Raw genomic sequence first — 57671 nt, 5'->3', positions numbered from 1 at the left:
CACACCCTACAGAAGCAACACGACGAGTAATTCTGGATATCCACAAACGCATTTCTGAAGACGTCATGCTGCTGGATAATCCAATGCTTACCTTGCGTGAGCGAGAACAGGTACGAGAAAATTTGCTTAATGAAGTAATTACGCTGTGGCAGACAGATGAGCTACGTGATCGAAAGCCAACTGTACTAGATGAAGTAAGAAATGGAATGTACTATTTTCATGAAACCTTGTTTCATGTATTGCCGGATGTTTACCAAGAATTGGAACGATGTTTGGACAAATATTATCCTGAACAAAAATGGCACATTCCAACTTATTTGAGATTTGGTTCTTGGATCGGTGGAGACCGAGATGGCAATCCATCTGTTACATCTCATGTGACTTGGGAAACGTTACGTATGCAGCGCAAGCTGGCTTTGAGAGAATATCAGCACACGCTGAAGGAACTCATGGGTTACTTAAGCTTCAGTACCAGCATTGTGCGAGTTTCTGATGATTTGTTGGCTTCTATTGAAGAAGATCGCGCCCACATCACACTTAAAAAAATGGAAGTATGGCATAACGAAAAAGAGCCTTATCGCATAAAACTGGCCTACATGATTGCTAAGGTGAATAACGTTTTGGATGAAAGCAAGCAGGGGACCAAGGAGCGCTACAGCTCTGCGGAAGAGCTGATTGCAGATCTGAATGTGATTGCCAACAGCCTGCGTCATCATTTTGCTGATTATGTGGCAGACACGTATATTCAAAAGATGATTCGTCAGGTAGAGCTGTTTGGATTTCATACGGCTACGCTGGATGTTCGTCAGCATAGTCAGGAGCATGAAAATGCGATGACTGAAATTCTTTCTAAAATGAATATTGTATCGGATTACAGTAAGCTGTCAGAGGAAGAAAAAATAGATTTGCTGGAACAGCTGCTGAATGAACCTCGTCCGATTACTTCACCATATTTAAAATATAGTGATAGCACACAGGAATGTCTTGATGTATATCGTACGATTTATTTGGCTCAGGAGGAATTCGGCAAGCAGTCCATCACAAGCTACTTGATCAGTATGACTCAAGGGGCCAGTGATTTGCTGGAGGTTATGGTGTTATCCAAAGAGGTGGGCCTGTTCCGCATCGAGAAGGATGGCACTGTCGTCTGTACGCTGCAATCCGTTCCTTTGTTCGAAACGATAGATGATTTACACGCTGCGCCTAGTATTATGAGAAGATTGATGAACCTGCCAGTATATCGACAATCTGTGGCCGCGATGGATGAGCTGCAGGAGATCATGCTTGGTTACTCGGATAGCAATAAGGATGGCGGTGTGGTTACTGCGAACTGGGAACTTCGGGTCGCTATGAATAGCATTACGGAAGTAGTAAATGAGTATGGTGCAAAAGTGAAGTTTTTCCACGGTCGTGGAGGAGCGCTGGGGCGTGGGGGAATGCCACTTAATCGCAGTATTTTGGCCCAGCCTCCTCATACTATTGGTGGTGGAATTAAGATAACGGAGCAAGGCGAAGTGCTATCATCGCGCTACTCGCTCAAGGGGATTGCATATCGGAGCTTGGAGCAGGCGACATCAGCGTTAATTACGGCTGCTGCTTATCACCGCTCAGGAAAGAAAGAAGTGTTCGAGGAAAGCTGGGAGGAGATTATTGCCCGTATTTCCGAGGTGTCGCTGGAGAAGTATCAGGATTTGATTTTCCGAGACCCGGATTTCTTCAGCTTCTTCAAAGAATCTACACCGTTGCCTGAGGTGGGCGAGCTGAATATTGGATCTCGTCCGTCCAAGCGTAAGAATAGCGAACGTTTTGAGGACTTGCGTGCCATTCCATGGGTTTTTGCATGGACACAAAGTCGTTACTTGCTGCCTGCTTGGTACGCGGCAGGAACTGGCTTGCAAAGCTACTATCAAAACAATGAAGATAACCTTAAAGTACTTCAAACGATGTTTAGAGACTCTGCTTTCTTCCGGTCGCTTATTGATACACTGCAAATGGCAATCGCTAAAGCAGACTTGCTGATTGCAGAGGAGTATGCAGGGATGTCGGATAATGAAGAAGCACGGCAACGTATATTTGGGCAGATTTCTGCAGAGTTCAAGCTAACATCTGAGCTGATTTTGAAAATAACCGGACAATCAGAGATTTTGGATGATGTACCTGTTATTCAGGAATCTATCCGGTTGCGTAATCCTTATGTTGATCCGTTAAGTTATTTGCAGGTTCGATTGCTAAGCGAGCTACGCGAGCTGCGTAATCAGAACGGCGATGATTCTGAAAAGCTGCGCGAGGTACTGTTGACGATTAACGGAATTGCTGCAGGCTTAAGAAACACAGGCTGATATAGTTGGGCTGTATGATTCAGGCAATCGGGTACTCATGGAGTGCCCGATTGTGCTGTGTTTATAGTGATGACGCAGTTGTTTATTATTTGTGTCTATACTTCAGTTGATTTCTGGATAAAATTAAACTACGATGAATAATCATAAACATGTAATAAGTAACCCATCAGCAAGTCTGGGGGAGTATAGAGTGGATAATATGGAAAGCCGCTTGGTTAGGCTGGTGCAAAAAGGTGATCAGCGAGCTTTTGCGGAGTTAGTCGAGTTATATAAAGATCGGATTTTTCATCTTTCCTACCGGATGCTAGGTAATCGTCATGAGGCGGAGGATTTGGTACAGGAAACCTTTTTGCGTGTGTATCGTAATTTGGAAAAGTATGATCATGGCCAGAAGTTCTCAACCTGGATTTACCGGATTGCTACAAATCTGTGCATTGATCGTCTGCGAAGGAGAAAACCTACATACTCACTTGATGCTGAAATGAATGATCAGGAAGGTGTTGATGGGTACGCCATGCTTGCCAGTGATGAGCTTACCCCTGAAGGGAGTACGCTGCTGTCGGAAACGCAAGCTTTGATTCATGACGCCATTGACAGCCTTCCGGATAAATACAAGACGATTATGGTTTTACGATACTTACAGGAGCTTTCCTTGCAGGAAATTAGCGATGTGCTCAATCTTCCGGTTACCACAATTAAGACAAGAGTACACAGGGGACGGGATTTTCTACGCAAAAGACTGGAGCACAAGCTATAAATGGTGTGCATACATGCTAGGAAAAGAGCCTGCGTAGATGTTTTATGAAACATAATGCTCGTTGTAACGTATGTAAGGTGAGCAAAGTTTCTAAGCCGGAGCATGTTATGTTGAGAAACACGGAAGAATATTAGAAAGGATTGGCTCATATGGATTGCAAACAAGCCGTCTCTTTTATGCATGACTATCTAGATGGCGACCTGTCTGAGCAGGACAAACATGAGTTGGAACAACACTTGTTAGACTGCCCAGAATGCCGCATGCGTTTTAAAGAGCTGGAGCGGACGGATGCGATGCTTTACGGTACACGCTATCATCAAGTGCCGTGTGTATCGGATGAGCTGACATTTCGCATTATGAATGCTTTGCCGCCGCATAAACGACAGCCTGCTGCGGTGCCTATGCTAACTTGGGTGAAGAGGCATCCGGCTGTAACAGCCGCCGCCTTCTTCCTTATTGTGATATGCTCAAGTATGGCCAGCTTTTCTAGCACGGACCATCAATTGGTAGTCAAAGGAAGCAATCTAGATCAAGTTGTTATTCAGGGCGATACTGTAATTGTACCTGAAGGAAAATCCATTGCCGGAGATTTAACCGTACAAAATGGTGAGGCTCGTGTATACGGCGATGTGGAAGGAAATGTGACTGTAATTGACGGCTCATACTATCAAGCTTCAACCGCCCATATTGCAGGACAGGTTAAAAGTATCGATCAAACTTTGGATTGGATTTGGTACAAGGTTACCGATTTGTTCGGGGGACCGTCTTCTCCGTAAAAGAAGCTTGAAACGGCAAGAACGATATCGAGCGCCTCTTTCCGCTGGAAAAGGCGTTTTTTTTGTATATGAATCTGGCGAATTGTACTGTATTTTACTGATTTTGGAGGTTCTTTTGTCGCACAGCTTGCAACGCGAGCCTGATCGTTATAACCTAGATAGAGAGAGCATACTGTGTACATATTACACCCACTCACTACAGAAAATTGCGGGGGCATGCGCATGTTGGATTATTTTGCGGACCTGACTTGGAAAGAGTCCATTAAAGATATTATCGACATTTTGATTGTAACCTATATTATGTATCAGCTTATTTTACTTGTTCGCGGAACGCGAGCAGTTCAACTGTTAAAAGGGATTCTATTCCTGGTCGTGATCTGGGCGGTTAGTACCTGGTTTGATTTGTATACGTTAAAGTGGTTGATGAACCAGATGTTCACCTTTGGTGTAGTGGCTATTTTTATTATTTTTCAGCCTGAGTTACGTCGTGCTTTAGAGCAATTGGGGCGTGGTAAGTTATTTGGGCGTTCGTCAGCAGATGACGAAGAGATCAACAAGTTAATTGGAGAAATGATTAAGGCGCTGAATTATTTATCACGTAGAAAAATAGGGGCATTGGTCGTATTCGAGCGCGAGACAGGGCTAAACGAATATACAGAGTCTGGTATCAAGACACAGGCCGTAGTCAGTTCTGAATTGCTAATTAACATTTTCATTCCCAATACCCCTCTGCATGATGGTGCGGTGATTATACAAAATAAACAGATTGCTGCTGCAGCTTGCTATTTGCCATTATCGGAAAATCCCTTCATTAGCAAGGAGTTGGGAACCCGTCATCGGGCTGCAATTGGGGTGAGTGAGGTAACCGATGCGATAACTGTCGTAGTATCGGAGGAGACAGGCCAAATTTCGTTGGCTATCAATGGACAGGTCGTGCGTGACATTAAGGAAGAATCCCTAATTTCCAAGCTGTATGAGGAGTTGCGGCCAACACCGTCCTTGAAGGAAAAACGCGGCTCATTCTGGAATCGGAGGGGAGGCCGTGGAAATTCATGATGGACAAATGGATTAACAATAATACGATTTCCAAAATATTGGCGCTTGCGGTTGCTATAATGCTGTGGGGAATGGTTCATCTGGATACAGGTACACCCTCATCTACGCTGACCGTTTCTTATAATAATAAAATAATTGATAATGTGGCCATTCAGGCTAGTGGTCTGGATGAATCAAAATATGTGCTGTCTACGATGGACACCGATCATGTAAAAATGGAGGTCAGAGGACAGCGCTCTGTCCTGACTACTTTTTTCGCAGATAATTATCAGGCAAAATTAAACTTAAGCGGCTTAGGAGCCGGTACGAAAACATTGTCACTTGAACCGGATTTGCCGGATGGAGTGGAATTGGTATCAATGACTCCTAACCGTGTTACCGTAACGATTGAGGAAAAACAAACGAAATCATTTAATGTGTCTATAGTACCTAAGGGTAATCCGGATGCAGGGCTACAGCTTGGTAAGCCTGTGATTGCTCCTCAAACGGTAAAGGTGACTTTACCCAAAAGCCAGCTGAATACCGTTACGGCAGTGCAAGGGGCTGTTAACACGGATGGCATCTCAGAAAAGTTTGAACAGAAACGGGTAAAGCTGAAGGCCTATAACAAAAAGGGGCAGGAACTTACAGATGCGGTCATTGAGCCATCCACTGTATCAGTTGAAATCCCGGTCACTCAGCAAGCGAAGTCCGTGCCTGTCAAAGTAGTATATTCTGGAGAGTTGCCTGATGGATTGGCGCTTTCAAAAGTAAACACGAACGTGAAAGAAGCAGCGGTATATGCATCGCAGGACGTATTAAGCAGCCTCAACTCTTATGTCACGGCTACACTCGATCTAAGTCAATTTACGGAAGCGGGGACCCGGACGGTTCAGGCTAATTTGGCAGCTCCCTCAGGTTCTGATAAAATCGAGCCAGGGTCAATACAGATTCAGGTGACCGTCGTTCCTTCCAATGAAGTCACAGATATGGAACGGACGCTGTCAGGCATCCCAATCGTTTTACAAGGGGCAGGAGATGGAGCTAATGCGACAGTTACAGCACCTGTAGGCAAGACGATGGATGTTACTGTGAAGGGCCCGCAGGATCTGGTCAACAATTTAACCAACGATGACGTTAGTTTGGTGGCAGATGTAAGTGGCCTCTCGGCTGGTCAACACGAGGTTACTCTAAAATTAGGCTTGCCTAAATATATTACGTACGCAGGGAATGCCGCCCAACTAAAAGCAACGGTTAACATTGAGAGCCCTTCTGCGCCTGCTGTAACGAATCCGAATAATGATAATGAATCAAACCCCTCTGGGAGTGGTGATAAGGGGCAGGAGAGGCCACAGGAGGGGCAAGGCAACTCTGACGCTAATACGGGGGACAACGCAGCTGCGGAGGATAAAACAAGTCCTCATAACGGCGCAGAATCTTCTGCGAATGGAACCTCGGAGGGCAGTCAGCCATAACATGTTTTAACTGTAGTAAACGATCAAGATTTATTAGACAAAAAAAGGGAGTCATTTTACATGGGGAAATATTTTGGTACAGATGGTGTACGAGGCGTTGCTAATCAGGAACTTACAGCCGAACTGGCATATAGTATTGGCCGCTGCGGCGGGTATGTTTTAGCAGGTAATGTAGAGAAACCAACAGTTGTTATTGGTATGGATACACGGATATCCGGACTGATGTTGGAATCGGCACTGGTAGCTGGGTTGTTGTCTATTGGGGCTAATGTGGTTCGTCTAGGTATTGTTTCGACACCTGGGGTGGCCTATCTCACACGGCAGTTGAAAGCAGACGCTGGCGTCATGATCTCAGCATCTCACAATCCTGTTGAGGACAACGGAATTAAATTTTTTGGCGGCGACGGGTTTAAATTAACCGATGAAACGGAATTGAAGATCGAAGAGCTGATGGATGCAAAAGAAGACCAGCTACCTCGTCCAATTGGTAGTGGACTGGGCACGGTTGTTGTAGACGAGCATTCCCGCTACGATTATTTGGAGTTTTTGAAAACAACAATTAGTCATTCTTTCGAAGGTCTAAAAATTGTATTGGACTGTGCAAACGGGGCAGCTTATGAGTTGGCGCCGAAGCTCTTTGCGGATTTGGGAGCTGAAGTGCACACGATCGGCGCAGAGCCAAACGGATTGAATATCAATGATCATTGCGGCTCGACTCATCCTGAAAAGCTGAAAGAGGAAGTGCTCCGCTTGAAAGCCGATATTGGGCTTGCTTTTGACGGGGACGCTGACCGCCTGATCGCAATTGATGAGAACGGAGAAGAGGTAGATGGAGACTACATTCTCTGTATTTGTGGAGATGCAATGAACCGTGCTGGAAAACTCAAAGATAGCACTATTGTATCGACAGTAATGAGTAATATCGGTTTTTACAAAGCTACTGAAAAGCTGGCTCTCAAGACTGCAAAAACTGCGGTCGGAGACCGTTATGTGATGGAAGAAATGCGTCGTGGTGGCTTCAATCTGGGCGGTGAGCAGTCTGGTCATGTTATTTTCCTGGATCACAATACGACAGGGGATGGCATGCTGACGGGGATACAACTGGTAGATACTTTGAAAGCTTCCGGGAAGAAGATGAGTGAACTAAAATCACTTATGAAACAATATCCTCAAGTGCTTGTAAATGTACGTGTACAGGACAAACGCAATTACGAGGGGAATCCTGCGATTGCAGAAGCAATTGAGCAGGTGGAACAACAATTGGGCGATAATGGGCGTGTATTAGTCCGTGCCTCAGGTACAGAGTCGCTTATTCGTGTGATGGCCGAAGGCCCGGATAAGGATGAGCTGGAGCAATTCGTCGGACAGATCGTAGATGTCGTGAAAAAAGAATTAGTTTAAAATTTTGTAAACGTAGGTTGCCTGTTATACATGAGCAGGCAACCGCGTTTGCGGTTATTCATTAACAATTTATCGACTTTATGATGTAATTATGAATAAAGTGTCATTGCCAAATGATGCTCTGCTGAATATAATATAGGGATGCTGTGACTCAAATAGAGAAAGCGAGGGTTGTGAGGTAACGTAATACAAGCGCCAGAGCTTGATTTTGTGCGGGGGAACTTGGTGAAGAAGCAATAGATTTCGTTGAGATGATGTTGCTCGTAATCGGTTCACGACAAAGCAAGCTGACGAGGTGAAGGTGTTCGAAACATTCGGCGGGGACCTTCCGGTGAAGCATCAACCCGTAAACCGGCAGCGGAAAATGAACAGGTAACTGTTTACACAACGCACCGGTAGATGCCCTTATTATTTTATAATCTAAATTATAAAGATTCATTTCATGAATGTGCGGCCATCATCATTGGCGTGCGCGGTTTGGGAATTTCGTTACATTCGTGAAGAGATGCCTGTAAATTTTATAGTTATCATTGACAACTTCATAGATGAATGAACTTTATTCCACAATCTACCGCACACGTTAGTCCTGTGATGAGTCGTCTTGTGAAATGATGATCGGGAGGATAACGAATATGTGTGGCATTGTAGGATATATTGGTAATCAGAATACGCAAGAGGTATTGATTGACGGACTGAAGAAGCTGGAGTACCGCGGGTATGACTCTGCGGGTATTGCCGTGTTTACAGATTCAGGACTTCAAGTAGCCAAGGCGAAAGGACGTCTGGCGAATCTGGAAGCTAAACTGGATGGTACACCATTGGTAGGCCATGCTGGTATCGGACATACACGTTGGGCAACGCATGGTAAACCTTCTGATGAAAACTCCCATCCACATTTGGATGAGAGCCAAAAGTTTTCTGTAGTTCACAACGGAATTATTGAGAATTATCTGGAACTGAAGGAACAGCTGATCAGCGAAGGTCATACCTTTATTTCCGAAACGGATACAGAAGTTATTTCCCATCTGGTTGCGCGTGAGTATGAAGGGGATATTGTTAAAGCAGTACAAAAAGCAATTACCTTTATGCGCGGTGCTTTTGCACTGGGAGTGCTGACCGAGCACGAGCCTAATAAGCTGGTAGCTGTTCGCCAAGCCAGCCCGCTGGTTATTGGTGTGGGAGAAGGCGAGAACTTTATCGGTTCTGACATTCCGGCTATTCTGAAATATACACGCAATGTATTTATTTTGAACGATGGCGAAATGGCTGTTCTGACTAGTGATGCTGTCGAATTAATGACAATCGAAGGCCAATTTATTTCTCGGGAAATGATTCATGTCGAATGGGATGCTGTAACAGCGGAAAAAGGCGGCTATGAGCATTTCATGTTGAAAGAAATCCACGAACAGCCTAAGGCTTACCGTGATACAATGTTGGGCCGTATCGATAAAGACACTAAAAAAGTTGTTCTTCCAGAGCTGAAGTTGACAGAAGAACAAATTAAAAATATCCGCAACATTCAAATTGTAGCATGCGGTACAGCTTACAATGCTGGTTTGATTGGTCGCACGGTGATCGAAAGTCTGGCTCGTATTCCAGTAGAAAACGATGTAGCTTCCGAGTATCGTTACCGTTCCCCAATCGTAACACCAGAGACATTGGTGATTGTAGTGAGTCAATCCGGTGAAACTGCTGATACGTTGGCTGCACTGCGTGAAGCACAAGCAAACGGAGCGCATGTACTGGCAATTACAAACGTAGTGGGCAGCTCCATCGCCCGTGATGCAGATGATGTGTTGGTTACACTGGCAGGACCGGAAATTGCTGTAGCCTCCACCAAAGCGTATTCTTCCCAGTTGATTGCATTCTATCTGTTGGGTCTGTATCTGGCTCAAGTACGCAGCACACAAACGGCTGAGCAAGTAGCTCATGTGCTGGCTGCTATGGAATCACTGCCAGAGCAAGTAGAAGAGATGCTGGGTAAAGCAGATGCGATCAAAGCCTATGCTGAGCAAATCGCCAGCAACAAGCACTTGTTCTTTATTGGTCGTGGTCAAGACTATGCTGTAGTACAGGAAGGCTCCCTGAAACTCAAGGAAATCTCCTACATTCATTCCGAAGCATATGCTGCGGGTGAGCTGAAGCATGGTACACTGGCATTGATTGAAGAAGGAATTCCAGTTATCGCTTTGGTAACTCAGGAATCTGTGTTGGAAAAAACCGTGAGCAACATTAAGGAAGTCAAAGCTCGTGGTGGTGACGTGCTTGCAATCACGTATGAAGAGCATGCTGTTGAGCTGCTGAAATCCGTGGACCAAGTATTTGCAATTCCAAAAACACTTCCTATTCTGTCGGCTGCTATTTCGGTTATAGCTCTCCAACTGTTGGCTTATTACGCATCCCTTGCACTGGGTCATGATGTTGATAAACCACGTAACCTGGCGAAAAGTGTTACTGTAGAATAAACTTAACATCATGACTCCAAAGGTGTTCAGTTACATTAAAGTTGGTGTCTTTACATTATAGTTAGTATTTTGACATCATAGTTGGTTCCTAATTTTTTTAAAACCGGTTGTCCTAATTTAGGATGACCGGTTTTTTAATTTACTGAATTTACTGCTATTAAGCTCTCACGATAAAATTAATTTCCTCCCTAAAGCTCATGGATTGGAACGATCTCGCTTGGTTTGTTGCATATCATGCACGTCTCCATATCGTCCCTAGCTGTGTACAGACACTAAAGGTATGTGCTGTGTCGAACAGCCAATAGAGTAGGACATAGACGATCAAAGCGGAGAATAATTGACCATAACGGCATTTTCGGGGGTATCAAACAACGTAAGAGTATTGAGGTGCAGCTTCATTCAACGATAAAATATCTCGATTTGCCAGCGTGTCTCTGAAACGTCTGTGCAGTTGTTCAGCGGTGACTTACATTAAGTCTGTCACCACGCGTATTTCTCGGCGCTTAAAGCCCCGGAAAATGACCACTTGGTACGTTACCCTAAAACGGCACTGCGGTGTCCCTAGCTGGCACTGATAGCTTAACAGACCCCGCTAAGGGATTTTTTAGTTAGTATAATGATGTTATGAAAACTTCAATAAGGTAAGTGATTTACTTAAACTTTTGAATTGATTTAGAAATAGAATTGTCTCTAAATTCTTTTGGTGTAACCCCGAAATACTCCTTGAACTTTTTGTAAAAGAAGTTTAAGTTGTTATAACCGATTTCGTTGGCAATCCCATAAATAGGAATATCAGTATTTTCGAGTAGAATAGATGCTCTAGTTAGCTTTTGAAGTAAAATAATTTCGGAAAAAGATCTATTGGTAGTTTTTTTGATCAAATTACTTAGATAGTTTGGATGGAAATTGAAATGCTTAGCTGTGGAAATTAAAGTACACGTCATATAATTTTTCTCTAAATAGTTAAGTATTTCTACAATAGGTGCGTTGTTTAATGATTTTGAGTTAGATTGGCTAGAGTCGTACTGAAATACCCTCAATAGTTCAGAAAATATAAGCACCATAAAGCAATCAATGATTTCGTTTGAACATAAAGATTTATCAAAATATTCACAAAGAAGCTCTTTTATATATAAAGGAATTTTTTTGTTGTTTTCGGAATTGAAAATAATGTAATTATCATGATCCCTCTTATCAGATATAGCATTAATTAAAAACTCCGAGATAATGCCTTTACTCGATAGCCTGCTAAGAAAGGCAGTTGAAAAGTATTCCTTACTCATTAATATATTTATAATAATGTCATTTTCAGTAGTTGGTAAAATAGAATGAGGAATACCTGTATCTATAATAGATATTTGTCCTTCTTTTAGTTTTATAGTCTTATCTTTTATTACCTCTGAAAATTCTCCAGAATATACATAACTTAGTTCGATATAAGTATGGACATGCATGGGTACTTGAACAAATCGTGTATGTTTACGTGGGGTGATATTTTCGCCCATATTCATATCATTATCATCAAATAAATAAGCGTTATACCCTTTGCAGTTAATAATTTCCATCCTGCTATATCTTTCGGATATAACAGGATTTGACTTATATTTTAACTCTTTTTCTGTTAATGCTCTAAGTTTTCTATCTAATTCATCGTGATTCATAGATAAACCCCCCCTTTTTAGGGCACTCTTTATACAGTAGGATATGATATTAAAATCGGTCAGTCAATAAGTGTTTATTTGATATTATAGAGCATATAAGAAAATGCTATCCTTTTGTCAAGGATCATTTATAGTTTCCTTGAGGTCACCCATATAGAGACGTCTATATAATTTTATCTAAAAACTATAGTTTTTATCAGTTAGTATATTTAATGAAAATACTCATTGTATTGAAGTGTTGAAAGGAGTAGTTTCTGTAATTAAAAAAGAGACAAATATTAAAATTTAATTTATGTAATATTTGAAAATCCCCCATTTTGGCACTTTTATCTTTTATAAGGAGGAGCTTTAATTGTTTAATTCTATTCGTCCAGGTCAGGTATGGCTTGATACAAATGGTAAGCGTATACAGGCTCATGGTAGTTCTATAATGTATGTAGACGGTGTTTATTATTGGTATGGAGAAAATAAGGAGAACACGGTTCCTGGAAGTGGCATTTGGCATAACGGTGTCAACTGTTATTCATCTGAGGATTTAATAAATTGGAAATTTGAGAATACTATTTTGAAGGCGCCTTCAGATGTTAATAGTCCGTTACACCCTTCTAGAATTATGGATCGCCCCCATATCATTTATAACAAAAAGAATAAAGAATTTGTAATGTGGATGAAATTAGCAGGAACAGATGAGAATCCTCGAGATTGGAATTATCAATATATGGGGATCGCTACATCCAAAAGTATCAATGAGGAGTTTAAGCTTATTGATAAATTAGTTCCTTTAGATATGAGCAGTGGTGATTTTGATTTGTTTGTTGATGATAATGATCAAGCATACATTATCTTTGGTAAAGTGCATACAGAAATTGTAGTTGCAGATTTAACTGACGACTATAAAAATTTAACAGGAAAATATTCAACGCATTTGCATTTCAGTTCACCTCCTTTGGCACGTGAGGCACCTGCTGTTTTTAAAAGAGAGAATGAATACTTTATGTTTACGTCTGGGACAACTGGTTATTATCCTAACCAAACGCTTAGTGCCAAAGCAGATAATATACATGGACCTTGGTACATTATTGGAGATCCTTGTATCGAGGATACGGAAAAGAACACTTTTAATTCTCAAATAAGTAGTGTATTTAAAGTACCTAATCAAGATTTATTCATTGCGATTGGGGACCGTTGGGTTGTTGACTTAACAAGAAAAAAAGAGAAGAGCTCGTGGAACATTAATACAAGTGAGTCTGATTATGTTTGGCTACCTGTAGAATTTAGAGATAACATCCCAGTCATTCAATGGAAGTCGGAATGGAATCCAAACAATTTTTAATAAGGGGAAGTTTGTATGAATTTAAAAGATTCAGCAAAAGCAATCGTTGAAAAAGTTGGAGGACCAGAGAATATTGTAAGTGTTACGCACTGTGTAACCAGATTGAGATTTGTTTTAGCTGATGAATCAATTCCCAATGAGAATGAAATCAAAGGTATTGATAAAGTATTGGGTGTTATGAAAGCTGGTGGGCAATATCAAGTAATTGTCGGTAATGTTGTTAAAGATGTTTATGCTGAAGTTGATTCTATATTAAAAGGCAATGCTAATGAAGATCATATTAAGGAAAAAATTGATAAAGTTAAAACAAAAAATAAAGCAAGTTTGATTAACAGGCTATCCAGATCACTTATGAAAATGATCTTTCCATTGGTACCAACAATGGCCGCGGTAGGTATTATTAAAGGTTGTTTAGCTATATTTCTTATGGCAGGCGTATTGCAGACAACAGATGGTACTTTTATTATTTTGCAAAATATAAATGATGCTTTCTTATACTTCTTACCCATAATTGTAGCATTTTCAGTTGCGAAGACATTTGACTCCAACCCTTATGTTGCTGCTGCGATAGGAGCATCACTGGTATTTCCGGGGCTTGTCAAATTATATAATGATGGTACAGCATTAACATTTTTGAAAATCCCGGTTATTTTAACTTCATACGGTAATTCGATTTTTCCTGTTATGTTTAGTACTTTTATTGCTGCAAAGTTAGAGAAGTATCTAGAGAGGTTCATACCACCATTTTTAGAATTCCTTAAAATTATGATATTACTTTTGGTAATGGTGCCTTTCACATTCATGGTGGTTGGTCCGATATTTGTAAAAGTAAGTGAGTTATTAGCGAATGGTACTATGGGAGTTTATAATTTGTTCCCTTTAGCTACTGGTGTAATATTCGGTGCCTTTTGGCAGCTTTGTGTGCTTTTTGGATTACACTATGCGTTTATTCCTATTTTGACCGATATCACCCTAAGAAATGGTTCTAATGCGTTGAGCCCGATTTTAGGTATGGGAGTTTGGGCATTAGCTGGAGCTGCGCTTGGTTTTGCACTTAAGAATAAACGAAAAGAAAATAAAGCTACTGGTTATTCGGCCATGACTTCTGCACTGTTTGGTATTACTGAACCAGCCATCTTCGGGATTGCTTTGCCATATAGGAAACCGTTTATTTGCGCAATGATTGCTGGAGGAATTGCTGGACCATTGAATACAATTTTAGGAACAAATCAATTTTCACCAGCTGCTGTTGGAGGAATTTTAACATTTGGCGCCCAAATGGACCCTAGTGGTAATCCAGGGCCACTTATAGGATTTTTTATCTGCTTTTTCGTGAGTTTTACTCTCAGTGCAGTTTTAACATACTTTACAACAAAAGCGGACGAAGCACTGAAGTAAAAAAGGAGGATTTGTCATGAATAAATTTAGATATAAAGATACAACATTGTCGGCAGAAGAGCGTGCTAAGGATTTAATTCATAGAATGAGCATAGAAGAAAAAGTTGCTCAGTTGCAATGTTATAACCCGAAGGATAAAAATGGTCCGAATTTAGAAAATTCTTTTCAATATGGGGTTGGTGCAATAGCTTTTTTGGCTGCTGCATGGGATGATTCGAAAGAAATGGTAGCCGATAAACTTAGAGACTATCAAAAAAAAGTGATGGCACGTAGTCGATTTGATATACCTGCTCTTTTTCATATTGAAGGATTAACAGGGGCATTGATGCCAGAAGCAACAAGTTTCCCTACAGGAATTGGTAGAGGCTCTGCCTGGGATCCAGAACTTGAGTATGAAGCAGGGAAAGTAATTGGAGAAGAAATGAGTGTAATTGGAATTAAACATGCATTAGCTCCAGTTCTTGATGTCACTCGAGATGCGCGCTTAGGTCGTCAGGGAGAAAGTTATGGAGAGGACCCTACTCTTGTTTCTGCACTAGGAACTTCATATGTTGTAGGTATCCAAAATTCTGGAGAAAATGATGAATATAATATTATGGCTACTAGCAAGCATTTTATTGGTTATCATGCTGGGCAAGGCGGAATACATGCTGCTGCGACTAATGTTCCTGAGAGGGAGTTGCAGGAGATTTTCGGAAAGCCGTTTCAATCTGCAATTAGCAAAGGAAATCTTCGCTCAGTCATGAATCAATACGGAAGTGTAAATGGTGAGCCAGTAGCTGCATCTAAATATTTATTGCAAGACCTATTGAGAAAAGAAATGGGTTTTAATGGGCTACTTGTCGCAGATTATGCTTCTATTGAAGAGCTTTTTACACGAATGAAAGTCTGTGAAGGAAAGAATAAAGCTGCAGTAAAAGCATTGAATGCTGGATTTGATTTAGAATTACCAACACCAAGTGCTTATGGAGACAATTTAATTCAATTATTAGAAGAAGGTAAAATAAATATTCAGCTTCTTGATGAAACTGTATTAAGAGTTTTAACTGAGAAGTTTAGACTCGGAATTTTCGAAAATCCATTTCCTTCTTCATATGAAAAAATAAATGAAGTATTCAACAAGGAAGAATCAAAAAAGGTTAGTTTGAAATATGCCAGAGAATCATTAATTCTTCTTAAGAATAATGGGATTTTACCATTAGATGCAGCCAATAAAAAAATAGCTATAATTGGACATAATGCAAAATCTACAAGAAGCTTATTCGGTGGGTATTCATATGGTAGTGTATTAGAACTTGCTATGGGTGCTAGAAATACGATGGCAGGTATTGAAGTACAAACAGATGACGTGCTTTGGAGAAATAAAAAGAAAGACACATATCCTGGAAGTATTATTGATGTAGAAATTCCAAAGCTTGAACAAGTTGCAAGTAAAGCTTATAAGCATTGTAAGAATATTTTAGAACAGTTTAAGCAATGTTGTCCAAACTCTGATATTCAATATCAGTATGGTTATCCGTATGTAGGGAATGATACTCGTCATCATGAAGATGCGTTAAAACTTGCGAAAGAATCTGATGTTACAATTGTTACGGTTGGCGGAAAATATGGATGGGGAACATCATGCTCAACAGGAGAAGGGATTGACTCAAGTAGTATTAATCTTCCTCAATGCCAAGAAGAGTTTTTAGTGAAATTAGGCGAGAGTGGAATTCCTTTTATAGTTGTTCATTTAGATGGAAGGCCTATATCTAGTGATGCTGCTGATAAATATGCTTCTGCAATTATTGAAGCTTGGAACCCTGGGGAGTTTGGTAGTCAAGCTATTGTAGAAACAATTCTTGGTACAAATAATCCAAGTGGTAAACTTCCAGTTTCTGTTGCATATAGTTCGGCTCAAGCGCCACTTTATTATAACCACAGTCAGGGATCAAGTTATCATGTTCAAACCGGTTCCCCATTTACTAGATATATCGATCTTCCCCATACTCCAAGATACTATTTTGGTTATGGTTTATCGTATACTACATTTGATTATCATCATCTACAAACAGAAAAATCAAAGATAAAACCATTTGAGAAGGTTCATATTAGTTTTGAAGTAGAAAACTCAGGGGATACAGCTGGAGTTGAAATTGCCCAAATCTATGTATGTGATAAAGTGGCATCTTTAGTTAGACCAGCACAGGAATTGGTTGGGTTTTGTAGAATACCTTTAGAAGCTAAACAAAAGAAAAAAGTAGACTTCTATATTGATCCTAGTCAACTTGCATTCCTAGATGAAGATATGAAATGGAAGATAGAAGCAGGGGAATTTGATGTGATGATTGGCTCTTCTTCGGAGGATATCCGGTTAAAAACGAATGTCTATATTTTAGAAGATGGCTATACGCAAAGTAAGAATAGGGAATATTACGCCTCTTATAAAATCAGTGAATAGGTTCCCAACAATTAATTAAATATACAATTAGTAAGATATAGCAGGTTAGTATATAATCTGCTATATCTTGTTTTCCAATTGTTTTATAAAAGCAAAGTAACAGTAAATAGTAGGAATATGGAGGGGTCCAAAATGATTAATGATACAGAAATCAGTCAGATAAAAAAAACTTTAAGAAATAGCATAGACAATGACTACATAGCCGGCGCAAATTTAATGATTATCAAAGATGGAAAAGAAATTTTCTACCATGAAGATGGTTGGGCAGATAAGGAAGCTGGAATTCCAATAAAAAGAGATTCCATTTTCAGACTGTATTCTATGACTAAACCTGTTACAGCTGCTGGTGTAATGATACTACTAGAGCGAGGCGATATAGATTTATATGATCCAGTAAGCAAGTATATTCCTAGTTTTAAAAATCAGATGGTTGATGAGGGAGGCAAGCTGGTTCCGGCGGTACGTGAAGTAAATTTAAAAGATTTGCTTTCAATGACCTCAGGCTTGGTCTACGGTGGGGATAACAGAGCTGGTCGGGATACTGAAGCATTATTCATAGAGATAAAGAATAGGCTATTAGGGGATTCTCCAATGAGCACTGTGGAAGCTATGAGCAGACTAGGAGAGTGCGCCCTTGCCTTTCAACCGGGAACTTCTTGGAATTACGGGACCTCTGCAGATGTACTCGGGGCTGTTATAGAAATAGTTAGTGGTAAAAATTACGGAGAATTTTTAAAAAAGGAATTATTTGAACCGCTAGGAATGTGGGATACTGGTTTTTGGATACCATCAGAGAAAAGGCACCGTCTTGTAAGAGCATATGAGGACAATGGGCTAGGTAAATTACAGCCTTATACCGGAAATAATTTAGGAATTATTAATCAGATGGATATGGATCCGGCATTTGAATCTGGAGGAGCAGGACTTGCCTCTACAATAGATGATTACTCAAAATTTACTAGAATGCTTATGAATGGAGGAAGTCTTGACGACGTTCAGATTTTGCGGCCGAAAACAGTGAAATATTTAACGTCAGGAACTTTGAATGAGATGCAGCAGAAAAGTTTTGACGAATGGCTAACGTTAAGTGGACACAGTTATGGCAACTTAATGCGTGTAATGACAGATTGCAGTAAAGCTGGAGATTTGGGGTGTATTGGGGAATATGGATGGGATGGTTGGCTTGGGGCATATTTTTGTAATTGTCCAGAGGACGATTTAACATTCCTATTTATGATGCAAAAAAAAGATGCGGGAACGACTACACTCACTAGAAAGCTTCGCAATATTGTTCTTAGTTCATGTTACAAATAAATCAAAAGTAGTTTTTTGTTTCTGGAAGTAGTGTATATTGATAAGGAGATGTATATTATGAAGTATGAAACTAAAATTCTTTTGGATGAACTGGTGTGGGGCGAAGGCCCGCGCTGGCATGAGCAGAAACTCTGGTTTTCAGATATATTTGGTAAAAAGGTGATGAAAGTTGATATCAACGGCAAGGCTGAGATCGTTGTTGATGTGCCAACCTTGCCATCTGGATTAGGATGGCTTCCTGATGGTCGGTTGCTTATAGTTTCAGGAGATGGCCGAATATTGCGGCAGGACCCGAGTGGGCTATCGGCAGTAGCAGACCTTAGCAAGTTAGCAGTGGGCATTAATGACATGGTGGTCGATCATAAGGGACGTGCTTACGTTGGAAGTTATGGTTATGACGTACGGTCTTATAAGCCTGGCCAAGAAGTAGAAGCATGGATAACACTGGTTACCCCAGAAGGGGATGTGCGTGTTGTAGCTGATGAAATGATTTGTCCCAATGGAATGGTCATTACTTCTGACGGAAATATGCTTATAGCGGCTGACACGTTTGCGAAACAACTCGTTGCATTTAACATTGAGGAGGATGGATCACTAACAGGACGCCGCGTCTGGGCATATATGGAAGCTGGTCCTGACGGGATTTGTCTTGACGCTGAAGGCGCTATCTGGGCTGCTACTCCGAATAGGGGTGAGGTGATTCGTTTACGTGAAGGTGGTGAAGTAACTCACCGCATAAAAGTATCAACTACACCTTTAGCATGCATGTTGGGAGGACCTGAGCTCAGGACATTATTCATTGTCACAGTAGATGCGCATAATGATTTAGATGTAGATACCTTAAGTAATCCTGAGGCTGCTCAGATTAAACGCGGCTCTCGAATTGAGATTGTTGATGTAGAGATTCCAGGTGCAGGTCTACCATAACTCTTAACGTTATTTGAATATTAAAAAAACTGACGTGTCTTTACAAAATCAAAACCTAAGCATTGATACTACAAATTATTGTATCAGTGCTTAGGTTTTATTGTGCTTAAATAACTCATGGCTAACCAAAAAGCAATATTAAGATCATAAAAAACACATTACATATAGATTTATTTTTTAAGGTTATTTTTTCTTCAATTAGAAATTAGTTTAACACGGGAAAAATATTAAGATAGGTCAGTAAATACGTGTTGATCTGACATTTTAGAGTATTTGAGCAGATGGTATCATTTGTTTATAGAGATCGTTATAACAAAAAAAGCTGCTACAGAAGTATTAGCTATTGAAGAAGAAATGAAAATGATTTTTATAACTTATTTTATGTTAGATTCGGTCAGTTATTTTTTTGTTTTGATATTTTAAAAGACTAAAGTATTGATACTACTTACATAAAAAGGTGATGAGTAGATGGTATCAAGAAGGGAAAGAGAATATATGAAGAAATTGGATGAAGTTTTAGAAAATAAGGAAAGTAATTATATAATGCCGTTCTTCTGGCAGCATGGTGAAGAAGAAGGTATATTGCGCGAATATATGAAAAAAATTAATGAATCCGGAATAAAAGCTGTGTGTGTGGAATCACGTCCTCATCCTGATTTTTTGGGGCCTAAATGGTGGGAAGACATGGATGTAATTATGGATGAAGCAAGAAAACGTAATATGAAAGTGTGGATTGTAGATGATTCTCATTTTCCAACAGGTTATGCCAATGGAAGAATTAAAAAAGAGTACCCAAATCTACAAAAATTATTTTTAAAAATCCATCAGCAAGATTTTGCAGGTCCCTATAAAGATGCAGGAATTATTGTAAAGTGGGCAGCCAATGGTTCAAGAGATGCTGTCATGAGCGTGGGAGTAGAAAAGTCTAAAAAGGAAACAAGCAAATTTAACTTGGAAGATAAGATCATAGGAGTAATTGCAGCGAAGATAATTAACAGTGATGAAATAGATCCTGATACTTTATGCGATATATCAGACAACCTAATGAATGGCGTTGTTTACTTTGATATTCCAGAAGGGCATTGGAGAATTTTTACTATTGTACAAACCTTCAATGGTGGAGAAAAGTCTACAGAAGGTTATTTGAATCCAATTGATCCAAGAGGAACAGAAGTACTAATTGATACGGTTTATGAAGCACACTTAAGTAGATATAAAAAAGATTTCGGAACAACTATTGCTGGATTTTTTTCAGATGAACCACGTTTTGGAAATGTGAAAGGACCCAACGCTTCAATTGGAAGATTTGACATGGTATTGCCATGGAGAGAAGATCTGATAGACCTATTGCAAAAAAACACTTCAGAAGAGGTTGTTAAATATTTACCCTTGTTATGGGCGAATGGAAAGTCAAGAGAAAATAAAATTAGATATTTATATATGGATTTGATAACTAAGCTGTATTCTGAAAATTTTACCCAAAAGTTGGGGGAATGGTGCAGAGCCCATAATGTTGAATATATTGGGCATGTAATAGAGGACAATAATGCACATGCCAGATTAGGCTATGGAGCAGGTCATTTTTATAGAAGCTTGTGGGAACAAGATATGTCAGGGCTAGATGTAGTATTACATCAAATATTGCCCGGAATGGATAAAGGATATTTTAAATCATCTACATCATCAGGTTGGGATGGTGAGTTTTTCCACTATGCATTAGCTAAAATGGGAGCATCTTTGGGTCATATGGATGAAAAGAAAAACGGACGCACAATGTGTGAAGTTTTTGGAGCGTATGGATGGGGCGAAGGATTAAAGCTAATGAAATGGATAACGGATCATATGCTCGTTAGAGGAGTTAATTACTTTGTACCACATGCGTTTTCGCCAAAAGAATTTCCAGATTTAGATTGTCCACCTCACTTTTATGCTCATGGTAAAAATCCACAGTTTAGATACATGAAGATTTTAAATGAGTATACGAATAAGATTAGCCATTTGCTGACGGATGGGATACATGTAGCACCCGTAGCTGTTTTATATCATGGTGAAGCAGAGTGGTCCGGTGAATATATGCTATTACAAAAACCGGCTAAAGAGTTAATGCAAAATCAAATTGATTTTGATATATTGCCCACTGATATATTAATTACGTCTGAAATTAAAGATCAGAAGCTTATTGTAAATAACGAATCGTTTTCAGGGCTAGTCATCCCATATTCTGAATCTTTACCTAAAAAACTAATAGAAAAACTATTAGTTCATTTAGAGGCCGGGTTTAAAGTTTATTTTATAGATGATCTTCCAAAGGGTTCTAGTGAAGGTATTAATATTGATAAGGAACTTCGAAAATTACAAGAAGTTGAAAATTGTAAAGTAATAGGGCTTGATAATTTAGTAACTGATTTAAAAAATTCAGATATTTATGATATCCAGGTTGATGATCAGCAACCATACTTAAGATATTATCACTATACCCATCAAGATGGAGATGTATTTATGTTCTTCAATGAACATCCGTATCATTCCATTAATACAGTGGTTGAGGTTCCTCTTCACTTAGATGCATATGTATATGATGCCTTTGAAAATAAAGTTCTTAATATAAATTTAGAGAGAACTCAAAAAGGCAGCAAGTTTAAATTAAATCTTGAAAAATATGAATCTAAAATAATTATTTTTAGTAAAAACATAACGGCGAGTATCGAATCCATAATAACGGATAAGCAGCAGATCGATATTCAGGAGATCAGTGGTGAGTGGAAAATTTCGTTATCTACCTCTGAAAAATATCCTGAATTTGAAACCACTACAGTATTAGATAAGCTGGTTAACTTAGCAGCACCGAATTTATACCCTGATTTTTCGGGTACGGTTAGATACGAAATAGACTTCAACGTAAGTAAAAACTTTGAAAATGCATTTATATTCATAAAAGATGCCTATGAAATTGTGAATATTTCCATGAATGGCTGCCATGTTGGAAGTAAAATATGCCCACCCTATAATTTTGAAGTGAGCAATTGCTTAAGAATGGGGAGTAATAATTTAGTAATTGAAGTGACGAATACTTTAGAAAAAGAGCAAAAGGACTTTTTTTCACAGTACCTTATACATGAACCAACTGGCATTACGGGTTCTGTTAATTTAGTGCTTTACTAACCGTATTATTGTAGCTTCGGTCTAAAGCGGTTTAAATGAGATATTATCCTAAATTTAATTATTAAAATTACAGAGGATGGGTTCTTATGAGTTTTTCAAATTTTATTAAGAACATGTTTAATATACAAGATAAAAAAGAAACAATATACAGCCCATTAAGTGGTGAGGTTAAAAATCTTAGTGAAGTAAATGACATCACATTCTCCCAAGAATTAATGGGGAAAGGAATAGCAATTGAGCCGTCTATAGGTAAAGTGGTTTCGCCGGTTAATGGGGAAATTGCAGCGTTCTTTGTTACTAAGCATGCTATTGCATTGAAGACCGACGATGGAGTTGAGATTTTAATTCATATAGGCATTAATACAGTTGCTTTAAAGGGCAAATATTTTGTACCTCATGTAAATGAGGGGGATCGAGTTAATATCGGAGACCTATTAGTAGAATTTGATGTGGAAGCTATTAAAAAGGAGGGATATGAAGTTATAACTTCTATCGTTATTACTAATACAGATAACTATAGAGATATCAAGAAAACGGATAGCAATAAGGTATTAGCAAAAGATAGGCTGATGGAAGTTATATCATAATAGTAGTGTGAAAAGGTGGAAGAGTAAAATAAGGCAGCCACCAATATGAGCATTTTCAGTGGGACCAAACAACGTAGGAATATTGAGGTGTTACTTAATCCAATAGGAAAATGCCTCAATTTTCCGACGTGATTTGTACAGCTGTTCAATTTGTTCAACAACGGAACTAACAAATGGATGTACAGAGTCCAAATGGAGTCTTATGTTCGTTACAGTGTTCCTTTAAATATAGATATAAATGAAAACGATTACAATAATATGGAAACGCTTACGTTAAGAGGTTTTGTTTATACCTGGTGTGTAGCGAAAGGAAGGAGAATAGTTAATGAAGAAAAGCAAAATCATCAGTGCAATTTTAGCGGCTCTATTATTTTTGGTAGCAAATACGACGCAAATCAGTGCAAATTCAAATTTTTCATTAGCTATACATGATCATGTGGCTAATACCTCAATTAGCGATTATAAAAGAATGGAAAACGCGGATCTGAGCGAACTGGTGTTATCGAGCGGGACGCTGACTCCTGCTTTTGCAGCTGGAACAACCGAATACAGTGTGAATGTTCCTTACGATGTAACCAGTATTTCGGTAACAGCCAGCGTCTATGACAGCAACGCCACAATGAAAGTAAACGGGAAACCTGTTGCAAGCAGTCAGGCAAGCGACCCAATGAGCTTGAGCGTTAATAATAACATCCTCACCATCGAAGTAACCGGACAAGAAGGAATGGTGACGAAACTATATAAGGTGACCGTGACGCGAGTATCAGGTTCACCTTCATCATCGGAATGCACACCGCAAGAAAGGGGAGGGCCTCTTTGGGTCACAGCAGCGTGTATCGACTCACAGTATAATAATCCAGTTATTGATAGGGAGGTTGACCTAACATCTCCAGTTCCGCATCATAAAGTGTCAGGCCACTTTGAGGGTACTGATGCGAAGTTCAACTTTTACTTGCCGCCGAAAGAACAGTGGAAGGGCCGCTTCTTCCAGAAAGTATATCCGCTTTATGATGAGAATGCCTTTGATAGTCATATTGCTTTCGGCGCAGCCAGCGGGGCTTATACGGTTCAGACGAATGCAAGTAGCGGATATCGAATTGATGCAGCCGCGGCAAAGTTCTCCAAGGTGTACGCGGCGGATTACTACGACACTGACGATTATATCTATGGATATATATACGGTGGAAGCGGAGGCTCTCTTCAGACGATTGGTGCAATTGAAAATACTAAGGGAGTGTGGGACGGAGCAGTGCCATTTGTCCCGGTTGTACCAACGTCCATTCCAAACAATGGATTCATATTGGCCTATGCGAACTTTGTGCTCAAAGACAAGGCTTTACAGCTAAAGGACGCATTGAGCCCGGGAGGTAGCGGTGACCCTTATTCCAGTTTGAATGACATGGAGAAGGCAGTACTGCAAGAGGTGACGAAGTTGGGAGTTCCTTTAAGAGGGTTGGAGGGGGCACTCAGCCAGAACGATCTTCAGAGTCTCCTCTTTGGTTTCGGAGACACGATTAAATCGATGGATAGCACCTATGTCGAAGATTTCTGGAACAAGCCAGGCTACCTAGGTGCGGAACAATCGGATCTCGGAGATTTGTTCCGCAGCGCCAAGATCGATCAATGGGCCACCATTACTCAGGTTAGCCGGGACAAGCAGAATGCACCGACAAGCGTTTCTCTTGATAATGCGCCATCAACACTGCCTCGAACCGGTGCAGATTACACACTTTATACAGCTGACGGGACGACGAAGATCGGGACACTAAAAGGTTCGTTTGATCCGACTAAGAAAGTCTTCACGATTGGGAACGAAAACTCCAATAGCGTATTAAGCGCCCTAGAAAGCGGTGCCAAACTGCATATCGACAACCGATGGCATCTTGCGTTGCTATCGTACCATCGTCACCAGGTTCCGAGCGGCCCCAACTTTTATTCCTGGGATCAATTTAGAGCAGCTGACGGAACTCCCATTTATCCTCAGCGTCCTATGGAGATTGGCCCCATGATCATGAGTGGTGTTGCAGGAGGTGGCTCACACAACGGGCATATTCAAGGAAAAGTCATCCTTATCTCCAACTTGCTCGATATGGGATCTTTTCCTTGGCATTCGGACTGGTATAGTGCAAGGGTGAAGCAGTATCTCGGTGAAAGCTTTGATGGTCATTTCCGTGTCTGGTTCAACGACAATGCGGATCATTACGATAATGGGGCAAGCACTTATACTGTTGTACAATATGATGGCATTCTCGAACAGGCACTTCGTGACCTAAGCGCTTGGGTAGAACAAGGGGTGGCTCCTGCAGAGTCAACCCAATACAAGGTAGTCGATGGTCAGATCAAGTTGCCGGAGAGTGCTGCGGATCGTAAGGGGATACAGCCGGTCGTCGATTTACTTGTTAACGGCACGACTAAAATTCATGTTAAGACCGGCCAACGTGTCACCTTCCAGGGCAAAGCTACGGTCCCTCCTGGTAACAGTAAGGTTGTGAAAACTGAATGGGACTTCGAAGGTACGGGGAACTACAAGAAGGTATCCTTCGGTACCCCTAAGGCCTCGGTAACGGAGTCGGTATACTTTACCTATACCAAGCCAGGAATCTACTACCCAGCTCTAAGAGTGACCGCACAGCGTGATGGTGACGAAGAATCACCCTTTACACGAATTGAGAATCTAGAACGTGTTCGTGTAGTTGTAGAAGAAGAACAGAAAAATTCAGGGAAAGGAAAATCAAGCGAAGAAGAGAGCTCCTTAGGAAGTATACAAGACAAGGCTGGAGAAGAGAACTCTATAGGAAGCCTACAAGACAATGTTGAGGTGGATAATGGTACAATAAGAGTGAAACCAACGATCAATGCTAATGGAAAAGCAACTGTTCAACTGAACGCTGAAACTGTAAAGCGGGCACTCAAACAAACAGATGGAGACAAACTTGGAATTAAAGTAGAAGCAATTGAAGATATGAATGAAATTGAAATTGAATTTCCTGTTGATGTATTGTTAATAAATGGAAAATATTTAATTAATAATTTCGAAATCGAGACAGGATTAGCTAAATTAAATGTATCTTCAAAGTTGATTTCTAGAAGTTCAGCAGAGGCAAAGAATGTGAAGGTTTCTGTGACTAAAGTAAACTCATCCAGCCTATCACCGAAGATACAAATTCCATTGGGCGATAGACCAGTTTACAGTTTTAGTTTGGAAATTGATGATAAAAAGGTAAGTGAGCTTGATGGAAGAAACGACGTTCAAGTGACAATACCATACAAATTGAAATCAGATGAGCAACCCAATAAGATGGTCATATACCAAATTATGGATAATGGAGATTGTAAAATTGTAGTTAATGGAAGACTAAACAAAAAGACAGATGGGATAGAATTTAAGCCTAAGCGATTGGGTAAGTTTGCAGTAGCTTTTACGGAAGTGAACTTCCAGGATGTAACAAAAGAATGGGCAAAGGAGCCGATTGAGGCTTTAGCTGCAAGGGGCGTTATCATCGGAACAGGGGATGGAAAGTTCAACCCGGATGATAAAGTGACGAGAGCCGAATTCATTGCGATGCTGATGAATGTTTTTGAACTCACCGATAGCAATGCGACAACGACCTTTTCAGATATCAAAACAGGCGCATGGTACTATGATGAGGTTGCAACAGCACAACGGTTAGGTATTGTTAAAGGCAGACCGAACGGCAGTTTTGGTGCACAAGATGAAATCACGAGACAAGATATGGTTGTAATGGCCTATCAAGCAACGACCTATGCCGGGCTGACATCAGATAGTGAAGCCCCGCTAAGCTTTGTCGATGCAAACGGCATTTCTTCATATGCGTTAGAAGGCATTACTGCAATGCACAACGCTGGAATAATAAGCGGGATGAATAATGGAGAATTTGCACCAAAGTCTAAATCAACCCGTGCGCAAGCTGCAGTTGTAATTAATAATATTCTCTTCTCATTATAACGTTTGTTTAACAGAGGCTTACCCACTATCATACGATGGTAGGTAAGCCTTACTTCTTATAAACGTGCATTGCTAGATACAAGATAATGAAGATCCATGAGGGTTAGTCGTCTTATACATCTGAAAACCTGGTACGAAAAATACGGTAATTTTACTCAACACAACAAGAACCAATGCTAAAATTTAAGCCCACTTGTATATAGATGTTTCATTGAGTATAATGTGCTTATGGAAGTTGCATTTTAAAATGAGAAGGTGGGAGAAAATTGAGTACAGCGTCTCGGGGTGTTCACATTGGTCCCCCTCGTCTAAAAATAGCGATTCATGCCATTGTTTGGCTAGCTAAAAGTGGCAGCATGATCAGCAGTGCGTTGATAGCGAGACAAGTCGATTCGCATGCCACCTTTATTCGCAGAGTTATGCAGTCATTGAACAATGCTGGCATTGTTGAATCAAAAGGCGGACGAGAGGGTGGATATTTTCTAAAAAAATCTGCAGCAGAGATTACAATAGGCGATATATACGAAGCAATAAATAGTATTTCCAATGATACTGAAATTAATGTGGATTGCGGAGAAGACGGAGAAAAGTTAGATGTTGAGCAGTTAGATGTTGAACTTGAAAAGATTCTCCAGGAAGCTGAATTAAAGACAATTGAGTATTTGCGAAGTTATACGATTGCTCAATTAATGGATCGAGTCCAATTTTTTAAAGAATAATAAAGCTGGATAGCTAACACTAAGTTGCAGAATCATATGCAACTTTTTATTAGAATAAATTGTGCTTAATAAAAGCACAGAAAAAGAAAGGCATCTTGCTTAGCATGAGTTTGGACATTGACGGTTGCAAATCTATGAAAACGCGAGTGAATGGAAGGAAACATTCATTATAGTGGGAGGAATTATTATGGAAAAGAAACGTGCTGTGGTGATTGGAGCAACGGGGCAGATTGGGCGAGCAGCGGTGAACGCGCTGGCACGGGATGGCTGGGAGGTAACGGCGGTCTCCCGAAGCGGGGGGCGGGACGAAGGATGGCCTGATGAGGTATGCGTCGCGCAGGCCGACCGGGCCGATGATGCAGCCCTGGCCGCCGCAATCGGCGACGGCTGCGACGTGGTGGTGGATGTCGTCTCATACGGTGCCGCACACGCACGGCAGTTGACTGCTTTGGCGGATCGTGTCGGCTCGGCGGTGGTCCTTTCCACAACGTTAGTATACGAGGACGATAAGGGACGTAACTTTAATACGGTAGCGGAACCGGATGGCTTTCCCCACTTTGCGGTACCGATCCTAGAAAGCCAGCGGACGATCCAGCCTGGTGAGACTACCTATAGTACTGGCAAGGTGGCTATGGAGCAAGAACTACTTGCGGCGGGCGACCGGTTGCCAACAACGATACTGCGCGCGGGCGCTGTTTACGGCCCATACAGCTCCTTTCCTTATGAGCTGTACTTCATCAAGCGTAACCTTGACGGGCGGCGTCAACGAGTTCTTGAGTACCGTGGGACAGGTCTTTTCCATCGGGTGAGCGTTCACAATCTCGCGGAGTTGATCCGGCTGGCAGCAGCGAACCCGGGCTCTCGGGTGCTCAACGCCTGTGACCCTAAGGTGCCAACAGTGGCCGAGATCGGAGCGGCAATTGATGCCGTGATGGGTGTAGAGACTCCCGAGACGTTACTGCTGGACGGTCCGGCTCCATCGCTGTCCGTGGGAAAAACACCGTGGATGGTTGATCACCCCATAATTTGCGACATGACCGCCGCCGAACGGGAGTTGGGTTATCGGCCGATAGCAGCCGACGCCCAGATCCTGACAGAGACGGTCGAGTGGCTGGCGGGACAACTGGCGGGACGGGACTGGAGAGAAGTATTCCCGTTGTTAGCCCAAGCGCAGCCACACCTCTTTGACTACGCAGCTGAAGACGCTTGGCTGCTAAAATCCTGAGGTGATAAACGAAGGGAGCGGTCGGAACTCCCAGCTCGCCTTTTATCCGTCAAGCCTGTTCGGCCTTTGGGTTCAACGATTTGGCGAGCGGGGCGCACTTCATGTTGCATTTCATGTCGATTTTGTTGCAGGTGAGGAGATAGATGTCCAAGCGCCATGCGTCCATTAATTATTGGAGGGGGTGATAACGTCAAAATAAAATAGTTATAGTTACAGATGCCAGGTTTCAGGATAGCAGGTCCAAGTGAATGGCTTGTACGTGGATTTACCCGTTTAGTTTTGCGGAATCGCCTGTCGGCCAGATAATGCTCAGCGTTTTAGAAAAAGGCATTATACCATGTTACTAAATAGAACGGATAAAGCTTTCAGATTAGCGGGAAAAAACTTATTACGACTTGGTCATTTTCGACTTGACTTAAAGCGACAAATGAAACGTTCCTGGTCATTAAGCATAAACGAATGGTTTGCATGTCTAAAGAAGTGAAAATGAGGAGGATATCCATATGGGAAGAAAAATTGCAATCATTACAGGGGCGAATCGGGGGATCGGGTTTGAAATTGCTAAACAGCTAGGCAAGCTTGGCGTCACCGTCATTATGACGGCTCGCAAAGAAGATCAAGGGATGGCGGCCTGCGACAAATTGAAGCAGGAAGGGCTTGACGTTCATTTTCACCAGCTTGATATGACTAACGAGTCCAGTATCAGCAAGTTGGCTAACGACATGCGGGAGCAATTCGGAGTGGTTGATATTCTGGTCAATAATGCAGGCATCTCTATCGATGGTAATAAGGATACAACAAATATCGATTTGGATACGGTTCGAACCACGATGGACACGAATGTATACGGTCCGCTGCGCTTATCGCAAGTGCTCATCCCTTTAATGCAAAGCAGTGCAGACGGCAGAATCGTCAATGTGTCCAGCAGCATGGGGGCTTTAAATGATAGTATGGGTGGCGGGTACTTTGCATACAGTATGTCCAAAACTGCCCTGAACGCGCTTACGTTAAAACTGGCAGCAGACTTAAGTAGCAGCAAAATCACGGTAAACTCGATGTGCCCGGGATGGGTTCGTACCGATATGGGAACTGCCGACGCTCCAAGATCGGTCAAGGAAGGGGCCGATACAGCTGTTTGGCTGGCGACTGGCGATGTAGGAACGACTGGCAAATTTTTTAAAGACCGTTCTGTGATCAGTTGGTAAAAAAATAAAGTTAGACTGTACGGAATCGCTAAACTAATTGGCGGTCGTTCAATGAGGTTCACCAGAAATAGCCGGGCTCTTTGTAAAAGAGTTCGGCCATTTCTGGTTCTTCCCAGTTTAACATGAGTATTAGCCGTCTATTCCTGTGAGTGAGCTCTAATGGAGAGATGAAGGATGGAAGATTTTTTTCCAACCATTACTCCAATAACCCCAATTCCTTATATACGTTTATCGTGACGACGCCAGTGGGGGGCATCTGGTGATCACGCTGATATCGTTTTAGGGCCGCGGTAGTATCATAGCGAAACATGCCATTGCAAATTCCTTTGAAGTAACCTGCGCTCTTCAAGCGCGATTGAATCAATTGCACCTCCCCGCCAACGTCGCCTTCCGCTAAGTCCTTTGGATCTCGATCAGGCTCCCCTAATACATGACCATGTATTGTTACTTTTGTGCCTAGAGGGATCAGGTTGTATAATTCCATGACATCGTGGTTCCACATTCGAATACAACCATGGCTTTGGTGCTGTCCAATAGAATACGGTCTATTCGTTCCATGAATGCCGTAATAACCCCAAGGTACATTTAATCCAAGCCAGCGCGGACCAAAGGACGCTCCCCAGTTTTCCCCTTTGTATAAAATTTTATATTCCCCAATGGGTGTAGGGGTTGCATAATTTCCAACAGCGACCTGATACCTTTTCACTATTTTTCCATTGGCACGAACAATGAGTCGGTGCTGCTGAGGGTAAACTTCGATTGCGTAAACTCCTTGTTCAGATACGATCGGTAATGACGGATCGGCATGTACGATCATACCTCGGAAAAGAGCGGACAAGTACAGGATCGAAATCAGTACGACAATTCGAAGAGAAAGTGAATGACTGCTTTGCTTCATTATTATCACCATTCCGTATTTAAGGTAGCAGGGCAGAGGATAGCGTATTACTATGTAACTTACTATTGGTGGATTACCCGACAATCTTATTTTTTACCTAACGGTCTGTTGTCTATTCCTGTATTAGAAACCCCAAAACTTGTCCATTGTGTTGTATATGGATAATAGACAGGCTTACCACAAAAAAACACTTCCAAGGATGCCATATCTTACGACATGGTTGCATTCTTGAAGGTGTTCTTCAGTCTCACTCTATGGGGACAGTTCCGTGTTTCTTAAATGTAAAATGGAAATCGCAAAAATCCAGGAACGGGCATGTGATCAGCCTTTCATGTTCTCGGAAAGTTAAGGTTTATCATCGGGTGGTAAAGGGAATGAAGCTCGAATATAAGTTGTTGGGGCTATTTTTTGATGAACAGGCAACAACCGTTCATGCAGGTTCTTCTGGGATAACGATTTATACAGTATAGATATAGCTGCAGCAGCTATTTGCTCGGATGGTATATCGATGGCCGTAATGGGTGGTGTAGAATACTGGGTAGCGTCTGGTCCGGTCATCCCGATCGATATGATAGCAACTTCCTCAGGGATTTTAATTTTCAAACGGTGGTTGCCAGTTCTGAATAGACTTCACTGCGATTTTCCTTACCACCGGAACGTAGCTGAATCAATGTATCCAAAAAAGCAGCCATTACAGGCTGCTTTGATACTACAGGCTAATTACTCGTATATTTTCCCCAATCGTATTCGTATTTGGCGTATAGCGGATTCGCTCCGTTGTATGGACCTGGCCAGTCGTCAACACCAGTGCCATTCCATAAATTCATCATAATCTTGCCTGGCGTGCTTGGGATGTTTGTAGTTGCTGTATGCTTTAGAACCCTTTTTCATGCTTTTTAGAGATTATTAACTGGAGGTTTTACAGGCAAGTTCAGCTGAAATATAAAGGTGTCATGGGCATGATTGAGCGTTAAGGTGCCTTCATGTAACTCGACAATATTTCTTGCTATGGAAAGTCCCAGTCCTGCTCCTGTTTGGATACCTTCACTACTTCTTGAATGGTCAACCTTATAAAAACGATCAAACAGCTTCTCTTTCTGATCTTGTGTGAGAGGAGTTCCTTTATTTTCGACCTCAATCGTAATTTGCTCAGGAGTTGTCTTCAGTCGAATGTAAATGCCTCCCGGCTTCAAAGAATACTTTAAGGCGTTCATGAGAAGATTGTCGATTGCTCTGGCTATTTTATCGCTGTCAATGGAGCTAATGATCGGGGAGTCACCGATATCCTTCACGATGTATACACCGTTTTCTTGGGCAATGGGTTCGAACTCGAACAGCAATTGATCCACAAGCTGAGATAAATTGATCCTTCTCAGATCTAAGTGGGTATCAACTGAAGTGAGCCGGGTATATTCGAACAAGTCATCCAGCAACTTTTTTAAATGAATCGCTTTGTTATAGGTGTTTTGAACAAAGCGTGTATATTCGTCTTTATCTTGATATGAGTGTGTTCTTAACAGCTCGATATAGCCGATAATGCTGGTCAGAGGCGTACGCAAGTCATGTGAGATACCAGTGATCAGCTCCATCTTGGATTTTTCTATTTCACGTTCTTTTACAATCTGCTGCTCTAAACGTTCTGTCATTCGATTAATGTTGTGCGCAACCCGCCCAAGCTCATCTTGTCGAACAACAGGTACCCGATAATTTAAGTTACCTTCGGAAATAATTTGAAGCCCTTGCTCCAATGCAATTAAATCTTTAACGATTCGTCGTGTCAAAACTAAAAAAGTAAAAATAAACATTACCATAAATAAAGGGGTGAGAAGATAAGGAAAAAAATCACGAAACCAATGCCATTCCATAACACTGCTAATTTTCAAGAAAAGTAAAATGAGAATATTATTTATAGCAGTGGCGATAATAAAGCTCAGCACCATTCTAATTAAAATGTTGACCTGGATACGCTTTTTTCGTTTTGGCTTTTGTATATGTTCATTCAATTTTGTAGCCAACTCCCCACACCGTTTTAATATATTGAGGATTCCTTGGGAATTGCTCTAATTTTTCTCGTAAATTACGAATATGAACCATCACCGTATTGTCAGAGAACCCGTATGGCGCTTTCCATACATTTTCGTAAATGTGCTCTGAACTAAAAACCTGTCCAGGGTGGCTGGCAAGCAAGATCAGAATAGAAAACTCTAGAGGTGTCAGTGAAATTTCGTCCCCTTTTAATTTTACCGAATGTTTACTCTTATCAATCACCAGGTCCTTAATAAGGATAAGGGAATTAAATTCTTCTTTTCCTATTAATGATTGCCGCCGTAGCTGCGCTTTTACGCGAGCAAGCAATTCTAACGGATTAAACGGTTTGATCATGTAGTCATCGGCCCCGGTAGTCAGCCCGTTGATTTTATCAATATCTTCTTCTTTGGCTGACAGCATGATAATCGGAATATTCGAGATTTCCCTTATTTTAAGACATGCTTTGATCCCATCCATTCGTGGCATCATGATATCCAGGATAACCAGATGAATTGGTGTTGTCTTTATAGCATTCAGAGCTTCCTCCCCGTCAGCCGCTTCAATTACCTGGTACCCTTCATTGCGTAAATATACATGAATGACATCTCGAATATCGGAGTCATCATCCACAACAAGGATTGTATTCATTATTGACTGCTCCTTTTTCGAAAATTAGTAGAATTAGGATATTTAAGGTGCCAAATTAAAGTGTAATCTATCGTTTACATTGTTTCCCTTTTACGACAGACGTAAACGAAAGCAGGAGGGATATTGAGAGGCACCAAATTAATTTTTTCGATGATAAATTTTTCGGAAAGTTGCTTTTTCATTTGAAGTGAATATTGAAAGGCGATAAATAGGCCTCCAGGTTTGAGTGCTGTATAAATCTGTTCAACCAAGGTATCTCTCAATTCACGTTCAAAATTAAAAAAAGGTAGCCCGCTAATAATACAATCCAACTGTTGAATGTTCTCTTGCTTCATTGCTTCTACTAAACGTGCAGCGTTTGGATGACAGGAGAAGTCTGGATATTCTGTCTGTAAATTATTCCTCATCGTCTCATCCATCTCAAATAATAACACTTTTGTTGCTCCACTTACCTGAGTGTTGATAAAACGTGTGATGGCACCTGTACCGGATCCGAGCTCTGCGACTGCTTTAATCTCGTTCCAAGGCGCTTGTTTAACCATTTTGGTCGCCAGAAACCGGGAGCTTGGTATAACACTTCCCACATTTTTCGGACTGTGAATAAAGCTTCGCAAAAATAAAAGATTTTCATTGATTTTCAACTGAATAGCCTCCATTACGGTTTATGTACACAAATCATATTGAAAAAAACTAAGGAATTTATGAGTATATTTCTAAAGAAAATCTAAAGAATTCATCTATGAAAGCTTTAACGTCAATGCCGTAGAACCCTAAAAGCCTTACCAACCAGGTTGGTAAGGCTTTTTTTTATAAGAGGAAAGGTAATTACTTTAGAATTTCTTTAGAAATCTCCCTATAAGCTCCTAAGATTTTTATATTAATATGCTTTTATCGACATCGCGAGGAGGTTAGAACATGATTAGCGATATCGTTTTACTAGTCAATCATTATGGGTATTTGTTTTTTTTCCTAGCCTTCTGCCTAGGCCCATTCGGGGTCCCTGTTCCTAATGAATTAACCATACTAACAGGTGGGATTTTGAGTAACAACGGAGTTTTAAACCCGTGGATTGTATATATGGTTATCCTCGCTGGCTTGTTTACAGCAATTACATTTGCTTATTTGGTAGGCAGAATCTCTGGAGAGAAATTCAAACCAAAGTTGCAAAACAACCGCCATTTCCAGAGAGCAGAGATACTTTTTGAGCAACACGGAGATATCGCAATGTGTCTTGGATTTTTAATTCCAGTCATTCGGTATATTCTGCCTGTGTTTGTTGGTCTGAACGGTATCTCGTACAAGAAGTTTGCTTTACTTTCGTATTCGAGCGCCTTAGTTTGGACCACTACGTTCTTTGCTTTTGGCAAATTTTTTGGACACCATATATTGAATTTACTAGATATGATCGATCCTAAATTAGCTGTGGCTGCTTTAATAATAGGTGTTGGCACTTTTATCGTAACGAAGTGGTTCAAGTTCATCTTTACTGCATGAGACGATAAGTGAAGTAAATAGGACAAAATGGTTTGTTCTTTTGAAGCGATATGAAGGAGAGTTGTGATCAATGAAAAAAGTAAAGAAAGAAAAAATATTGATTCTTACCGGAAATTATGGAGATGGCCATAATCAAGTAGCCCAAGCACTGCAAGATGCAGTGCAGATTCGGTTTCCTCATATGGAACCTGTCGTTATTGATTTTATGGAATGGATTCATCCCTATGTGAATCATTGGAGTCGATTGATTTATCTGCAAGCCGTCAAAACGTTCCCCCAGGTGTATGGATATCTATATCAGAAAACACGGAAGCCAAACGCTCTATCCCATATCGTAAAAACCGTTTTCTCTACTGGAATCGGACGAATTATGAAATTAATTGATAAAGTACAACCCATTATGGTAATAAGTACATTCCCTTTGGCCGCAGGCGTGATGTCGAAGCTAAAGTCATATGGTTTAATCGATATTCCTACTGTTACTACGATTACCGATCACACCGATCATAGCTCATGGATCTATCCCTATACCGATCAATATATCGTAGGCTCCAAAATTGTTCGTGATTCTTTGATTCAGCTAGGTGTTGAAGAGACGCAGATTGCGGATACAGGAATTCCTATTCGACCGCGATTTTCCCAGTCCATGGAAAGAGTGAAAACGGCAAAGAAGCATGGTTTAGACCCTTATATGCCTACTGTGCTTGTGATGGGAGGAGGTTGCGGCATGATTGGCGATGGAAGCTCTACGATTCAGGAATTTGACCAATTGTCTCAACCTGTACAGTTCATCATTGTTTGTGGGCATAATGGAAAGCTTCGAATGGAGCTGAGTGAAATGCTGAAAGGTTCCAAACATCGCATCCATTTAACAGGTTATATTCATTATGTTCATGAATTAATGGCCGTATCTGACATCATGATTACTAAGCCAGGAGGAGTTACGACTTTTGAGGCGATTGCCATGGAACTGCCGATGCTACTTTGTAAGCCAATTCCTGGTCAAGAACAGGATAATGCCAAATTTTTAGTTCACTCCGGAGTAGCCATTCATGCAGAGACATCTCGGGATTTAACAAAGCGGCTATCAAAATTGCTAAATAATGCAAAACTTCTTCAGGAAATGAAAGAAAATACCAAACGGTTTCATCCTAAAGAGTCCGCGTTTGCGTCATTAGAAGTTATTTTTGGAATTGTGAAAATGAACAATAGAGTCAATGGAATAAATATATGCTCCTAAAAGAAGACAAGCATTGATTCACTACTGTTAAAAAGGAGCAGGATAATGGAGCAGATATTAATTATTCTCATTAGTGCATTACTCGTCTACACGATTATTCCAACCCTTATGGTTCGAATATTTGGTATCGGGGTTTATAAAAAAGGAACGAGCAAGCAGCCCATTGCTTTGACCTTTGATGACGGTCCAGACCCAGAATATACGCCTCTTTTGCTTGATTTATTAAAGAAGCATAACATCAAAGTGACCTTTTTTGTTCTTGGTCAAAAAGCGGAGAAATACCCCGATCTAATCCAACGAATGCACAGTGAGGGACATCTTGTTGGAATTCACAATTACGTGCATTGGTCCAATGCCTTGATGAGTCCAAAGAAGGTTCGAGAGCAGGTAAACAAAACGGCCAACGTCATTGATCGTATTATTGGGAAAAGAACCTTTTACTATCGGCCCCCATGGGGAGTTATCAACCTGTTTGACTTTTTTTTAATGAGAAAATTTCGTATGATACTTTGGTCTGTTATTGTAGGTGATTGGAAAAGCTCTGGCGGCAAACAAAAAATTAAGCAAAGGCTACTGTCCAAGCTAAAGGGGGGAGCTGTCATTGTTCTTCATGATAGTGGGCAGACGTTCGGAGCAGACAGGAGTGCACCTGCATTCATGCTGGAGGCACTAAATGAATTTATTACTGAGGCATTATACACAGGGTATTCCTTTCATAGAGTAGATGCTGATCGTTAAACGTGCTAAGTACATGAGCTCGAGAGAAATTGAATCGAAAGGTTCTAAAATAAAACTTAAGCCAGGAGAACATTTTGCTCAGGCTTAAGTTTTTTTACTTAGATGAGGATCATAGGGGTGTTAGACATTTTCCATATTTCAGTGCAGGTCTGGATACGATCCGTACGTAGCATCCCAGCATCAAGGATGACCAGATCAACAGAGATTGACTTTACTAGATCTAGCGCTTCCAGACTATCTACAGCTTCTATAACAAAGAATCCCTCATTGCGAAAATATACGTGAATAGCGTCTCGAAGCTCAGAATCGTCAGCTACAACAAGTATGGTATCCATTACACGACCCCTCTTTTTTTGCGACAGACATATATAAAAGCTGGAGGGAAGTTGAAGGGCACGAACTTGATTTCTTCAATAGTTAAGTCTTCGGCGAATTTTTTTTTCATTTGCAGCGAGTACTGAAAAGCAACAAAAATTCCTCCAGGTTTTAGTGCCTGAATAATCTGATTAAGTAAAGTTCCTCGCATTTCACTCGTAAAATTAAAAAATGGTAATCCGCTAATAATACAGTCCAATTGGCCGATGTCATCTTGATTCAATTTTTTAACTAATTGGCAAGCATTTGAGTTACACATGAAATCCGGGTATTTTGTCTTCAGATTCTCTCTCATTTTCTTATCTCTTTCGAACAATAACACTTTTGTTGATCCAGTTAATTGTGTCTTCATGAAACGTGTAATAGCACCTGTACCTGATCCAAGCTCTGCGATGGCCTTGACCTCATCCCAGGGTACAGACTCAACCACTTTAGCTGCTAGAAATCGAGAGCTAGGCATAACGCTTCCCACTCGTTGTGGATTGGTAAGGAATCCTTGCAAAAAAAGTAGGTATTCATTGAAATTCAACCGTTTATCCCCCATGACTTATTTTCTTCCTTTTATTTTGTTCATATAAAAATAGTAGCGAAAAAATCTAAGGATTTTACGAGGATATATCTAAAGAAAATCTGAAGATATGTAGACTAGTTCGAGTTTGGAGTAAACCCTCGACGAGCTCTATAAAACTCAAAGAAATCTAAACATAATAGAGTTTAATGTTTAATTTGTCGAGTATTCATGTAACCGCTATCATTATATAATTTTACTCAGAAAGGAGGTAAAAGTAAGAAAGCACGGAATATGGTACACATAAGCGATGTACTACAACAGAGGATCCACCAACGAGTAGGTGTAGAATGCAAATATAAAAATTTCAGGAGGTAAAGTATGTTTAAGTTTAGTAAGAAAATGTTAACAGTAGTTCTTGCAGCTTCCATGAGTTTTGGGGTGTTAGCAACAACCTCAAGTGCAGCGACAGACTATTGGCAAAATTGGACCGATGGCGGTGGGACGGTCAATGCTGTTAATGGATCAGGCGGTAATTACAGCGTAACATGGAAGGATACCGGGAATTTTGTTGTCGGTAAAGGCTGGACTACTGGATCGCCAGACAGAACGATTAACTACAATGCCGGTGTCTGGGCGCCGTCCGGTAATGGATATTTGGCTCTCTACGGGTGGACGAGAAACTCACTCATCGAATATTACGTTGTGGATAGCTGGGGAACTTATCGACCTACCGGAACGTATAAAGGTACGGTGACCAGTGATGGAGGCACATATGACATCTACACAACAATGCGATACGACGCACCTTCCATTGACGGCCAAAAAACGACGTTTATTCAGTACTGGAGTGTTCGACAGACGAAGAGACCGACCGGGGGCAACTCCACGATCACTTTCAGCAATCACGTGAAGGCATGGGCGAGCAAAGGAATGCCTCTGGGGAATAGCTGGTCTTACCAAGTGTTAGCAACAGAAGGGTATCAGAGTAGTGGGAGCTCTAACGTAACGGTGTGGTAATCATGAGGGCTTAAAGCCGTATTACAACATAGATAAGGAAAAGAATGCCGGAGACAAATACTTAACTGGAACTGGCCTTTCATAGAGAGCAACAATAACGTAGAGAAAAGTCTGAACAAGGCACACTTAACAAGTGTTAAACTAAAGGGATGCGTTAGTTAATGAAACAGCGACAGTTGAGGACGATTTCTCGTCTACGGCTGTCGCTGTTTTCATGTCTGAGAAGCACATACTACCTAAGGTTGTCGAAAAGATGAGGAGGGGGTATAGTTTATATGTATGTATTTTGCTCGGAAAGAGGTTTATATGGCAACAATTCATGATGTGGCGTTAAAAGCGGGCGTGTCGGTCACTACAGTATCCCGTGTAATGAATAACCGGGGCTATATCAGTGAAGCTACACGCAAAAAAGTGTTCGATGCAATGGAAGAGCTTAATTATCAACCGAATGAAATAGCACGGTCCCTGCTACGCAAGCAGTCCAATATAATCGGACTTATTATTCCCAATGTCTCGCATCCTTTCTTTAGTGAGCTTGCTAATCAGGTGGAGTATTATGCCTATCAGCAGGGGTGCAAGGTTCTACTCTGCAATTCGCATATGGACCCTGTGAAGGAAAAAGTGTATATCGATATGTTAAAACGAAACCGGGTAGACGGCATCATTATGGGAAGCCATACCTTGGAAGTAGAAGAATACCGACATTTGAATTCACCGATTGTGACCTTTGACAGGCAGATTGACCCGTATATTCCGTATATATCTTCGGACAATTATCGCGGAGGCGAGCTGGCTACGGAGCTGCTCATTCGTAAAGGCTGCCGGAAAATTGCGCATATATGTGGAAATCTGGAGCTGAACATGCTGTCCAATGAGCGTACCACAGCTTTCCGAGATGTTGTGGACAGGCATAGTGTCCAGCATGTGATTGTTCAAACGGATTTGAATGTGTTCGACCAAAAAGAGTACGAGCGAATGATCTCCAAACTCGTGCATGAACATCCAGATGTGGATGGGGTGTTTGCAACAAGCGATATTATTGCTGCTTTTGCGTTGAAAGAATATATTCGGGCCGGACGGCATGTACCGGAGAATGTGCGTATTGTAGGTTTCGATGACGTAAGCGCTGCTTCCTGGCTGACGCCTGAACTTACATCGGTAAGACAGCCGATTGCAGAGATCGGCAGGCTGGCGGTCGAGCTGATTCGTAGACAGGCCGAGGGAGAGCAGGTACAGCCTGTCAATCAGCTGCCTGTTGAATTGATTGAGCGTGCAACGACCTAATGAAATCTGTTCCTCTAACAAGGGGAACAGATTTTTTTTAATGAATGCTAAAGGTTTAACATGTCAAACGATTGACATAGGTTGATTCTTTGACATATAATCCGTTTGTAAGCGTTTTATTTAAGCATTCAGAGCCATTATAGAAATAAGGGGATGACAACAGTGAGAAAATTCAAAAGAGTTCAATGGATGGTAATGCTACTTCTTTTGGTTATGGTGGTGTCTGCATGCGGTGGCTCCGGAGGAGCGGGTAATTCGGCTTCTGGAGGGGGATCAGCAGATTCGGGAAATGTGAAAATTACGCTTTTGAACTCTAAAGGTGAAATCCTTTCACAGCTGGAGGATGCCGCCAAGGCGTTCCAGAAAGACAATCCCGGCATCACAGTTGAAATCCAGCCGGTTCCGGCCGGTGGATCGCCTTTTGAGCGTGCCTCTGCATTGTATGCATCTGGAAACCCGCCGACCATGATCATGCTTGATACAGGTGATGTGGAGAAATTCAAGGATCGTATCCTCGATCTAAGCGGAGAAAAGTGGAATGCGGACACTGTTGAAAACGCTACCACAACGACGACGTTTGACGGTAAAAATTACGCGTTTCCGCTGGCTGTTGAAGGCTACGGATTCATCTACAACAAAGCGGTTGTTGATAAAGCGGTAGGCGGAAGTTTTGACCCCACCACAATTAAAACCCGCAATGATCTTGAAAAGCTGTTTCAGCAAATCGAGGCATCTGGGAAGAAAGCATTGGTGATTTCACCAATGGATTGGTCCCTAGGCGCTCATTATTTGCCACTTGCTTATGCAGGCCAGAACAAAGACATGGCTGAAGTGGACAAATTCATGGCGTCACTGAAAGCGGGCCAGGCTAACTTGGCTACCAATCCAGTATTTAACGGACTTATGGATACATTCGACGTCATGATGAAATACAATATCGATCAGGCTTCCCCACTGGCAGGTGCTTACGAGCGTGGACCAGAATTGCTTGGCAAAGGCGAAGTTGGCATTTGGTTCATGGGCAACTGGGCATGGCCGCAAATCAGCGGTTTTGATACCGCTAACAAAGAATATGGTTTCTTGCCTGTACCCATCAGCAACAATGCCGATGACTACGGCAATCAGGAAATTTCATCCGCTGTTTCCAAGCGTATTGTTATTGACAAGGAGAAGAGTACGCCGGAGCAGCAAGAGGCAGCGAAGAAGTTCCTGAGCTGGATCGTCTATGATGCGAAAGGCCAAGATTTCCTCGTAAACAAAGCGAACATTATCCCAGCGTTCAAAAATATTACATTGCCTGCGGCTGACCCGCTTGGCAAGTCTATCCAGGAGTATATCGCAAAAGGCAAGTCAGAGCAGTCGATGAGCATGCTGCCTGCCGACCACTGGTCTAAGCTAGGATCTTCCATGCAAAAATATCTGGCGAAACAGGGCGATCGCGCAACACTGGCTAAGGAAATCGAAGACTACTGGAAAAGCGTAAAATAAGGCTTATTTTCAAATTACCCGGAAATAGAGAGAGAAATCCGAAACAAAGAGAGGGATCACCATGATTGCGGAAAAAGGAGTATGGAACCGGCTACGGACGCGGCTATTGTTCACCGGACCCACTTTGTTTGCCTTCATCACGGTAATGATCATTCCATTCTTGTACGGCATTTATTTGACGTTCACAAACTGGGATGGTATTTCCACGACACTAACGCTGGTTGGCATCCAAAACTATCTGGCCGTTTTTCGGGATATTGAGTTTTGGAAATCGTTCGCCTTGACGCTCAAATATGTATTTTATACCGTTGTTCTTATCAATGTCATCGCTTTTATGCTGGCTTATGTGCTGACTAAAGGGTTAAAAGGACAGAGTATTTTCCGGGCAGGATTTTTCCTGCCCAACCTTGTCGGCGGTATTGTACTCGGTTTTATCTGGCAGTTCATCTTCAACAACGTGCTGGTCTATTTGGGACAACATGCCGACATTCAGGCGCTCAGCACGACTTGGCTGGCTGATCCTGACAAAGCGTTCTGGACACTCGTGATTGTAACCGTGTGGCAGAACGCGGGTTACATGATGGTCATTTATATTGCAGGTTTGACGGGTGTGCCGAATGATATTATGGAGGCTGCAAGCATTGACGGGGCGAGCAGCTGGACCAGACTGCGGAAAATGGTGCTGCCCTTGATGGTTCCTTCTTTCATCGTATGTATATTTTTGTCCCTGCAGCGTGGATTTATGGTCTATGACGTCAACCTTGCGCTCACGAAAGGTGGGCCGTTCAGTAGTACTCAAATGGTGTCGATGCATGTGTATGAAAAGGCATTCCTTTCCCGTGACTATGGTGTAGGGCAGGCAGAAGCATTCGTACTGTTCCTGATGGTTGCTCTCATCACTCTGCTCCAGGTTTATTTTAGCAAGAAGTTGGAGGTGGAGGCGTAATGGCAAGCAAAAAAATCGCTTCCTCCATGATCAAATTCATTGTGCTGACAGTCCTACTCATATTATTCATCGTACCGTTCGTCTTTCTGCTGATCAATTCGTTCAAGGAAAATATGGCGATTACCTCGAATCCGTTATCGCTTCCAGAGAGCTTCAATATGACCAACTATATGAATGCATTTGATAAAATGAATTATATCACTGCATTCACTAACTCATTGGTCATAACGGTGTTAAGTGTCTTGTTTATCTCCCTGTTCGCGGCGATGACGGCTCATTATTTTGTCAGAAACAACACCAAGTTCAACCAATATACATTTATGCTGATGGTAGCTTCCATGATTATTCCATTCCAGGCCATCATGATTCCATTGGTGAAAATTTACGGCTCACTTGATCTGCTGAACAGCAAATGGTCGCTGATTTACATGTATATCGGTTTTGGCAGCTCGCTGGCTGTTTTCATTTATCATGGATTTGTAAAGAGTATTCCGAAGGAATTGGAGGAAGCGGCGCTGATTGACGGCTGCACGCGGATTCAGACCTTCTTCCGAATCGTGTTTCCGGTATTGATGCCCACAACTGCTACCATTTCCATTCTCAATGTGCTGTGGATCTGGAATGATTTTCTGCTGCCATCGCTCATTCTGGTCGATCCCGAGCAAAGGACGCTTCCATTGTCCACATACAACTTTTATGGAACCTATACAGTGGATTATGGTCCATTGATGGCAAGTTTGGTCCTAACCATATTTCCGATCATTATCATTTATCTGTTCGCCCAAAAGTACATTATTCAGGGTGTAATGCAAGGTTCAATTAAATAACTGTAGGGGTAGGATGCCTTATCAAACATACTAGAGTGTATACGAGAGAAAATGCTGATCAATTTATTTCCCAGTCTAAGCATATGCTCCGCTCGGATTATCGATTGAACTATCATTTAATGGCTGAATTCGGCTGGATGAACGATCCGAACGGTTTTATTCAATATAACGGGCAGTATCATTTGTTCTATCAACATTACCCGTATAAATCGGTATGGGGACCGATGCACTGGGGACACGCAGTCAGCCGCGATCTTATGAAGTGGGACTATCTACCGGTCGCTTTGGCTCCGGACGGTGAGTTCGACCGTGACGGCTGCTTCTCCGGCAGTGCAATTGAGCAGGACGGGAAGCTTGTCCTGATGTATACCGGACATGTTGTAACTGGGCCTGACAAGGATCAGGATTACAAGCAGTCACAGGGAATTGCAGTATCAGAAGACGGAGTGACATTCGAAAAGTGGGAGGGCAACCCAGTCATCGGTTATGACGCCATACCGGACACGGTCAGCCGCAAAGATTTTCGTGATCCTAAGGTGTTCAGGCATGAGGACCAATACTACGTCGTTCTTGGTTCTAATGACGCCCAAGGGAACGGGCTTGTACTGCTTTACCGATCTGAAGATCTGAGAAGCTGGACGTATGTCAATGTGCTGGTTGTGAGTGACGGACGCTACGGCGATAATTGGGAGTGTCCAGATCTGTTCCCGCTCGGTGATCGGCACGTATTTATGCTATCTCCACAGCGCATGCCTGCTCAGGGAGAAGCATACCATAATCTGCATTCCACGATGTACGGTATAGGTGATTTCAATGCCGTGAACGGAACATTTACGGCAGAACGGTATGATCAGGTAGACCACGGATTCGATTTCTATGCCCCGCAGTCAACCTTGGATGATAAGGGACGGCGGATTATCATCGGATGGATGGATATGTGGGAGTCGGAGATGCCGACTCAGCAGGGGCATCATTGGGCTGGTGCGATGAGTCTTCCGCGGGAAGCGGTGATCGACCACGACAGATTGCTGTTCCGTCCGCTTGAAGAGGTGGAGAATTACCGATCCAATCTGTTCGAGCAGCATGATATCTTACTGACAGGCGAGCAGATTATGGAAACGTCTGGAGATAGCTACGAGCTGAAGGCGGTATTTGAGTTCGAGGCTGGCCATACGGAGGAATTCGGCTTGAAGCTGCGAGTGGGCGACGAAGAGGAAACGGTACTGTCGTATCGTCCCGATGACGGTCTATTCCGTTTTAACCGTGAGCGTGCTGGGATCGGGCCAGGCGGAGAGAGAAGAGTGCCCTTGGGCTTACAAGCGGGACGCCTGGAGCTGCGGGTTTTTGTCGATAAGAGCTCGGTAGAGATATTCATCGGTGACGGTGAATACGTGCTCACAGGAAGGGTGTATCCCGGAATGGAATCAACGGGCATTCGGGCGTTTGCGAGCGGAAAATGCACGATTTCCTCGTTCCAGAAGTGGGATATCCTCACATAGAATGACATGACAAACAGGAACCTGACCGTTGAGGGTCAGGGTTCCTGTTTTTTTGTGAGAATTGTACTCGTGTGATTTATGCGCGCTTATTTTGCAGGTAAGCATCAAGATATGCATCAATTCTGGTGAGGGCTTCTGCTGTGCCGCCGCATTGCTGGAAGCTATTGTTTATTTTTTGTACACCCTCTTTATAGGCTGCGTTTGACACGACCTCATGTACGGCATCTTTTAACGATTGGGCATGGATTTGATCCTTGGTTATTCGATAGCCAGCCTGAAGTTCCGTTAACCGCTGTGCGACCATGGGCTGATCCTTGTCCTGAGGCAGCACTACCAAAGGGACATTAAAGTGAATTCCTTCATTCACGCTGTTCATTCCACCATGAGTAATAAATACATCTGAATGGCGTAATACCTCCAATTGAGGTACATAGGGTGAGATAATAAAGTGCTCAGGGGCTGGATTGATTTTGGTAAAGTCGGCTTTTTCGCCAGCCGCAATCACGACGATGCCTTCAAAATCGGAAAAAGCTTCAATACAGGTGTTAAAAAAGTCTTCAGTGTGGTCCAGCACAGTTCCCATCGAAATATACAAAACCTTTTTTCCCTGTAGTCTGTCCAGCGGGAATGAATTTTCTCCTTTACGTTCTGGAAAGCTGGGTCCAATAAAAAGATGCTCGTCCCCAAATTGTTCACCATTCGGTTGAAAATACTTGCTCGTATATACAACATTCAAAGCCCCTGAATTGTTCATAAATTGAACTAACTCTTTGGGGGCAACACCGAATCTTTCCTTCATGAGATGCAGTGAAGTTGTGACTTGTTCATCAGGATGGAACGGTACTTTAGCGTCGGAGCGGAAGAGATTGGCAGCCATCAGATGATTTGAAATGAGAAAAGATGGGGATGAAGAGATGCCTGGAATATTCAAATAATCTCTTACTAATTCACCAGCTCCGAATCGATCATAGAACACCAAGTCAAATTGAATACGCTCGGACAGCTCCTGAGTGATGGCTAAGATGTCCATCGAAGTCTGGATATGAATATTCAAAAATGCGTTCAGTCCTGCCGGAGTGTTGGTATCAATGGAAGCAGTCCTGACCAGATCAGGATGCAGGTGAACCTTCGCTCCAACTGCTTCGAGTCTATTCTTGTATTTCTCAGTTGTAATGTAATGAACTTGGTCCCCTCGTGCTGCAAAGGCTTGCGTGATCCCAAGCGTGGGGTTTACATGTCCTTCTGCCGGAAAATTAACCATTAATACATTTAACATCCATCCTTACTCCTTTCCTACTCTTTCATTTAAGATGCAGTTTAACTGAATCTCTTAATCCATAATAACAATAATATTTATTTTTTCAAATGATATCCTTTCATGAAACGTGTTTTAATCATCGGCCAACATAATTTTAAAGAATAAGGATAGGGACATGTTGGCATGAAATGTGTATAACAAATATTTACCTCGTGCATAGTAAGGGAGAACTCTACTTAGCAAGGGAGGTTTTTTCTAAGTGAATGTTCAAAGAGCGCAAGAAATAGCGTCCTCTTCCATTATGGCGAATGTGTTGTGCGATGGGTTACCCATCTATATTCAGCATGTGAATGAACAGCGTGAGACGGCACGGATCTATGCACTGAACAATCCAGAAGAGGAACGGGAAGTACCTTTGTACACGTTGACGGAACGAGATCAAACCCTTGAATAGAAAGGAGCGACATGAAAAGTGAAACCAAATCAGCAGAAAGAGATCGAGGCAGATCGTTTGAATTTTCGTGATCAGACGGATGATGTGGTCAGACAAGTACCCGCCACCACGGATGCCAGCGAAGCCGTTGCAGCAATGACTTCTCATATCAATAAGTATGATGTACCAGATGAGTTGGAAGAGGAATAGAGAGTGGCCAAGCGCGCACAGGATAACCTGCTGCGTGCTTTTTATATGACGTATAATTTTGGATGGTATCGAACAAAAAGTATTCCATGCCCAAACGTACAAGTGAAGCTGCCCATGTGTACGTTTTTTTCTTTTCGTTTTTTTGTAAAATAAGTTATACATGATTACTGTTCAAAAGAAATGACCAGCTGCTCAGAGCGGCATTGTTTCTAATAAGTTGAAAAACCGAATTCAGAATTGTAGGAGGGAATTATGAACGATGAATACAATGTACAGGTTCAAAATCTAGAGCCGGAAATAAGTGAAAGTAAAGGTGAAGGTGAAGTTGAGACCAAGGACATTTCGAAAGTATTAACCATCATATGGATTTTTATAATATATAGTGAGTCTGTCATTCTTCAACATTTATCCAGCGGTCTAAATCTGCTGCAAAGCTTCTTTTTCACTGTAATCATCATATTGCACATTCTTTTGTACTTGCATGCTCATAGAGTTGCAAAATATTTTTCATGGGCTTATTTTGTTGTGCAAGGGGGATTAATCTTTGCAAGTGCATTTCTTCTACCTGAAAGCTTCTCCATAGTACTGGTGGGGTTAATGCCCGTTTTGGTAGGTCAGAGTATAGGTATTTATTATAAGCCGCTTAAGGTTATTCTTGTATTTTTAATCTCCTATGTACTTTTTTGTGTGGCTGTGGTCTGGCATAATGACGGCAGGCAATTTGTGTTGTTCATCCCGCTATTTTTTCTCATTGCAGTTGTTATCATAGCGTATGCCATTCTTTTTCTCAAACAAGTCAAAGCACGAATTCGAACGCAAAACGTTCTGAAAGAGCTTGAAATCGCACATCAAAAGGTGGAGGAACTTACACTTGCTAACGAACGACAACGTATGGCCCGTGATCTGCATGATACGCTGGCTCAAGGTCTCGCTGGGCTAATCATGCAGCTTGAAGCTATTGATGCCCATCTGACCAAAGGAAGTACGCAAAGAGCTCAGGAGATCGTCCAGCAATCGATGTCACAAGTGCGAAGGACCTTGTCTGATTCGAGACGAGCCATCGACAATCTGCGTTCGAAAACCATCTCGGAGGTTGACTTTGCAGAAGCAGTAGAAGAAGAAATACAGCGATTTACAATGGCTACGAGCATTCGTGTAATACGCAACATTAAAATTAAAGCTTCAGTCCCCAGACTGCTGTTTGAACATGGATTGTTTATTATAAGCGAGTGTTTAACCAATGTAGCGAAGCATTCACACGCGAATACCGTATGGATTAATATTTTAGATAACGAAGGCAGGATTGAAATTGAGATTCGTGATGATGGAAAAGGATTTGATACGGATATTATTGCCAAGCAAACAGGACATTACGGAATAATAGGTATACATGAACGTGTACGGATGCTCGGTGGAAGCATAAATATCAACAGTATAGTTCAAAAAGGAACAGCTATCAAAATAGAGGCGCCTCTTGCTAAAGGAGATCTATCATGAAATACAAGATTTTAATCGTCGACGATCATTGGGTCGTAAGAGAAGGGTTAAAGCTGGTGTTAGAGACCAATGACAGCTATGAAGTTATTGGCGAGGCCGGAGAGGGTATAACAGCTCTTAAATTGATCGAAGAACTTCAACCGGATGTCATATTGCTGGATTTGTATATGCCACAAATGAGTGGTTTGGAAACTATGAAAGCCCTCAGAGAAAAACAAAATGAAACGCCAGTCATTATTCTGACTACCTATAATGAAGATGATTTAATGATTAAGGGACTTTCATTGGGAGCAAAAGGATATTTGCTAAAGGATACCAGTCGGGAAAACCTGTTTCGCACGATTGAGTCAGCACTAAGGGGCGAAACGCTGCTTCAGCCAGAAATCACAGCAAGAGTGTTCGCTGCAACGAATAAGAAAGAAGCCAAGCCAGAGCCGGACGAAAGCAACTTAACTCTTACTGATAAGGAAAGGCACATATTAAAGTCTGTTGCACATGGTTTTAAAAGCAAGGAAATTGCCTTTGATATGGGGATCTCAGAGCGTACTGTCAAAGCGCATTTAACGAATATTTATAACAAGCTTGGTGTTGATTCCAGATCCGAAGCCGTTGCCGTTTCGTTGGAACGTGGTATTTTACAGCTTTAGAGATGTTAACTGAATATATGTAAGTTCATTGCCCAGTCGTACATAAGGTGCTTGCCCCTTTGTACGATTTTTTTGTGTGTTCATTGTTATAACATGAAACAAGAAATGAAAAAAGCCTACATGACCCACGGGTTGCTGATAGCACCTTTAGAAGAGAGAATCAGGGAGGATGACATGAAGTTGAAGAGAAAAGGAATCAGGATCATGATTACAGGGATTGCATTAGCTATAGTAGCTTCCGGTTGCTCCAGTGCAACGGAGAACTCTGTAACACAAGCAAGTCACCCGGTAAAAGTAGAGAAGCTTGTAATGAAACCTTTGGCCAATGATTTTAATTTGGCAGGAACATTGCAGGCCAGTAATGAAGCTAGTGTTTCCTTTGAAGCGGATGGACGTATATTGAACACTATGGTTGAGGTAGGGGATTCCGTAGAAAAAGGGAGCGTCCTTGCGAAGTTGGATACATCTGCTTACCAGTTGCAGTTGGATCGGGCCAAGGCAACCATGGAAAAGGCAAAGGCCGGTCTTAGCCAAGCGGAGGCTTCCGTTCAATCGGCACAGGCGGGTATTCATAGTTCGCAATCCCAGGTCGATGCGGCCCAATCGAAATTGCAGGAATTGAATAATGGTGCCAAAAAGCAGGAAATTGCCCAGTCACAAAATGCGGTTACTGCGGCAACCAATACCTACAATAAGAAAAAGGCGGATGCCGCACGGACGCAGAGCCTGTTCCAGGCAGGCGCAGCATCATTGTCGGAAAATGAGAATGCACAGCTGGAATTAACGAATGCACAAAAAAGTCTAAGTGACGCACAAGAGCAGCTGTCTCTCTTGCTTGCAGGCGCCTCGCAGGAACAACGTGCTCAGGCTTCAGCTGGTATAGAGCAGGCCAGAGCAGGGCTGGAAACCGCTATTGCTACGAAACAGCAAGGACTAGCCAGTAAAGCTCAAGCGCAGGCTACCTACGAGGATGCATTGGCTGCTTATGAACAGTCATCCTTGTCACTTAAAAAAGCGACTTTAACCTCCCCGATCACTGGCGTGGTCATTGAAAAAAAGGTAGCCGATGGTCAACTGGGCTCCAGTGGAAGTGAGGCATTCATCGTCGGAAATATCAAGACCTTAAAAGTACTTCTGCCCGTACCGGACAGCGAAATCTTATCATGGAAGAAAAACCAAAAAGTAAATATATCTCTCTATGATGAAATTAGAACAGGGACCGTCACTCAGATCTATCCATCGACGAATGCCAAAACAGGCAGTATTAATGTGGAAGTTAGCATTCCTAATCCCGAACTGAATTGGAAGCCTGGACAAGTCATCAGCGCATCTAAAAGTGTGAATCAAGCGGAAGCACTGTTAGTGCCTGTAGAATCCGTGATTAGTACGGGAAGTGACCCTTATATTTTTAAAGCTGTAAATGGCAAGGCTGTTAAAACCACGATTAAAGTGGGAAAAGTGACGAATAATCAATTCGAAGTTCTATCCGGGCTTCAGGCAGGCGATCAAATCGTTACACAAGGAGCAGGAACCTTATTTAATGGAGATTTAATTGGGAATGATGTGCTTGGGAAAGCGGAGGAGTCGTCCGAATGATTAGATATATCGTTAAAAAGCAGAAAATTACGCTCATTTTCTTTGGCATGTGCATACTGCTAGGGCTCTTCAATTTTACATCGTTACCGAAACAGGAGCAGCCTGATGTAATTCCCATGACCGCCAGTGTTACAACGATCTATCCGGGTGCCTCACCTGAAAGAATCGAGCAAACCATTACCAAGATTATGGAACAAAAAATTAAATCTGTACAAGGTGTCAAAACGATTTCTTCCACTTCCTCGAAAGGGCAATCCAGCATCATCATAGAAGCTTTGAATGATGCGGACCCGACCAAAGTATGGGCTGATCTACGTACAAAGGTACAGGACGCCCAATCCGAGCTCCCAGACGATGCGATGCAGCCTATGATTAATGATAGCATGACTAGCTCTTTCATCGGTTCATATGCGATTACTTCTGATAAGGTTGAGGATTTATACTCGTTAAATGAAACAATGAACAAATGGAAGGATCAATTAAAAACGGTCCCCGGTATTTCGCAGGTTAATATTCAAGGAATACCCGAGCAAGAGGTACGAGTCAGCTTAGACACGCAAAAGATGCAACAATATAACATTTCCTGGGAACAAGTCGTTCAAGCGATCAAGGATGAGAATGATAGAGTGCCTACAGGAAGTATGGATTTCAATGAGCGTACTTATCAGCTGACGGTGAATGCCTCAACGGATCCATCGATTCTAAATAACGTCCAGATTTCAAGCAATGACGATGGATTTCCGATATCTTTGAAGGATATAGGTACTGCCTCGCTTGTTTTTAAAAAAGCAGCTAGTTATACGTATGTGAATACCAAGCCTGCTATTTCGATCAGTGTAAGCGGGGATATAGGAACGGATGTGCCGACAGTATCCAAAGCAACAACAGCTAAAATCAATCAGCTGGCGAGCAGTTTGCCGAAGAATGTACATTTTGAGCTGCTTTTTGCACAAAATGATCGAGTGAGTGATATATTTGGAAACCTGACCAAAGAGATGATCATCGCTATTTTATCGGTCATTGTGATATGTACTTTAGGTTTGAATTTGCTGACTTCTGCATTTGTAGCCTTAGCCATTCCTGTTTCCATCGCCATCGGCTTTATTTTCTTGCCATTGACAGGAACGACGCTGAATCAAATTTCAGTCATTGGACTCATCATCGTGCTAGGGATATTGGTTGATGATGCTGTCGTGGTCAATGACAACATAGAACGCCGGCGCTCTGAATTTGGAGAAAATGCTACAGAGGCGGCTGTTAAAGGAACCAAAGAGGTGTCCTTATCCATCATTACAGCTACGCTAGCTACGGTTGCAGCATTTGCCCCGCTGCTATTTCTGCCGGGTAATATCGGAGACTTTATTAAACCGATCCCTACCGTTATTTCGTTAACGATGCTGGCGTCGATGATTATGTCGCTAACGATTATTCCTATTTTCCGCCAATGGTATGATCAACGCCGTAAAGGAAAAGAGAGTAACCAAACCATTAAGCCACCTGGGCTATTGGGTCACCAAATCCAGTCTCTATCCAACGTGTACTCTAAAAACTGGATGCCAAGAATACTGCGGCGTCCGCTTTTAACAGCGCTGATTGGTCTAATGATTGGTACGGCAGCTTATGGGCTACTTGCGCTTGTTCCCATTCAATTATTTCCGGAATCTGATCAAGCGGATGCCACGATCAGCGTAACAATGCCGGAAGGAACATCGTTGCAGGCAACCAATCGGGTTATTAACGAGATTGGGATGTGGGTCAAAAAACAACCAGAAACAGAACGGCTGTCGGCAGCGGCAGGTGGAGGAGCGCCTCAGATGTACAGCGATGTTGCAGGCGGTCACGGTTCTGGAGGAGCGGTTAACGGTCAACTTGCTGTCGTTGGAAAAGAGGGGCTATTCGATCTTCAAAAAACAGTAGATAACTGGACCCATACGCTGCAAGCCAAATATCCATCTGCATTGATCAGCATTCGTGTTCCTCAATTAGGTATTCCGGTCGGCAGTGCGGTGTCTATCCGTATAAAGGGCGAAGATATTGATAAACTGCAAACCATGACAGCTAAAGTCAAAGAAATCGTTGCGGGCACCCCAGGAACTGTGGACGTGACCGATAATATGGGGATGCAAAGCTATAATCTGAATTTCCAAGTTAACCCACAAGCCTTGGATAAATATCGGGTTAGCTATTCCAATTTGACGCGAACTCTGTTGTTAATGGGTAATGGAGTCAATGTAACGGATTTTGATACAGGCAAGGAATTGCTGGATATAAACCTATACATGAATAAACCAAACGATGATCCTGAGGTATTGTTCCAACAATTAAGTGTAACCAATGCGGCAAAAGAGCAAATTTCCTTATCCCAGTTAGTCACGATGAAACCGGACTTTTCCATTCAGCAAATCCACCGCTATGATTTGGAACGGACGGTCACGATCTCAGCCAATGCAAATGGGCGTACGGCTACAGAACTCACTAATGACATCCGTAGCCAACTAACCCATACACAGTTTGAGCCGGGCTACACCTGGCAGATGGGAGGAGAAACATCTGCGCAGTCAGATATTTTTAAAGATTTGGGCAAATTAGCCATTATCGTTGTTTTTCTCATCTTGCTCTTGATCACGATGCAATTTTACTCCGTCTCCACACCGCTCATTATTATGACCACTGTGTATCTGGCAGCGGCAGGTGGTATTCTTGGAAGCTTTATTTCAGGCATGCCCATCGGATTCATGAGCATTATGGGGATCATTTCACTGGCCGGTATCGTCGTGCGCAACGGTATTGTGTTGATAGAGTTTATCGAAGATGCGCGGCGTGAAGGGGCTGAACTGACAGACGCAATTCTTATGGCATGTTCTGCCCGTTTCCGTCCAATCTTGCTTACTTCGCTAACTGCAATTGTGGGTATGATTCCTATTGCCACCATAGGGGAAATCCTCTTTAAACCGTTGGCAACGACCATTATCTTTGGACTGATCTTTTCGACTATTTTAACCTTGTTTGTCGTTCCGACTCTGTATATGGTCGTAGCTCATCTGAAGCTGAAGCGGAAGCAGAAGCAGAAGCAGGAAAAGTCTATAAATACCGATAGCTCATTGACGTTGTAGGTAAATACAAAAAAGAATATAATTCAATCTTCCTTTTAGAATACGGATCGTACATAAGGCGAATGTCTTAATGTACGATCCTTTTTATTTGTTGACATAGTCAACAAAAATTATTACTATAATTGTTGCAAAAGTCCACTAAATAGGGGGAGTTATGGTCAATATCGATGCTAATATCATAGCGGATATGAGGCGTTTTAATCGGTTCTATACGAATTTACTTGGTGTTTTAGATAGACATGTGCTGGATAGCGGATATTCCTTTACCGAGGCACGTGTCATTATAGAGATCGGGTTGATCGAGCCGTGTATTGCGAATACTCTGGTCGAATCTCTTCAAATTGATCGCAGCTATATGAGCAGGATCATTGCTAAATTTTGCAAAGAGGGCTTTCTTGTTAAGGAAAATTCAACGTTGGATAATAGAACAAATCTAATTCGTCTGACACCCAAAGGAAAAACGTTCTACAACCAATTGAATGAAAGATCTGATGAACAAATTCTAAGATTAGTTCAAGGACTTTCAGAAGAAGAGATTACAGAATTACATGCTTCTATGTTGTTAATTCGGAAGAAATTGGATATTTCGGAGAGGATACAGGATGATACGATTTGAATGCGACTATACCGAAGGTGCTCATGAGCGTATATTAAAGCGACTACTGGAGACGAATGAGGAACAAACGCCAGGCTATGGTGTGGACGATCATTGTGAAAAAGCCAGAGCTTACATTAAAAAGGCATGTGACTCCGAAAATGCGGATGTACACTTTTTAGTTGGAGGTACACAGACGAATACAACGGTCATTTCTTCGATTTTGCGTCCACATCAAGGCGTGATTGCGGCAACTTCTGGACACATTGCTGTGCATGAGACCGGAGCAATTGAGGCTACTGGACATAAAGTACTGACATTGCCAAGCGAGGATGGGAAAATCCGGGGTGAACAGGTAAAGGCAATGTACGACGCTCACTGGAGTGATTCTGCTCCTGAGCATTGTGTACAGCCCGGGATGGTTTATATTTCTCAACCTACCGAGAATGGAACGATCTATAGCCGCTCCGAACTGGAAGTGTTAAGTAGAGTCTGTCGTGAATGTGGTTTACCACTGTTTATAGATGGAGCCCGCTTAGGCTATGGTTTGGTTGCAGAGGATAGCGATGTATCGTTAGCAGATATAGCAAAGCTGTGCGATGTGTTTTATATAGGCGGCACTAAAATTGGAGCAATGATGGGCGAAGCGGTAGTTATCATAAATGATGCCTTGAAACAAGATTTCAGATACATGATCAAGCAAAAAGGAGGACTGCTGGCTAAGGGCAGAATGCTGGGCATTCAGTTTGAGACACTGTTTGAGGACGGTTTATACTTTGAGATTTCCAAGCACGCCATAGATATGGCCATGTTGCTGCAAAAAGGATTATCCGAGCAAGGATTTTCTTTCCAATATCATTCAACAACCAATCAGCAGTTTCCGATTTTATCAGATCGTATATTACAGGCATTGAGCGAAAAATATACTTACTCCTTTTGGGAAAAGGTTGATGATACCCATACTGCTGTTCGATTCTGCACCAGTTGGGCCACGAAGAAAGCAAATATTGAAATGCTGCTTGAGGATATTAAAGTATTGCAATAAAGCTCATGAATAAACGATAGATATCATTTTGAAAATGTAGAATGGACGATGGAATAGGCCATACTTCGTTGCGCACATTGCAGCGAAATATGGCTTTTTTGTTGTCATGTATTTAATCCAAGTGATTTGTCTTTAGTTCCATGAAAAAGCAAGCAGATATAAAAATGGAAAAACAGGACAAGAGCAGATGTATAAAATTAGCGCCTAATTATTTACACTGAATACCTATCGAACCTGTTTACGGTATTGAAGAGGGGAAAGGCCGGTTATTTTTTTAAAGATTTTATTAAAATGGGAGGCATGACCGAAGCCGACATCCTCCGCAATGTGCTGGATTTTGTCCTTGGTGGTTCGCAGTCTGGTTTGAGCAGCCCTGACCCTCACTACGCGGATGTACTCGCTGAAATGAAAGCCAGTCAATTTTAGAAAGATGCGGCTTAGGTAAGCCGGACTTATAAAAAAGCAGGCGGCTACTTGTTCGAGAGTTAACGGCTCATTGAAATGGTCCTGAATAAAGGACGAAATTTCTGTGATTTTCTGATGCATGGGATGAGAAGAAACAAGTTCACTACGCTCGGCCGCTTCTGATCGGTGCACCAGGATAAGCATTTCCAGCAGCAAATGCTGTACACAACGGTCATGCAGAGGCTGCTTGTTCCTGCATTCGGTATTCATTTGCAGGAACAGCCGTTCAACTTCGACTTGCTCTCTCGCCGGTAAGCGAAGCAACGCAGATTGCTGATACGGTGGCAGCTCCAGAATGTCACGATCCTGCTGTGGGAGAAACGTCGGAGAAAAATGAATCAAAATGCGTTCTGTTTCCTCCAATTGCGTACTGGCGGTAGAGTGTAAGTCATGAGGGAGGATGAATATCAGATCGCCCTTGCGAGCGGTGTAAACCTTGCCGTTCATAAAATAGATGCGTTCGCCCTGCAGCAAAAAATACAGCTCATAGTTCTCATGAACATGAGGTCTGGGCATAATGGTGAAGCCGGTACGGTAGATGTGATGAATGGAGAATTGTTGTTCTCCAATGACATATTTGTCTTCCTTTATTTCATTCATGTGCTTCTTCCTTTGCCAATTAAGATAAGTAAGCGCATTCATATACCCATAGTATATATGACACCTGCCCACGGTAAAAGCAGAAAAGATTGATGAAAGGAGGTGAAGATGCTTCTGAACGTCTCGGATCATTTTTTATAAAAGTATGCGCTGATGTGAAAGAAAATCTTAGGGAGGAAACAGGATATGAGCAAGCAGCGTACATGGAGAAAGGTGCTATGTAATGTGGTTGTGGGTTCATTGTTGTTGACCTTGTGCCCGCCACTGATTCAGGCTGAGACTGCGGTAGGGACAGAGGTGGCAAAAGCGGAAAAAGTAGCGACGAATATTCCGGCGTTTCCGGGGGCTGAAGGTGGCGGTAAATATGTTACCGGCGGACGCGGAGGTGAGGTATACGAAGTTACCACGTTGGCAGACTACGGTAAAGGTGAGCAGGTGATCCCCGGATCTCTTCGTGCAGCGGTCAGCTCCGATAATCGTACGGTCGTATTCCGGGTGGGTGGGACCATTCATCTTAAGGAGCCACTTAAAATCCTGGGCAACAACCTGACGGTTGCGGGTCAGACAGCTCCTGGCGATGGCATAACTGTAAGCGATTACACAACAGGAATTAATGCAGATAACGTTATTCTCCGTTACCTGCGTTTTCGATTAACCGACCGTTATCCCAGCGAGGATGATGCATTAGGAGCCAGATATCATAAAAATATTATGATTGATCACTGTTCCTTTAGCTGGTCGGTGGATGAGGTGCTGAGTCTGTATGATAACGTAAATACGACAGTACAATGGTCCATTGCGTCCGAAAGTATGCTAATGACCACGCACCAGAAAGGTCGCCACGGCTATGGCGGCATATGGGGCGGTCGCAATTCTACCTATCATCATAACTTGTTGGCTCACAATGCAAGTCGCAATCCGCGTTTTCCAACCGATAAAAAACAACTCGACGCTGTAGAAATGACCAATAACGTCATTTATAACTGGGGATTTTTCTCTTCTTACGGTGGCGGTGAAGGATCGTATAATGTGC

46 protein-coding genes and 1 pseudogene (2 of these 47 only partly in view) are annotated in these 57671 nt (G+C 42.0%); 36 read left to right on the top strand and 11 right to left on the bottom strand.

The window, feature by feature from the left end; genetic code table 11:
- The 7 genes from ppc to glmS form a co-directional block, all read left to right on the top strand.
- Positions 1–2339: the 3' portion of a phosphoenolpyruvate carboxylase gene (gene ppc, locus ABEW32_RS23800; protein ID WP_430192417.1), read on the top strand. Its footprint begins 454 nt before the window's first position; the window shows 2339 of its 2793 coding nt (coding positions 455–2793); the start codon falls outside the window, past its left edge; the stop codon is at positions 2337–2339.
- A gap of 190 nt (positions 2340–2529) precedes the next feature.
- The gene (sigW, locus tag ABEW32_RS23795) at positions 2530–3096 is read left to right on the top strand and encodes an RNA polymerase sigma factor SigW (RefSeq protein ID WP_430192415.1); all 567 of its coding nucleotides are present in this window, start codon (positions 2530–2532) and stop codon (positions 3094–3096) included.
- 149 nt (positions 3097–3245) lie between these two features.
- Positions 3246–3872 carry an anti-sigma factor gene (locus tag ABEW32_RS23790; protein WP_430192413.1) on the top strand — a complete coding sequence of 209 codons (627 nt, stop codon included), beginning with the start codon at positions 3246–3248 and terminating at the stop codon, positions 3870–3872.
- Between the two features lie 222 nt (positions 3873–4094).
- Positions 4095–4928 carry a diadenylate cyclase CdaA gene (gene cdaA, locus ABEW32_RS23785; RefSeq protein ID WP_430192411.1) on the top strand — a complete coding sequence of 278 codons (834 nt, stop codon included), beginning with the start codon at positions 4095–4097 and terminating at the stop codon, positions 4926–4928.
- Positions 4925–6382, top strand: coding sequence for a CdaR family protein (locus ABEW32_RS23780; protein WP_430192409.1), 1458 nt, complete (start codon positions 4925–4927; stop codon positions 6380–6382). The genes cdaA and ABEW32_RS23780 overlap by 4 nt, the downstream gene beginning before the upstream one ends.
- Positions 6383–6442: 60 nt before the next feature.
- Complete coding sequence (glmM, locus tag ABEW32_RS23775; RefSeq protein ID WP_063212533.1) at positions 6443–7783, top strand: phosphoglucosamine mutase; 1341 nt, start codon at positions 6443–6445, stop codon at positions 7781–7783.
- Positions 7784–8415: 632 nt separating this feature from the next.
- On the top strand, positions 8416–10248 hold the full coding sequence (gene glmS, locus ABEW32_RS23770; RefSeq protein ID WP_430192407.1) for a glutamine--fructose-6-phosphate transaminase (isomerizing): 1833 nt from the start codon (positions 8416–8418) through the stop codon (positions 10246–10248).
- Between the two features lie 650 nt (positions 10249–10898).
- Here glmS and ABEW32_RS23765 read toward each other — a convergent pair.
- Positions 10899–11909, bottom strand: a complete 1011-nt coding sequence (locus ABEW32_RS23765; RefSeq protein WP_430192405.1) for an AraC family transcriptional regulator — start codon at positions 11907–11909, stop codon at positions 10899–10901.
- A 352-nt stretch (positions 11910–12261) separates the two neighbouring features.
- On the opposite strand from ABEW32_RS23765, the gene ABEW32_RS23760 reads away from it, so the two are divergent.
- The 11 genes from ABEW32_RS23760 (at position 12262) to ABEW32_RS23710 (ending at position 30186) form a co-directional block, all read left to right on the top strand.
- A complete protein-coding gene (locus tag ABEW32_RS23760) occupies positions 12262–13242 on the top strand; it encodes a family 43 glycosylhydrolase (RefSeq protein WP_430192403.1) in 981 nt (326 codons plus the stop codon).
- A gap of 15 nt (positions 13243–13257) precedes the next feature.
- Complete coding sequence (locus ABEW32_RS23755; RefSeq protein ID WP_430192401.1) at positions 13258–14640, top strand: PTS transporter subunit EIIC; 1383 nt, start codon at positions 13258–13260, stop codon at positions 14638–14640.
- 16 nt (positions 14641–14656) lie between these two features.
- Positions 14657–17080: a glycoside hydrolase family 3 N-terminal domain-containing protein gene (locus ABEW32_RS23750; RefSeq protein ID WP_430192399.1), complete on the top strand. Its 2424-nt coding sequence runs from the start codon at positions 14657–14659 to the stop codon at positions 17078–17080.
- A 132-nt stretch (positions 17081–17212) separates the two neighbouring features.
- Complete coding sequence (locus tag ABEW32_RS23745) at positions 17213–18394, top strand: serine hydrolase domain-containing protein (RefSeq protein ID WP_430192397.1); 1182 nt, start codon at positions 17213–17215, stop codon at positions 18392–18394.
- A gap of 57 nt (positions 18395–18451) precedes the next feature.
- Positions 18452–19321, top strand: coding sequence for an SMP-30/gluconolactonase/LRE family protein (locus ABEW32_RS23740; RefSeq protein ID WP_430192395.1), 870 nt, complete (start codon positions 18452–18454; stop codon positions 19319–19321).
- Positions 19322–19816: 495 nt separating this feature from the next.
- On the top strand, positions 19817–22483 hold the full coding sequence (locus tag ABEW32_RS23735) for a glycosyl hydrolase (RefSeq protein ID WP_430192393.1): 2667 nt from the start codon (positions 19817–19819) through the stop codon (positions 22481–22483).
- An 86-nt stretch (positions 22484–22569) separates the two neighbouring features.
- Positions 22570–23070: a PTS sugar transporter subunit IIA gene (locus tag ABEW32_RS23730; protein WP_430192391.1), complete on the top strand. Its 501-nt coding sequence runs from the start codon at positions 22570–22572 to the stop codon at positions 23068–23070.
- A 325-nt stretch (positions 23071–23395) separates the two neighbouring features.
- Complete coding sequence (locus tag ABEW32_RS23725; protein ID WP_430192389.1) at positions 23396–27037, top strand: S-layer homology domain-containing protein; 3642 nt, start codon at positions 23396–23398, stop codon at positions 27035–27037.
- Positions 27038–27303: 266 nt separating this feature from the next.
- Positions 27304–27756 (top strand): RrF2 family transcriptional regulator, encoded by a 453-nt coding sequence (locus tag ABEW32_RS23720; protein WP_025364889.1) that lies wholly within the window; start codon positions 27304–27306, stop codon positions 27754–27756.
- Between the two features lie 187 nt (positions 27757–27943).
- Positions 27944–28981 carry an NAD-dependent epimerase/dehydratase family protein gene (locus ABEW32_RS23715; protein ID WP_430192387.1) on the top strand — a complete coding sequence of 346 codons (1038 nt, stop codon included), beginning with the start codon at positions 27944–27946 and terminating at the stop codon, positions 28979–28981.
- Between the two features lie 503 nt (positions 28982–29484).
- Positions 29485–30186: an SDR family oxidoreductase gene (locus ABEW32_RS23710; RefSeq protein WP_430192385.1), complete on the top strand. Its 702-nt coding sequence runs from the start codon at positions 29485–29487 to the stop codon at positions 30184–30186.
- A gap of 196 nt (positions 30187–30382) precedes the next feature.
- Here ABEW32_RS23710 and ABEW32_RS23705 read toward each other — a convergent pair whose 3' ends face one another.
- The 6 genes and pseudogenes from ABEW32_RS23705 to ABEW32_RS23680 all read right to left on the bottom strand — a co-directional run bounded on the left by ABEW32_RS23705 (position 30383) and on the right by ABEW32_RS23680 (position 34401).
- Positions 30383–31003, bottom strand: coding sequence for a L,D-transpeptidase family protein (locus ABEW32_RS23705; RefSeq protein ID WP_430192431.1), 621 nt, complete (start codon positions 31001–31003; stop codon positions 30383–30385).
- 426 nt (positions 31004–31429) lie between these two features.
- Entirely contained in the window at positions 31430–31687 is a 258-nt protein-coding gene (locus tag ABEW32_RS23700) for a substrate-binding domain-containing protein (RefSeq protein WP_430192383.1), read from the bottom strand.
- Between the two features lie 113 nt (positions 31688–31800).
- Positions 31801–31962: pseudogene (locus ABEW32_RS23695) on the bottom strand (beta-glucanase); the annotation flags it as partial.
- 18 nt (positions 31963–31980) lie between these two features.
- Positions 31981–33087, bottom strand: coding sequence for a sensor histidine kinase (locus tag ABEW32_RS23690; RefSeq protein WP_430192429.1), 1107 nt, complete (start codon positions 33085–33087; stop codon positions 31981–31983).
- A complete protein-coding gene (locus ABEW32_RS23685) occupies positions 33080–33760 on the bottom strand; it encodes a response regulator (protein ID WP_430192381.1) in 681 nt (226 codons plus the stop codon). Before ABEW32_RS23685 ends, ABEW32_RS23690 begins: the two co-directional genes overlap by 8 nt.
- Before the next feature lie 74 nt (positions 33761–33834).
- A complete protein-coding gene (locus ABEW32_RS23680) occupies positions 33835–34401 on the bottom strand; it encodes a class I SAM-dependent methyltransferase (RefSeq protein WP_430192379.1) in 567 nt (188 codons plus the stop codon).
- A gap of 274 nt (positions 34402–34675) precedes the next feature.
- Between ABEW32_RS23680 and ABEW32_RS23675 the strand changes: the two genes are divergently transcribed.
- The 3 genes from ABEW32_RS23675 (at position 34676) to ABEW32_RS23665 (ending at position 37232) form a co-directional block, all read left to right on the top strand.
- On the top strand, positions 34676–35254 hold the full coding sequence (locus ABEW32_RS23675; RefSeq protein ID WP_430192376.1) for a DedA family protein: 579 nt from the start codon (positions 34676–34678) through the stop codon (positions 35252–35254).
- A 70-nt stretch (positions 35255–35324) separates the two neighbouring features.
- The gene (locus tag ABEW32_RS23670) at positions 35325–36494 is read left to right on the top strand and encodes an MGDG synthase family glycosyltransferase (RefSeq protein WP_430192375.1); all 1170 of its coding nucleotides are present in this window, start codon (positions 35325–35327) and stop codon (positions 36492–36494) included.
- Between the two features lie 45 nt (positions 36495–36539).
- The gene (locus tag ABEW32_RS23665) at positions 36540–37232 is read left to right on the top strand and encodes a polysaccharide deacetylase family protein (RefSeq protein WP_430192373.1); all 693 of its coding nucleotides are present in this window, start codon (positions 36540–36542) and stop codon (positions 37230–37232) included.
- A gap of 98 nt (positions 37233–37330) precedes the next feature.
- On the opposite strand, the gene ABEW32_RS23660 is transcribed toward ABEW32_RS23665, so the two are convergent.
- Both ABEW32_RS23660 and ABEW32_RS23655 read right to left on the bottom strand, forming a co-directional pair.
- Positions 37331–37567 (bottom strand): response regulator transcription factor, encoded by a 237-nt coding sequence (locus ABEW32_RS23660; RefSeq protein ID WP_430192372.1) that lies wholly within the window; start codon positions 37565–37567, stop codon positions 37331–37333.
- Complete coding sequence (locus ABEW32_RS23655; protein ID WP_430192370.1) at positions 37567–38151, bottom strand: class I SAM-dependent methyltransferase; 585 nt, start codon at positions 38149–38151, stop codon at positions 37567–37569. The genes ABEW32_RS23660 and ABEW32_RS23655 overlap by 1 nt, the downstream gene beginning before the upstream one ends.
- Positions 38152–38496: 345 nt before the next feature.
- Between ABEW32_RS23655 and ABEW32_RS23650 the strand changes: the two genes are divergently transcribed.
- The 6 genes from ABEW32_RS23650 to ABEW32_RS23625 all read left to right on the top strand — a co-directional run bounded on the left by ABEW32_RS23650 (position 38497) and on the right by ABEW32_RS23625 (position 45179).
- The gene (locus tag ABEW32_RS23650; RefSeq protein ID WP_430192368.1) at positions 38497–39135 is read left to right on the top strand and encodes a glycoside hydrolase family 11 protein; all 639 of its coding nucleotides are present in this window, start codon (positions 38497–38499) and stop codon (positions 39133–39135) included.
- Positions 39136–39414: 279 nt separating this feature from the next.
- On the top strand, positions 39415–40419 hold the full coding sequence (locus tag ABEW32_RS23645; RefSeq protein WP_430192366.1) for a LacI family DNA-binding transcriptional regulator: 1005 nt from the start codon (positions 39415–39417) through the stop codon (positions 40417–40419).
- A 162-nt stretch (positions 40420–40581) separates the two neighbouring features.
- Positions 40582–41907, top strand: coding sequence for an ABC transporter substrate-binding protein (locus ABEW32_RS23640; protein WP_430192364.1), 1326 nt, complete (start codon positions 40582–40584; stop codon positions 41905–41907).
- A 61-nt stretch (positions 41908–41968) separates the two neighbouring features.
- The gene (locus ABEW32_RS23635) at positions 41969–42853 is read left to right on the top strand and encodes a carbohydrate ABC transporter permease (protein ID WP_016820423.1); all 885 of its coding nucleotides are present in this window, start codon (positions 41969–41971) and stop codon (positions 42851–42853) included.
- Entirely contained in the window at positions 42853–43680 is an 828-nt protein-coding gene (locus tag ABEW32_RS23630) for a carbohydrate ABC transporter permease (protein WP_430192362.1), read from the top strand. Before ABEW32_RS23635 ends, ABEW32_RS23630 begins: the two co-directional genes overlap by 1 nt.
- Positions 43681–43715: 35 nt before the next feature.
- A complete protein-coding gene (locus ABEW32_RS23625; RefSeq protein WP_430192360.1) occupies positions 43716–45179 on the top strand; it encodes a glycoside hydrolase family 32 protein in 1464 nt (487 codons plus the stop codon).
- A 76-nt stretch (positions 45180–45255) separates the two neighbouring features.
- On the opposite strand, the gene ABEW32_RS23620 is transcribed toward ABEW32_RS23625, so the two are convergent.
- The gene (locus ABEW32_RS23620) at positions 45256–46455 is read right to left on the bottom strand and encodes a macrolide family glycosyltransferase (RefSeq protein ID WP_430192358.1); all 1200 of its coding nucleotides are present in this window, start codon (positions 46453–46455) and stop codon (positions 45256–45258) included.
- 241 nt (positions 46456–46696) lie between these two features.
- On the opposite strand from ABEW32_RS23620, the gene ABEW32_RS23615 reads away from it, so the two are divergent.
- The 8 genes from ABEW32_RS23615 (at position 46697) to ABEW32_RS23580 (ending at position 55573) form a co-directional block, all read left to right on the top strand.
- Positions 46697–46891: an H-type small acid-soluble spore protein gene (locus tag ABEW32_RS23615; protein WP_430192356.1), complete on the top strand. Its 195-nt coding sequence runs from the start codon at positions 46697–46699 to the stop codon at positions 46889–46891.
- Between the two features lie 18 nt (positions 46892–46909).
- Complete coding sequence (locus tag ABEW32_RS23610; protein WP_430192354.1) at positions 46910–47080, top strand: hypothetical protein; 171 nt, start codon at positions 46910–46912, stop codon at positions 47078–47080.
- A gap of 252 nt (positions 47081–47332) precedes the next feature.
- A complete protein-coding gene (locus ABEW32_RS23605; RefSeq protein WP_430192352.1) occupies positions 47333–48577 on the top strand; it encodes a sensor histidine kinase in 1245 nt (414 codons plus the stop codon).
- Positions 48574–49224 carry a response regulator gene (locus tag ABEW32_RS23600; protein ID WP_430192350.1) on the top strand — a complete coding sequence of 217 codons (651 nt, stop codon included), beginning with the start codon at positions 48574–48576 and terminating at the stop codon, positions 49222–49224. The genes ABEW32_RS23605 and ABEW32_RS23600 overlap by 4 nt, the downstream gene beginning before the upstream one ends.
- Positions 49225–49398: 174 nt before the next feature.
- Positions 49399–50820 (top strand): efflux RND transporter periplasmic adaptor subunit, encoded by a 1422-nt coding sequence (locus ABEW32_RS23595; RefSeq protein WP_430192348.1) that lies wholly within the window; start codon positions 49399–49401, stop codon positions 50818–50820.
- Positions 50817–53933 carry an efflux RND transporter permease subunit gene (locus tag ABEW32_RS23590; protein ID WP_430192346.1) on the top strand — a complete coding sequence of 1039 codons (3117 nt, stop codon included), beginning with the start codon at positions 50817–50819 and terminating at the stop codon, positions 53931–53933. Before ABEW32_RS23595 ends, ABEW32_RS23590 begins: the two co-directional genes overlap by 4 nt.
- 154 nt (positions 53934–54087) lie before the next feature.
- A complete protein-coding gene (locus tag ABEW32_RS23585) occupies positions 54088–54549 on the top strand; it encodes a MarR family winged helix-turn-helix transcriptional regulator (RefSeq protein WP_430192344.1) in 462 nt (153 codons plus the stop codon).
- Positions 54536–55573 carry a threonine aldolase family protein gene (locus ABEW32_RS23580; protein WP_430192342.1) on the top strand — a complete coding sequence of 346 codons (1038 nt, stop codon included), beginning with the start codon at positions 54536–54538 and terminating at the stop codon, positions 55571–55573. The genes ABEW32_RS23585 and ABEW32_RS23580 overlap by 14 nt, the downstream gene beginning before the upstream one ends.
- A 225-nt stretch (positions 55574–55798) precedes the next feature.
- Here ABEW32_RS23580 and ABEW32_RS23575 read toward each other — a convergent pair whose 3' ends face one another.
- Entirely contained in the window at positions 55799–56638 is an 840-nt protein-coding gene (locus ABEW32_RS23575; RefSeq protein ID WP_430192340.1) for a helix-turn-helix transcriptional regulator, read from the bottom strand.
- 186 nt (positions 56639–56824) lie between these two features.
- Between ABEW32_RS23575 and ABEW32_RS23570 the strand changes: the two genes are divergently transcribed.
- Positions 56825–57671, top strand: partial view of a pectinesterase family protein gene (locus ABEW32_RS23570; RefSeq protein ID WP_430192338.1) — the 5' portion only. Its footprint extends 2462 nt past the window's final position; the window shows 847 of its 3309 coding nt (coding positions 1–847); its start codon is at positions 56825–56827; the stop codon falls past the right edge of the window.

The sequence above is a fragment of the Paenibacillus jamilae genome (assembly GCF_050482105.1).
Classification (GTDB): domain Bacteria; phylum Bacillota; class Bacilli; order Paenibacillales; family Paenibacillaceae; genus Paenibacillus; species Paenibacillus jamilae_B.
The sequence above is the reverse complement of the archived record's forward strand: the minus strand, read 5'-3'. Positions and strand labels throughout refer to the sequence as shown.

Coding starts and splice junctions, on each gene's coding strand:
- ABEW32_RS23790 (WP_430192413.1), top strand. CDS start 3,246: ATGGATTGCAAACAAGCCGTCTCTTTTATGCATGACTATCTAGATGGC.
- cdaA (WP_430192411.1), top strand. CDS start 4,095: ATGTTGGATTATTTTGCGGACCTGACTTGGAAAGAGTCCATTAAAGAT.
- ABEW32_RS23780 (WP_430192409.1), top strand. CDS start 4,925: ATGATGGACAAATGGATTAACAATAATACGATTTCCAAAATATTGGCG.
- glmM (WP_063212533.1), top strand. CDS start 6,443: ATGGGGAAATATTTTGGTACAGATGGTGTACGAGGCGTTGCTAATCAG.
- glmS (WP_430192407.1), top strand. CDS start 8,416: ATGTGTGGCATTGTAGGATATATTGGTAATCAGAATACGCAAGAGGTA.
- ABEW32_RS23765 (WP_430192405.1), bottom strand. CDS start 11,909: ATGAATCACGATGAATTAGATAGAAAACTTAGAGCATTAACAGAAAAA.
- ABEW32_RS23755 (WP_430192401.1), top strand. CDS start 13,258: ATGAATTTAAAAGATTCAGCAAAAGCAATCGTTGAAAAAGTTGGAGGA.
- ABEW32_RS23750 (WP_430192399.1), top strand. CDS start 14,657: ATGAATAAATTTAGATATAAAGATACAACATTGTCGGCAGAAGAGCGT.
- ABEW32_RS23745 (WP_430192397.1), top strand. CDS start 17,213: ATGATTAATGATACAGAAATCAGTCAGATAAAAAAAACTTTAAGAAAT.
- ABEW32_RS23740 (WP_430192395.1), top strand. CDS start 18,452: ATGAAGTATGAAACTAAAATTCTTTTGGATGAACTGGTGTGGGGCGAA.
- ABEW32_RS23735 (WP_430192393.1), top strand. CDS start 19,817: ATGAAGAAATTGGATGAAGTTTTAGAAAATAAGGAAAGTAATTATATA.
- ABEW32_RS23730 (WP_430192391.1), top strand. CDS start 22,570: ATGAGTTTTTCAAATTTTATTAAGAACATGTTTAATATACAAGATAAA.
- ABEW32_RS23725 (WP_430192389.1), top strand. CDS start 23,396: ATGAAGAAAAGCAAAATCATCAGTGCAATTTTAGCGGCTCTATTATTT.
- ABEW32_RS23715 (WP_430192387.1), top strand. CDS start 27,944: ATGGAAAAGAAACGTGCTGTGGTGATTGGAGCAACGGGGCAGATTGGG.
- ABEW32_RS23710 (WP_430192385.1), top strand. CDS start 29,485: ATGGGAAGAAAAATTGCAATCATTACAGGGGCGAATCGGGGGATCGGG.
- ABEW32_RS23705 (WP_430192431.1), bottom strand. CDS start 31,003: ATGATCGTACATGCCGATCCGTCATTACCGATCGTATCTGAACAAGGA.
- ABEW32_RS23685 (WP_430192381.1), bottom strand. CDS start 33,760: ATGAATACAATCCTTGTTGTGGATGATGACTCCGATATTCGAGATGTC.
- ABEW32_RS23675 (WP_430192376.1), top strand. CDS start 34,676: ATGATTAGCGATATCGTTTTACTAGTCAATCATTATGGGTATTTGTTT.
- ABEW32_RS23670 (WP_430192375.1), top strand. CDS start 35,325: ATGAAAAAAGTAAAGAAAGAAAAAATATTGATTCTTACCGGAAATTAT.
- ABEW32_RS23665 (WP_430192373.1), top strand. CDS start 36,540: ATGGAGCAGATATTAATTATTCTCATTAGTGCATTACTCGTCTACACG.
- ABEW32_RS23660 (WP_430192372.1), bottom strand. CDS start 37,567: ATGGATACCATACTTGTTGTAGCTGACGATTCTGAGCTTCGAGACGCT.
- ABEW32_RS23655 (WP_430192370.1), bottom strand. CDS start 38,151: ATGGGGGATAAACGGTTGAATTTCAATGAATACCTACTTTTTTTGCAA.
- ABEW32_RS23650 (WP_430192368.1), top strand. CDS start 38,497: ATGTTTAAGTTTAGTAAGAAAATGTTAACAGTAGTTCTTGCAGCTTCC.
- ABEW32_RS23645 (WP_430192366.1), top strand. CDS start 39,415: ATGTATTTTGCTCGGAAAGAGGTTTATATGGCAACAATTCATGATGTG.
- ABEW32_RS23635 (WP_016820423.1), top strand. CDS start 41,969: ATGATTGCGGAAAAAGGAGTATGGAACCGGCTACGGACGCGGCTATTG.
- ABEW32_RS23630 (WP_430192362.1), top strand. CDS start 42,853: ATGGCAAGCAAAAAAATCGCTTCCTCCATGATCAAATTCATTGTGCTG.
- ABEW32_RS23620 (WP_430192358.1), bottom strand. CDS start 46,455: ATGTTAAATGTATTAATGGTTAATTTTCCGGCAGAAGGACATGTAAAC.
- ABEW32_RS23605 (WP_430192352.1), top strand. CDS start 47,333: ATGAACGATGAATACAATGTACAGGTTCAAAATCTAGAGCCGGAAATA.
- ABEW32_RS23600 (WP_430192350.1), top strand. CDS start 48,574: ATGAAATACAAGATTTTAATCGTCGACGATCATTGGGTCGTAAGAGAA.
- ABEW32_RS23595 (WP_430192348.1), top strand. CDS start 49,399: ATGAAGTTGAAGAGAAAAGGAATCAGGATCATGATTACAGGGATTGCA.
- ABEW32_RS23590 (WP_430192346.1), top strand. CDS start 50,817: ATGATTAGATATATCGTTAAAAAGCAGAAAATTACGCTCATTTTCTTT.
- ABEW32_RS23585 (WP_430192344.1), top strand. CDS start 54,088: ATGGTCAATATCGATGCTAATATCATAGCGGATATGAGGCGTTTTAAT.
- ABEW32_RS23580 (WP_430192342.1), top strand. CDS start 54,536: ATGATACGATTTGAATGCGACTATACCGAAGGTGCTCATGAGCGTATA.
- ABEW32_RS23575 (WP_430192340.1), bottom strand. CDS start 56,638: ATGAATGAAATAAAGGAAGACAAATATGTCATTGGAGAACAACAATTC.